Raw genomic sequence first — 57,671 nt, forward strand, 5'->3', positions numbered from 1 at the left:
TATTTAAGTAAGAACATCCGCGTCATTGCGGGTGCAAAAGTAGCACCTTTATTCAGTTATTCAAGCTTTTTAATCACTTTTTTTTAACGTTTTCTTGTCTTTTTCTTTAACTCGCTGGTATCTTGGTTCTTGAATAGCAAAGTTTTTTGCTTGAATTCGCAATGATGACTGGAGATTCTCCAAATCCATACTCTTCCCTGCACCATACTATAAGAGAACTTTATTATTCTCTTCTTTATTTATAGGATCCCACTAAATACTCAGGATTATCGCCATTTTGACCGGATTGCGACTTATCAAAACTACTTCCCTAGCCCCGATAGCAGTAAAAATCCTTTTCTCTCGTTTCTTTTACGAGAGAAAAGATTGAAACGAATAGCGGGAAATAGCTCCCAATAGAAACATTCGTTCTTTACCTGCTAGTATATAATGAGTGCCGATTTTGTTTTTACACCTATATAGTAACAAACCTTACATATATATTGTATGTATTTTTGTAATGCCTATATTTGCATTCTTAAAATAATAAACAATGATTAAGATTACTTTGCCCGACGGGTCAGTTAAAGAGTTTGCTTCAGGGGTGACTCCTATGGATGTTGCTAAAAGCATTAGTGAAGGATTTGCCAGAAATGTGATTTCGGCTTCTTTTGATGGTACAACAGTTGAAACAACAACTCCTTTGACGACGGACGGCAGTCTTATATTATATACATGGAATGACGAAGGAGGAAAAAAAGCTTTTTGGCATTCTACTTCACACGTGATGGCACAGGTTCTTGAGGAATTATACCCAGGAATAAAATTAACTCTTGGACCAGCAATATCAAATGGATTTTATTATGATGTAGATTTTGAAGATCAGAAAATCACAGATGCTGATTTCAAAAAAATAGAGGATAGAGTTTTAGAAATTTCTAGAGGAAAGCATGAATTCAAACTACGTCCTGTTTCTAAAGCGGAAGCTTTGGAATTATATAAGGACAACGTTTACAAAACAGAGTTGATTACAAATCTTGAGGACGGAACTATTACGTTTTGCGATCATGATACGTTTACTGATTTGTGTCGTGGTGGTCATATTCCGAATACCGGAATCATCAAAGCAATGAAAATCATGAGTGTCGCAGGTGCCTACTGGCGTGGTGATGAAAAAAACAAACAGTTAACCCGTGTTTACGGAACTTCCTTTCCTAAACAAAAAGATTTAACCGAATACCTGGAATTACTGGAAGAAGCTAAACGTAGAGATCACAGAAAACTAGGAAAAGAACTTGAATTGTTTGCTTTTTCACAAAAAGTAGGTGCAGGTTTGCCATTGTGGTTACCGAAAGGTGCAGCTTTGAGAGATCGTTTAGAGCAATTTTTAAAAAAGGCACAGAAGAAAGGTGGATACGAGCAAGTGGTTACGCCACATATAGGTCAGAAAGAATTGTATGTGACTTCCGGACATTATGCAAAATATGGTGCTGATAGTTTCCAACCTATAAGTACTCCTGCAGAAGGAGAAGAGTTTTTATTGAAACCAATGAACTGCCCTCATCACTGTGAAATCTACAATGTACGTCCTTGGTCTTATAAAGATTTACCAAAACGTTATGCTGAATTTGGTACAGTTTACAGATACGAACAAAGTGGTGAATTACACGGTTTAACTCGTGTAAGAGGGTTTACTCAGGATGACGCCCATATTTTTTGTACTCCAGAACAACTAGACGAAGAGTTTAAGAAAGTAATTGACTTGGTACTATATGTATTTGGTTCATTAGGATTCGAAAACTTTACGGCTCAGATTTCTTTGAGAGATAAAGAGAATAGAGATAAGTATATAGGTACCGATGAAAACTGGGAAAAAGCGGAGAATGCGATTATCAATGCCGCAAAAGACAAAAACCTAGACACGGTTGTAGAATATGGCGAGGCAGCTTTCTATGGTCCGAAATTGGATTTCATGGTAAAAGATGCTTTGGGAAGACAATGGCAATTAGGAACTATTCAGGTGGATTACAACCTGCCGGAACGTTTTGATTTAACGTACAAAGGATCTGATAATGAATTACATAGACCTGTGATGATTCACAGAGCACCTTTTGGATCAATGGAACGATTTATTGCTATTTTATTAGAGCATACAGCAGGAAATTTCCCGCTTTGGTTAATGCCAGAACAAGCTATAATATTGTCTTTGAGCGAGAAATATGAAATATATGCGAAAAAAGTTTTAGATTTGCTAGAAAATCACGAAATTCGCGCCCTCATTGATAATAGAAACGAGACAATCGGGAAGAAAATTAGAGATGCCGAAATGCAAAAAACCCCATTTATGTTGATCGTAGGTGAGGAAGAAGAGAAAAACGGCACCATATCTATCCGTCGTCATGGACAGGAAGGAAAAGGAAATATCAGCGTTACAATAGAAGAATTTGTTGCTATTGTAAACGAAGAGATCAATAAAACATTAAAAGTATTTACAGTTTAACTTAAATTATAAAGTCATAGCAATAAGAAGCAACAGAGGTTACCAACCTCGCGTAGAAAAAAAAGATGCACACAGAATAAACAGTCTTATTCGTGGTGTACAAGAAGTAAGACTTGTAGGAGAGAACATTGAGCCAGGAGTTTTTAAACTTTCGGAAGCTTTAAGATTAGCTGACCAATTTGAATTGGATTTGGTTGAGATTTCTCCTAATGCTGAACCACCGGTTTGCAAAATCATGGATTACAAGAAATTTGTTTACGAACAAAAGAAACGTGATAAAGTCTTAAAAGCGAAATCTACACAAGTTGTTGTGAAAGAAATCCGTTTTGGTCCACAAACCGATGAGCATGATTATGAGTTTAAGAGAAAGAACGCTGAAAAATTCTTGAAAGAAGGAGCGAAATTGAAAGCTTTCGTTTTCTTTAAAGGACGCTCGATTATCTATAAAGATCAAGGTCAAATCTTATTGTTGAGATTGGCTACAGATCTTGAAGAGTTTGGTAAAGTGGAAGCGATGCCAGTTCTTGAAGGAAAGAGAATGATTATGTTCATTGCTCCTAAGAAAAAGAAGTAAAATCCTCCCCCAACCCCTCCGAAGGAGGGGAGCAAAACCAAATAAGGTAAATTGTAAAAGGGACAAAAACATATAACTTCTCGGCTCTCTCCCCTTAGGGGAGGGTTGGGGAGGGTAAAGATAAGTAAGTAAGAATAAATTAAAACACTAGGAAAAAATGCCTAAAATGAAAACCAAATCTAGCGCCAAGAAACGTTTTAAAGTTACTGGTTCTGGGAAGATTAAAAGAAAGCATGCTTTTAAAAGTCACATCTTGACTAAAAAATCTAAAAAACGTAAATTAGCATTGACACACTCTGCGCTAGTTCACAAAACAGATATGAAAAGCATCAAACAACAATTAAGAATTATATAATAATTCTTTAGGTTAAAACAATTTAAAATAACCTTGGAGTATGGCCATTAAGTGCTTTTGATTAAATTCAAGCCGCCTGCTACAAAAAAACAATAAAATTATGCCAAGATCGGTAAATTCAGTTGCTAAAAGAGCAAGAAGAAAAAAAATAATGAAGCAAGCCAAAGGTTTCTTTGGTAGACGTAAAAACGTTTGGACAGTTGCTAAGAACGCGGTAGAGAAAGCAATGTGCTACGCTTACCGTGACAGAAAAGTGAACAAAAGAAATTTCCGTGCATTATGGATTCAACGTATCAACGCTGGAGCCAGATTGGAAGGAATGTCTTATTCACAATTCATGGGTAAAGTAAAAGCTAACGGAATCGAATTGAACCGTAAAGTTCTTGCAGATTTAGCTATGAACCACCCAGAAGCTTTCAAAGCAGTACTTAATAAAGTAAAATAAACGTTTTATCAACTCAATTTAGATTACTTACTTATATAGAAACCTCAATCGAAAGATTGGGGTTTTTTGTGTTTAAATCATGTTAAAACACTTTTAAAATTAAAAATTATACTAATCAGATCGCTTTTGTATTGTAATTAATTTCTGTACTTTCGGCAAATGATACTCAAAAAGCGATATTTCCCGATTTATATTTTAGCACTAATACTCTTTTTAGTACTTCAATCTTGTGAGAAAAAAGCACAAAAAAACTACCTGAAACAACACAACACAGCCGAAATTGAACGGCTCCTAAAACAGGCTCATAAACATTATGAAAATGGTAAATTTGATAGTTCATACTATTTTTATAACAAAGCCAAATCTACCGCTGAATTAAAAAAAGATACCTCAAGAATTATTCATTCATTAGCATGGATGGCACAAATACAATGTAATCAAGGAGATCATTCTGGAAGTGAAACTACAAGTATTGAAGCGTTCCCGTTTATAGAAAATTCTAATAAATATCTATATGGAGAAACTAACATATATATTGGGCTAGGGAACAATTACTTAATCACATTTGATAATGATAATGCAATATATTATTTCAAAAAAGCGATAAATTCAAAAACTGATGAAGAAATAAAATCTGGCATTATAAATAATATCAGTATGGCTTACACTGAAAAAGGTGATTATCAAAAAGCAATACAAATTCTCTTGCCGTTGATCCTAAAAAAAGAACTTTTAAATAATCCCGAAACATTTGCTCGAATAAATGATAATTTGGGACACACTTATGATAAATCTGGAAGTTCTAAAGCATTTTACTATTTAAATCAAGGATTAAAAATAAGAGAGCAAATAAAAGATAACTGGGGGATGATTTCAAGCTATTACAATTTATCTGAATATTATAAAACGAGAAATCCCAATTTATCTAATAAATATGCTCTGATTGCATACAAAAAAGCAACAAAGGTAAAAAGTGTTGATACTCGCTTGGAAAGTCTAAAACTATTAATCCAGAACAGTCCGGAAAAAAAATCGAAAGAATTCTCATTGCTTTATCTCCAAATTAATGATAGTATCATTAAAATAAGACAAAAAGCAAAGAATCAATTTGCTAAAATAAAATACGATTCCAAGAAAGAAAAAGAGGAAAATATAAAACTAAAAGCCCAAAAAGCACTTCAACTAGAACAACAACAAAATAGAAACCACCTTTTATATTTTATATTTGGAATTATTATTTTGATAAGTATTTTAATATCTAATTTTCTTGTAGCCAAAAATAAAAGAGAAAAAATAAAAGCCTCCTACACTACAGAGATTCGAATTGCAAAAAAACTTCATGATGAGTTGGCTAATGATGTGTATCATACCATGGCTTTTGCTGAAACACAGGATTTATCCACCAGCCAAAATAAAGAAATATTACTTAATAATCTAGATACCATTTATTCCAGAACACGAAACATTTCTAAAGAAAACAGCACTATAGAAACTGGTCCTTTCTTTGTATTCACCTTAAAAGAAATGATGTCTGGATTCAATACAAGTACTGTGAATATATTGACAAATGGAATAGATACAATCAATTGGACGACTTTAGAAGATAATAAAAAAATCACCGTTTATCGCGTACTTCAAGAATTGCTTGTCAACATGAAAAAGCACAGTCAATGCAGTTTAGTAGTAATAACTTTCAAAAAAAACGAAAATAAATTACAAATTGATTATACTGATAATGGAGTTGGAGCTACACACGATAAATTAAATTCAAAAAATGGATTACAGAATGTGGAAAACCGTATCCATGCTATAAAAGGAACAGTTACTTTTGATGGTAAATCCAGCAAAGGATTCAAAGTAAGTTTTATTTTCTCAATATAATAATAGCCTTATGTTTCACAAAGTTTTAGTTGCCGAAGTATATTGCTTCAGCTATTATTTAAGTATATATTTTTTAATAATATATTGAGATATTGGCTTTAAGGTTTTCTCTGTTTCTGGATGTAGTCCGGGCTGATTGAAATATTCATAATTTCCATCGAATGATTTTCCATACCAAACTATAGGTTTACCTTTTTTGAAGAAAACAGTATTTGTGTTAACCTCGATTTTTTTAAAAGACAATAAATCTTCGTTTAAAACTATTACGGATGTGATATTTCCTATTTCTGGTTTTTCATTTTTACAATCCACTGCTTCATAATGATCGCCTTCCCACTTCATACAATCTTTTTCGGGAAAAATTATATTCTTTACAGTATACCCCATAAAAAACAAGGATAAGAATACAGTAAAAATGATTGCTGTCTTTTTTCTTACCTTATCATTATTGTCAATTACTACTACTTTTTCAACCCATTTTTCTTCACTAGAATTATCCGCATCAAATTCCTTTTCTTCTGCCGATGAAGGAACCTCCACATTACTTCTTTCATTAATTTTTCCATTAAGTAAATACTTATTGTAAGGTCTTGGATTAAAATCAACAAGAATGGCTGCCAATTCAATCCTTGCCATATTCTCAGAATCTTTCTCTCCTTTTAAAAATGAGATTATAGGCTTGAATTTTCCAATATCAAAATTCTCAATTTCCTTCCTCAGATGTTCTTCTTCCTTTACATTAAAAAACATTCTAAATACATTCGAATCAGTTTTTGTTAAACTATTATTAAGTCTCATCAAACACAGATTTCGTAATTGAGCAGGTGTAGGATTTAATAAAATACCTGAAACTTCTTCAATTTTCGATACTTCATATTTTACTCTAACGGCACTCTTGTATTCTTCAAAAGTAATTTTGCACATAAGCATTTATCGGAATTATTCGGAATCCTATGGAAACCTTCTGAATTAGCGGAATCATCGGAATTCCAGTAAAATCATTCAACAAAGACAGCATTCCTTCGCTACAGAATCAGTTCCTGTTTTGAATTGCAATCAAGACAAATGTACAAAACTAGTTCTAAAAAAGTGTCGCTAAACAGCATGGCAAGTTTATTCGGGAAGTATAAATAATCTATTCTGTTTCAGCGCACTTCACTTCCCAAAAAGCAAAAGAACAACATGTTTTTAATGGCTTGCCTATTCTGGCAAAGATTCGATTTCAATATCGGACAGCCCAACCTATGTCTAATTTTTAATTCCAAAAAAATGAAAAGAATAATTCTAGTATCGTGTTATATCATTGCATGTGTTGCAATGGTTTCTTGCTCCAATGACGAAGTGGAAACAACTCCAAATAATAACAAACAACAAATATCCGCTGATGCAGATAGTGATTCAATTGATGGACAAAGTGGTCAAACTCCAATTCCTCCTCCAAAATAATAGCAATAATAATACAAAATCATAATTAGAACTGTATTTAAATTTAATTAATTTCTGTATTTTCGGGGAATGAAACTTAAAAAGTTAAATTCCCCATTTTTTATTTTATACTTTCTTTTGTTTATAGGACTTTTATCCTGCAAAAAAGAAACGAATATTACACCAAAACCCAAAAATGATACTGAATATAATCACTATTTTTCACTTGCTGAAAAATATTTTGAGAACCAAAAAAACGATAGTGCTTTCTATTATTATAATAAAATAAAATCTACTTCTGATGTTTCAACAGATAATGAAAAGATAATTTATTCATTATTAAAAATGGCCATCATTCAACAAAATGAAGGTGATTATTCAAGTAGTGAAACTACAGCGACTGAAATCTTACCGCTATTTCGAAAAGATACAAATCCAGCTTATAAATGCGCCATTTATAATCTATTAGGAATTAATTATAAGAACCTATATGATTATGATAATGCCATTTATTATTACAATCAAGCCTATAATCAAGCAGATAATGCATTACAAAAAGTAGTTCTTAAAAACAATATTGCCGTGGTATATATGGATAAGGAAGATTACCAACGTGCCATACAAATTCTTTTACCTTTGACTCTAAATAAACAGATTCCAAACGGTTCCGAGAACAATGCAAGAGCACTCGATAATTTAGGCTATTGTTATTTTAAAATTGGCGATTCAAAAAGTCTTGACTATTTAAATCAATCCTTGAAGATAAGAAAACAGATAAAAGATGACTTTGGAATAATGGCGAGTTATATTCATTTTTCTGAATTCTATAAAGATAGAAAACCAAATGAATCAAATAGCTATGCACGATTAGCCTATGAAAAAGCAACAGGAATTAACAATATTAATAATCGATTAAAATCATTAGCCTTATTAATAGAAAATAGCATTGGGAATGAATCAAAAAAATTCTCTGTGTTACACCTACGCATTAATGATAGCATTAACAAAGTGAGACAAAAGGCAAAAAATCAATTTGCTAAAATGAAATATGATTCCAAAAAAGAAAAAGAAGAAAATTTAAAACTAAAAGCCCAAAAAGCAGAAAATGCACTTCAATTAGAACAACAAAAAAATAGAAATCAACTTTTATATTTTGCAGTTGGAATTATTATTTTGATAAGTATATTTATCTCCAATTTTCTTGTAGCCAAAAATAAACGAGAAAAAATAAAAACCTCTTACAATACTGAGATTCGAATTGCAAAAAAACTACATGATGAGTTGGCTAACGATGTGTATCATACCATGGCTTTTGCCGAAACACAAGATTTATCCAACAGCCAAAACAAAGAAAAATTGCTTACCAATCTGGACACTATTTATTCCAGAACACGAAACATTTCTAAAGAAAATAGCACTATAGAAACAGGCTCCTTATTTATATCTAACTTGAAAGACATGATGTCCGGATTCAATAATAGTGAAGTCAATATATTGACCAATGGAATTGATACTATCAATTGGGCAACTTTGGAAAATAATAAAAAAATAACCGTTTATCGTGTGCTGCAAGAATTACTTGTCAACATGAAAAAGCACAGCCAATGTAGTTTAGTAATACTAACTTTCAAAAAAAATGAAAATAAATTACAAATAGATTACACTGATAACGGCGTTGGAGCAGCATTTGACGAAAAAAAATCAAAAAATGGACTGCAGAATGTGGAAAACCGTATTCAGGCTATAAAAGGAACAACTACTTTTGATACTAAATCCAATAAAGGATTCAAAGTAAGTTTTATTTTTCCAATATAATCATAGCCTTATGTTCCATAAAGTTTTAGTTGCCGAAGATTTAGACAGTATCAGTATGACCGTTGTTCAAGCACTCGAGGAACTTTCTGTTGTAGAAATTCACCATGCAAAATACTGTGATGATGCTTTTTTGAAAATAAAAAAAGCACTTCATGACGAGGAGCCTTTTGATTTACTGATAAGTGATTTATCATTTAAACCAGACCATCGAGAAAATAGACTCTCTACAGGTGAGGAGTTAATTGACGCTGTGAAAAAACTACAGCCAAATATCAAAACAATAGTATTTTCTATTGAAGATAAATCTTTTAGAATAAAATCCCTTTTTAATAATTCCGGAATCAATGCCTACGTATCTAAAGGACGCAATAGCATTCCTCAACTTAAAAATGCGGTTCAAAACATATTTAACAGTGATGAGAAAATCATTTCTGCTGAATTGTCCCATCTATTAAGAGACAAATCAATCTTGGAAATCGAAGCCTATGACATTTCTCTTTTGAAATTTTTATCTAAAGGATTAATTCTAGACGAAATAGCATTAGAATTTAAAAAATCTGGAATCATTCCTAATGGCAGCAGTAGCATAGAGAAGCGAATCAATAAACTTAAAATATATTTCAAGGCCAGTAACAATGTGCATCTTATTTCCATAACCAAAGATTTAGGATTGGTATAATCTTCTCCATCGTACTCTATAAAAGAATGGAACAAAAATTCCATAGCCCACTCAACTAATAGTCACTAATTAATTTAAAAAATTAGTAATCCCGAATCGTACGAACTGAATATTTTTTCAACTTTTTTGAAAATAATTACCCCCTTTTACGGTTTCCCGTAAAGAATTAATTTTTATTAGGATTACGTTTGGCCTGTTTAACTTTAAAATTTAAAAAATGGCCAATTTTACAACTGAAGACTTAGCATTTACAGGATATTCACAAACAGTCGATGCAACAAATAATCCCAAGTATATTGAAATTTTCAATCCCATTTATGTAGATAAAACTGAAGAATGTGAAGTAGTCCATTTTTGTAATCAGTTTTTAGAAAAATATAAAGTCCCTCAAACAAAATCAAGTTTCCAAAAAGTAGAAAGCTTTTTACAACACTCTATTTTAGAACATCAAATTTATCGAGAAGAATTATTAGACTGGATTGCGAGCAACTGGATTAAATTATAATTAGTCTTTTGGTTCTGTGAATCCATGTAGAAGAATTAATCCAGATTAAGTTTCAACCTTGATTTATATTTTTTCCTGCCTTACGGTTTCCCGTAAGGATGCCATTTTCATTACGTCTAATTTTGTTTTAATAAAAGTAAAATCCAATTTCATCAAAAACAATCAAGTCATGATAAAAACCGATACTGAATTTGTATTAAATGAAACGCCAAAAAAGGAGAATCCAATCATAAATTACAAACGAGTTGACGATTATTCAAATTATGCAAAAGAATATATAACACATTATAAAAAATCGCTCAAGGGAAATTCAATTTCATTATCAAAATACCCATATATGAAAGTAAAATGGGAAGCTTTAGGCATGAAATTGGAGAAAGCCAAAAAAAAGGAGCTATTGACAAATCAGCAAATGAAAAAAGTATTGAAAATTCAGATGAAAATAGTAAATACTTGTTGCAACTAAATATCCAATATTAAAACACCGAATGAAAAAAATTTTACTGATAGGACTTATCATACTCTTCACACTCTCCCCTTGTTCTCCAAAAAAAGAAAAACAACAACAACGAGTTTACTACAATACCTATAATTATAAATATGATGATGAAATCATCAATAGAGACTCTATAAGATAAAGCAAATTATCTTAATCGAAAACTATAGTCCTGTAATGAATTGTCACAAATTAAAAATACGAATTTGAAATTTTATTGGAATAATTTTTTTTGTTTTAGTATCTCTAACTTTTTCAAGAATGAAGCTTTAAAATACTATTTTTTATCTAAAATGAGGTTTCCCGTAAAGAAACTATTTTTAATGAAGGTACGTTTGGAGGCAATTAAAACCCAAACCAATGAAACCTTTATTTTTTTTAAATTTTAATTTATTCTTTTCAGCACAATTGGCAATACTATTTATTGGGGCTCTTTGTATCATTTATCTGGTATATAAAATTTGGCAAAAAAAGATAAGAATGTGGAAACCCGTAAAGAATTGATTTTTAATGGGTGTAGGTTTGTTTCTAACTAATTAATATCGAAATATTATGGAACTAATTATTCAACTCAAATCATTAGCCGACAAAATCAATCAGCTAAAAGATAAAATTGAAACCGAAGAATCTACTAAACATGCATTTGTACTACCATTCATCAACATGCTTGGTTACGATGCTTTCAATCCTCTGGAAGTCGTGCCTGAATTCACTGCCGATTTAGGTTTAAAAAAAGGAGAAAAAGTAGATTATGCCATTTTTCAAAACGGAGAACCTATACTGATTGTTGAATGCAAAAGCTGGAAAGAAAATCTTACGATTCACAGTTCACAATTATTTCGCTATTTCCATGTTACTAAAACACGTTTTGCTCTTTTAACGAATGGGATTCAATATCAGTTTTTTACTGATTTGGACGAGAAAAATAAAATGGACCAAAAACCATTTCTTGAATTTGATATAATCAATCTCAAAGAAAATATCATTGTTGAAATTGCCAAATTCCACAAATCAAGTTTCAATGTAGACCATATTGTAAACAATGCAAGTGCATTGAAATATACTAAAGAGATAAAAAAGCAAATCAATGACGAACTGGATAATCCTTCCAATGAATTTGTCAAACTCTTTGCAAACAAAGTCTATACAGGAAGACTCACCGAAAAGGTTATGGAAGAATTCAAAGAATTAGTCCAAAAAGCATTCAATCAATTTATCAGTGAAAAAATTAATGATCGTTTAAATGCTGCTCTCAATAAAGAAACAATTAAACAAAAAGAAGAGCAAATAGAACCTGTTGAAGAAGAAAGCCGAGTGGTTACAAGCGAAGAAGAACTGGAAGGTTATCGAATTATAGTTGCCATTCTAAGACGTAAACTTCCTGTAAATCGAATCGTTTATCGTGACACACAATCCTACTTCGGGATTCTTCTCGACGATAACAACCGTAAACCATTATGCCGACTACATCTTAATGGAGGCAAAAAATATATTGGTCTTTTTAATGATAATAAAACTGAAGTAAGACAAGTCATTCAAACTGTAGATGACATTTATCAATTTGAAAAGGAATTGTTGGAGACGGTTGGGTTGTATGAAGTATAAATAGAGTAATAATCTTTTGAATTAGCATTCAAAGGCTTTCAACTAACTAAAAACCCTTTGTAACCAATTGATTTCAAAATTTTAAGTAAATGAAACATCCAAAATTAGAAATACTGATTTACTATCCAATTATGGATAAAATAATGAAGATTTTCATATCAACAAAAAAAATACTATTTTGGCTAAAGCCAATTTAACATTCTATTTATTTTTAACCTCCAGCTAAAGCAGGAGGCAATTTAAAATTATAATATTTAAAATTCATACCTCATTTAGTTTTTCAATTTTTGATTGGTTCCAATATTTTGAATTGCCCCCATTTTCAAATGGGGAATACTAATAAATACTATCCAATTGGCTTTAGCCTAATATTTGTTCCGAAAAAGAATCAAAAAAATTAGATTTGGCTATTTCTAAATCAACTTTTTAAAATCCAAACTATGTCATTCATAAAAGTTTACATCCATTTTGTTTGGAGTACAAAAAACAGAGCGCCTTTTCTAACGACACCGGAAATTAGAAAAACTGTTTGGAATCATATCCGAAAGAATGCAAAAGAAAAAGGAATTCATATTGATTTTATAAATGGATACAAAGACCACTGTCATTGCCTGATTTCATTGGGAGTTGACCAAACAATCCAAAAGGTGATGCAGTTGATAAAAGGAGAATCTTCTTTTTGGATTAATAAACAAAATCTCATTTTAGATAAATTTGAATGGCAGGATGAATATTTTGCTGTTTCTATCGGTGAATCTGTTTTAGATAGAGTGAGGAATTACATCAAAAATCAGGAACAACACCACAGCAAAAAAACATTTCAGGAAGAATATGATGAATTTATAATAAAATATGGATTTCATAAATATGCCGATGGCTGAATTTTCTCCTGCTAAATTCCCTCCTGCTTTAGCTGGAGGAATAATAATATTTTGGCTAAAGCCAATTTGAATTTAATATATTTTCCCTTCCAGCTAAAGCTGGAGGCAATTCAAAACAATCCAATATCCATAATCTCCTTCATTTTGAATTGCCCCCATTTTTAAATGGGGGATATAAAATGCAATCAAAAGGGCTTTATCCAAAATATTTTTCCTTAATCAAAATAAATGAAAATTCTCTATTCTCTCTTACTATTCCTTATTTCCTCCATTGCTTTCTCCCAAACCAAACTCCTTTCTTGGAATTTGGAAAACTTTGGTAAATCAAAATCTGAAGAAACAATCAACTACATTGCAAATTCGCTGAGAGATTATGATATTATTGCCATTCAGGAAGTGGTAGCGGGTTATGGCGGAGCGCAGGCAGTAGCAAAACTGGCAGATGAACTTAATTGCAAAGAAGCCAAATGGGATTATGTAATTAGTGATCCAACCAGCAGTAGTGCCTATAAAACCGAACGCTACGCTTTTATCTGGAAAACAGCCAAGTTAAAGAAAATTGGGAGAGCCTGGCTCGAGAAAAAATACCATTTGGAGATTGACAGAGAACCTTATTTCTGTACGTTTGAATATGAAAACAAACAGTTTACTGTGGCTAATTTCCATGCCATAACCAAAAATAAACAACCTGAAACCGAGATTAAATATTTCAAATTTTTACCGGAAGAATATCCCACTTTGAATTTAATTTTTGCAGGGGATTTCAATTGTCCGCAATCACATACGGTTTTCAATCCTTTGAAAAAAATGGGGTATCAGTCTATTTTGGTTGACCAAAAAACGTCGCTGAAACAAGAATGCAAAAATGATAAATGTCTCGCATCAGAATTCGACAATATGTATTTCAAAACTTCGAAAATCACTACCCTAAATTCGGGGGTTATTCCATTTTACAAAAACTTCAACACACTAAAAGAGGCCAGAATAATATCCGATCATATTCCTATTTGGTTTGAGTTTTCTTTGAATTGATAAAATTGAATATAAATAAGAATGAATAGCACACCGATTTAACGGATTGAACAGATTTACACGAATTAAAAAAATCATATTTGTCATTTAGTAACTCAAAATAAAAACTTCAATGATTTCATTAATTATCATTAAAATCTGGGTAAAATTTATGTAATCCGTGTCTAAAACAATCCATATTTGCACAAAAAAACTTAATGGATATAATCAGCGTAAACCTGTTCAATCCGTGTTATCCGTGTGCCAATAAATCATTCAAAAACTTCAAAATTATCCCCATCAAAACTGGCAAAAACCATACTGGGATGAGAATCTTGATGAAACATATTCCCTTGATTATCAATAGCAATTGCGCCTGCAAAACCATCATAAGGTTTTAATTCGTTGAACGTTTTAGTAAAGGCTTCTTGCAAAGTAAATCCATCGGTAACACGAGTGACAATTTTGGCAGCTGTTGCATTACTTACAATATCCTCGCCCACTCCAGTTAAACTCACACCGCAAAATGCATTGGCATAATTTCCTGCTACAGTTGCAGAATCAGAAATGCGTCCCGGAATTTCAAAACCTTTTCCGCCTGTTGAAGTAGCCACGGCAATTTTTCCGTTTTGATCGAAAGCCACACAACCCACCGTTCCTGTTCTTAGTGATTTCAGTTTCGCTTCATATTCAGCTCGTCGTTGCGGAATCTCGGTTGAAAAAGATTCGAAACCGTGTTGCCGTGCAAAATTAGTTGCTCCACTTCCGCCTAAAACTCTATCGTCAAATTCCATCAATATTTGGGCCACCTGAACTGGATTCTTCACTTCTTCAATATTGATAACACCACTCATTTTCTGAGTTTCACCATCCATAATTGCAGCACTCATTCTTATTTTTCCGTCACTTTGTATTTGAGAACCAATTCCTGCATTAAACAATTCATTATCTTCCAAAAGGGAAACTGCATAAACAACAGTTTCTAATGCCGAATGGTTTTTTAAAAATGCATAGGAATCTTTCACTATTCGTTCTAGTGCATTTTGCTTGGCAACTTTTGTTTCGTGATTGGTAGATGATTCAGAGAAAAAACCGCCGTGTATGATTAGTTTCATGTTATGGGTGTTGGGTGTTGGGTGTTGGGTGTTGGACTAAAGACTAAAACCAATTACCCGAAACCTGAATTACAAGTAATGTGAAGATTGTATATGCATTAAATGCGTTTCTAGATTATAGGTGTCAAATTTGCTCATGACATGTGTTACCAAATGTGAAATTGATATCGGTTGTCCTAATTCTACTTTCGTCAAATTAGTATCTTTTATTTCACGACCATCAACCAAAATAACCAATCCGGAACCAATAGCTTCCATTTGGGTATTATTGGTAATCAACAATCCCGTATCTTCTCCAAGCCCTATTCCCAGTACTCTGGGATTACCAACAACGGCTTGAAAAAGTCTGCCAATTCTACCGCGTTGTACAAAATGAGTATCGATAATAACACCATCTATTAAACCCAATCCGCTTGAAATTTTCACTTCGCCTTTCAACAAGGCTTCAGAACTACTGCCCTGATAAATCATATTATTGGAAGCTGCCGCAGCTCCGGCAGAAGTACCGGCATAAATAAATTCTTCGTTATGGTATTTATCCAATAAAATATCGTGAAATGGTGTTCCACCAAGAATGGAAGTCAATCGCAATTGATCACCTCCGGTAAACATAACAATATCTGCTGCTTTTAATCGGGCCAAAACAGCTTCATCGGCAGCTTGCTCGCGTCTTTCGATAGTAAGTATATCAACATTTTTGGCATTCAAATACTCAAATGCTTTAACATATTCAGGTCCAATTTCTCGTGGAATGATTGAAGCCGTTGTAATGACTTCTATTCGTGAATTCTCTTTGTGTTTTGATTCGTTTAGTATCCTTTTTAAAATTCCAGTTTCAAAAAAGTTTAAATTGCTAGTTGCATTTTTATCCAAATCGGTTTCAGTAAAACTTCCTTTATCTACCGCACCTCCTATTATTATTAGTTTTCCTAGTATATTCATTTTGTAAAAATAACCAAAAAGATAAAAAAAGCCATTGAAGTAGTCTTTTTTTTTAAATTATAACAAACTGAATAATTATTGTTTATTTTTGAGGAAATAAATTTTGATTCCTCTTTTTAAAAAACTATATTAGTTGAATTCTATACTTTTTTTTAAAAACACCACCACCTAAAACAATCTTTTTTTTCAAAGTTAGAATATATTAGTTTTAAAATCAATTCATTACATATCCATTTTTTAGTTCAAAAAATAACATTTCCGTTTTATGAAAATAATTAAAGTACAAGCCCTTCGTGGCCCCAATATTTGGAGCATCCAAAGAAAAAAATTAATTCAAATGCGGTTGGATTTGGAGGAAATGGAACAATTTCCAACTAATAAAATAGAAGGATTTAGAGAACGAATTGAAGCTATGTTCCCTACAATGATTGAGCATCGCTGTTCTGAAGGTTGTCGTGGCGGATTTTTTTCCAGAGTGGAACGCGGTACTTGGATGGGACATGTAATTGAACATATTGCTCTTGAGATACAATCTTTGGCAGGAATGGAAACCGGCTTTGGTAGAACCAGAGAAACCAAAACTCCAGGTACTTATAATGTAGTCTTTAGTTATACCGAAGAAAATGTTGGTCTTTTTGCTGCAGAATCATCTGTTGCTATTGCCGAAGCATTAATTGCCGGAACTGATTACGATTTAAATGCCGACTTACAAAAAATGCGTGAAATACGGGAACGTGTACGACTAGGACCAAGTACCGGAAGTATTGTAGAAGAAGCCGTTTCCAGAAATATTCCTTGGATAAGACTTGGAACAAATTCCTTAGTTCAACTAGGATATGGTATCAATCAAATGCGTTTCCAAGCAACAATTACCTGTAAAACCAGCAGTATTGCAGTAGATATCGCCTGTAATAAAGAGCAAACCAAAAAAATGTTGGATATGGCCTCGATTCCTGTTGCCAATGGAAGCATTTGTGTAGACGAAGAGAGTTTGTCCGAAACCATTAAAAAAATTGGATATCCTATTGTGCTAAAACCATTGGGTGGAAATCATGGAAAAGGTGCATCTATTAATGTTACCAATTGGGAAGACGCCGTTTCAGGGTTGGCTTTTGCACAAGAATATGGCAAACGTGTCATCGTAGAAAAATTCATTACCGGTTTCGACTTTAGGATATTAGTCATCGATAATAAATTAGTTGCTGCTGCAAAACGAGTTCCTGCTCACATAATAGGAAATGGAAAAGACACTATTCAGCAATTAATTGACACAACCAATCTGGATCCTAGAAGAGGTTATGGTCATGAAAATGTGTTAACCCAAATAGATGTCGATAGAGATACCGAAGACTTATTGGAAAAACTAGGCTACACATTGGAAACCATTCCGAGAATTGGCGAAATTGTATTTCTAAAATCTACAGCAAATTTAAGTACTGGCGGAACTTCTGTAGATGTTACCGATATGATGCACCCTGAAAACATTTTTCTTGCCGAAAGAATTTCAAGGGTAATTGGATTAGACATTTGTGGTGTTGATATCATGGCTGAGAATTTAACACAACCTTTAAAAGAAAATGGCGGTGTAATTCTGGAAGTCAATGCGGCTCCGGGTTTTAGAATGCACCTTGCTCCTTCTGAAGGATTACCTAGAAACGTAGCTTCGCCGGTTATTGACATGTTATATCCTCCGGGTAAATCCTTTCGTATTCCTATAATTGCTGTGACGGGAACCAATGGCAAAACCACCACTACCCGCCTTTTGGCACATATTGTAAAAAATAATGGTTTCAAAGTAGGATTCACCACATCGGATGGAATTTATATTCAAAATCACATGATGGAAAAAGGAGATACAACGGGACCAATCAGTGCCGAATATGTTTTGAGAGATCCAACGGTGGAATTCGCCGTTTTAGAAACGGCTCGAGGTGGAATCCTTCGTTCTGGTTTGGGATTCAGCCGTTGCGATATTGGAATTATTACCAATATTCAGGAAGACCATTTGGGTTTAAGTGATATTCACTCCTTAGATGATTTGGCAAGAGTTAAAGCCACAGTGGTAAAAAGCATCAAGAAAGACGGTTGGGCTGTTTTGAATGGAGACGATGAACATTGTGTAAAAATAGGTCAAGATCTAAATTGCAATGTCGCTTATTTTAGTTTGAGTGAAGACAGTGATTTCATTAAAAAACTTTGCGCTGAAGGAAAAACGGTTGCAGTATATGAAAACGGGTTTATTACCATCAAAAAAGGGGAATGGAAAATCCGAATCGAACGCGCCACTCACGTTCCTTTAACGTTGGGAGGAAAAGCAAAATTCATGATTGCCAATGTACTTGCGGCAACTTTAGCGAGTTATTTATGGGGTTTTAAAACAGAAGATATTAGTTTGTCATTACAGACTTTTATTCCAAGTGCGGCACAAACTCCGGGTCGTATGAATATTTTTGAGTTTAAAAAATTTAAAGTATTGATTGATTTTGCTCATAATCCATCCGGTTACAAAGGTGTGGAAGAATATTTGCAAAGTGTCGATGCTACTAAGAAAATTGGAATTATTGCAGGTGTTGGTGATCGCCGTGACGAAGATATTAAAGAATGTGCTTTTATAGCAGCCCGAATGTTCGACCACATTATCATTCGACAAGAAAAATACCTGAGAGGAAGAACCGAAGACGAAATTATTGATTTAATACTCGAAGGAATTAAAAATTCAGGTAAAATAGTTACTTATGAAATTATTCCTAAAGAAACTGAAGCGATTAAACACGCTATTAATTGTGCCGAAGAAGGAAGCTTCATCACTGCATTAAGCGATGTGGTTACTAATGCTATCGATATTGTACAAGAATATTTAGATAAAGAAAACGAACACGGAACTGTCTAGCTTTAAATACAATAAACTTAAAAACAACTCAATTAAGTACTTGATTGAGTTATTTTTTTGTAATTTTGTTTTAAAATAAATTAAAATGAAAGTAATAAACTATACCGATTTACGTCTAAATCTAAAAAAATGGATGGATAGTGTTATTGATGATATGGAAGAAATCATCGTAAAAAGAAAAGACAATAAAGATTTGGTTTTAATTTCGCTTGATGAGTATAATTCTTTAAAAGAGACCAATTATCTTTTATCAGGAAAAAACAGAGAAATATTACTGAAAGCGGTCGAAGACGTAAAAAATAAAAAAACATTCCAAAAAGAATTGATTGAAGAATGAAAATAATTTGGCATTCACAAGCTTGGGATGATTATCTCTATTGGCAAAAAACAGATAAATCAAAACTCAAAAGAATTAATGAGTTAATAAAATCTACAACGAGAACTCCTTTTGAAGGAATCGGAAATCCGGAACCTTTAAAACACGAACTTCAAGGGTATTGGTCAAGAAGAATAGACTCCGAACATCGTTTGGTTTACACCATAAAAGAAGAAGATCTGATAATAATTACTTGTAAATACCATTATTAATTGTCTAGTCCTGAAAAAGTTGACACGGATTAGGATTTGAAATTACATTAAATATTATATGACAGTCCGCAATATGTTCCAAAGGATAAAATATGGCACACAGATAACACGGATTGAACGGATTTTGCACAGATTTAAATAACAGTTTGATTCACCAAGTAAAAAAATCCGTGTAAATCGGTATAATCTGTACAATCTGTGGGCTAATATTTATGCTTTATAAATGTACAAACGACGAAAATTGTATTCGAAATGATTTTAGTCCGCATTACGGATAGTCATAAAATATTAACCTCGGAAGCAAAAACTTTCGAGGTTTTTTCTGTTTTTTCTAAAAAATCGACATTCCAGTCTTAGTCGTCAATAATTCCAAGGCATTCATCCCCAAATCTGAATTTCCTTTTTCATTAAGTCGTGGGCTCCATGTAGAAACAACAAAGTTTTTAGGATATAAAGCTGCAATTCCCCCACCTATTCCACTTTTTCCCGGCAATCCTACTTTATAAGTATATTCACCTGACTCATCATAAAAACCGCATGTTTGCATTAAGGCATTCAATCGTTTTACTTGACTTTTAGTTAAAACTTGTATTCCTGATATAGTTTTTCCTTCATTGGCAAGAAAGAAAAAGGAATGAGCTAATTCCTTACACGTCATTTCTATGGAACACTGATGGAAATAAAAATCCAAAACCGTTTCTACATCATTTGTAATATTCCCAAATGACTTTAAAAAATTAGCTAATGCGGCATTTCTAAACCGAGTGTCTTTCTCAGATTGTGCTACTTTTAAATTAAAATCAATAGTTGGACTTCCTGAAATCATTCGTATAAAATCCAAAAAATCTTGTTTAGGATTTTCCAAATGGGTCACAAGCATATCTGCAATAACAATTGCTCCTGCATTGATAAATGGATTTCGTGGAATGCCCTTTTCATATTCCAATTGTACTAATGAATTAAATGCACTACCTGAAGGTTCTACTCCTACTCGTTCCCAAATCCTTTCATCCAAGAATGAAAATGCCAAAGCTACAGTCAAAACTTTAGAAACACTTTGAATAGAAAATTTTTCGTTGCTATCTCCAATTCCAAAGTCCTCGCCTTCAATACTTATCAAATGAATCCCAAATTTATCCGGGTCAACTTTTGTTAATTCGGGTATTGATATAGAAACATTACCAATAATAGGAAGTGTTTTTGATTCTTGATAAATCTCGTGCAAAATGGTTTCGTAGTTCATCTAAAGAGTTTAATGAAATTTTTAATATTTTTAATATTAGGTCTTTTGTTTTTTCTTCTTAGCTGCAGGAAATAACACATTATTCAAAATCAGCCTATAACCTGGTGAATTGGGATGTAAATCCAGAACTGTTGGCGTATCTCCCACTTGATGCTGGAAATCTTCAGGATCGTGACCACCATAAAAAGTGAACATTCCTTTCCCTTTTTCGCCATGAATGTAACGTACTTCGCCATTAAGTTCACAGTTTCCCATAACCAAAACATTCGATTTTACTAAAGATACATCAAAAGAAGTGGTCTGTCCCATGAATCCTTTTACCAATTGTGTGTGGTTTTGACATAGCATACTCGGGATTGGATCCCATTTTGCCGAAAATTCCATTAAGGTAAAATAATCCTTGTCCATCGGAATTCTTCTTTTCGTAGTCATATCAATATCCGAAAATTCATATTGCTCCGCTCTTCTTTCTAAAATAAAATCTTTGAAAGCAAACGAATTATTGTAATTCATTTTTGATTGGTAATTAGGATCACTCGCATCTCCATCAAACATGGCTTCGCAAATATCTACTCCATCTGCTGCTAAAGCAATATCAAAACTATCCGTTGCGGAACACATCGCAAACATAAAGCCACCTCCAATAACGAAGTCCCTGATTTTTTTGGCAACAGCTCCCTTTTCTTGAGATACTTTCGAATATCCTAATTTGGTTGCCAATGCTTCGGCATCTTTCTTTTGTTCAATGTACCAAGGAACATTTTTGTATGCTCCATAAAATTTACCGTATTGACCCGTAAAATCTTCATGATGCAAATGCAGCCAATCGTAAAGTAATAATTGGTCACTTAAAACTTCATCATCATAAATTGGTGTAAAAGGAATTTCGGCGTAAGTCAAAACCAACGTCACCGCATCATCCCAAGGCTGTTTTCCTTTAGGGGTGTAAACGGCAACTTTTGGCGCTTTTTCAAGCACTATCGTTTCCATATTTTGAGAAGGACTCGAAATTTCATCCAAAATCCTAGCTTCTTCACTATCAGAAAGGATTTCAAAACTCACACCCCTAATCTGGCATTCTTTACGTATTTCTTCAGCATCAGGCAGTAAAAAAGAACCGCCTCGATAATTAAGCAACCAACTTGCTTTGTACTTTTTATCCAAACACCAATACGTAATTCCATAGGCCTTCAAATGATTTTGCTGCGTAGTTTCATCCATTGGCAACAAAATAAAAGAGGCTTTCGCCGAAAAGGAAATAAAAATTAGTAGAATATAGAGTGACTTTCTAAAAGACATTGCCGTTTTTATTCCAAAGATAACAGTTTTTAAGTGATGAAAATCATAAAAAAAACTACTAAAAAAGTACCGTCTGGATACAAGTTTAAAAAGGACACAGATAACATCGATTGAAAAGATTCATACAGATTTTATGATATTATAAAAAAGTTAGCCACGAATTTCACTAATTTTTATGAATTAATTCGTGAAAATTAGTGAAATTCGTGGCTAAAATTTCCTCTAAATATTTGTGTCCAGACGGTAACTAACTATAAGCAGCGGATTTTAAATTTATATTTTAGAACGGAACATCACTGTCATCGTCCAGGTCATTCAAATTACTACCAAAAGCTTCATTGGCTGATGGCAAATTTTTAGTAATAAAAGGATTGTCATCTTGGTTCATACTTGATGGTAAATCATCATAACTTCCGCTATGATCTTCTAAATTATCAAACTTTCCTAGATGTCCAATAAACTTCAACCGAACGTTTTCTATACTACCATTACGGTGTTTAGCTATCATTATTTCTGCCTGGCCTGCAGTTGGTGAGGCTTCATCATCATCCCATTCGTCAATTTTGTAATATTCGGGACGATATAGAAACGATACAATATCAGCATCTTGTTCAATCGCACCCGATTCACGAAGGTCAGAAAGCAAAGGTCTTTTACTGGAACCACGGGTTTCAACCGCACGGGACAATTGAGAAAGTGCAATAACAGGAACATTTAATTCCTTGGCTAATGCTTTTAAATTTCGAGAAATCGTAGAAATCTCCTGCTCTCTATTTCCTCCTCCTTTTCCGTTTCCACCAGCAGTCATCAATTGCAAGTAATCGACAATAATAATTCTTATGCCATGTTGCGAAACCAAACGTCTCGCTTTTGCTCTTAAATCAAAAATAGATAGTGAAGGCGTATCATCAATAAACAGTGGGGCTTTTTCTAAATTTTTAACTTTGGTACTCAATTGTTCCCATTCGTGTTTTTCCAGTTTTCCAGTACGCAATTTCTCCGATGACAAACCTGTTTCGGAAGAAATCAAACGGGTTATCAACTGAACTGATGCCATCTCCAGAGAAAATAAGGCAACTGGCATTCCGAAATCAATTGCCATATTTCGTGCCATCGATAATACAAATGCCGTTTTACCCATTGCTGGCCTTGCCGCTATAATAATTAAATCACTTGGTTGCCAACCCGAAGTAATCTTATCTAATTTATCAAATCCAGTCGCTACACCACTCAATCCTTCCTGACCGGCAATTTCCTCGATTCTTTTTTTGGCCTGCAACACTAAACTCTGCGCCGTTTCGGAACTTCGTTTTATGTTCCCTTGTGTCACTTCGTACAATTTAGATTCGGCTCTATCCAACAAATCAAAAACATCCGTTGTTTCATCGTAAGAATCTTCAATAATTTCAGTAGATATACGAATCAAACTGCGTTGAATAAATTTCTGAAGGATAATCCTGGAATGAAATTCAATGTGCGCAGAAGACGATATCTTTTGCGTAAGCTGAATTAAGTAAAAATCGCCTCCTGCCAAATCTAATTTTGCATTTTTCTTAAGTTGTGCAGAAACGGTTAATAAGTCAATAGGCTGTGTTTCTGTAAACAACTGAACGATAGCCTCAAAAATATGTTTGTGAGCATCTTTATAAAAAGCATCGGGCTGTAAAATATCAATTACATCATCTACCCCTTTTTTATCAATCATCATGGCACCAAGCACAGCCTCTTCTAAATCGAGAACCTGCGGTTGCAATTTTCCTTTTTCAAGGCTTATTATAGTAGTTTTATCAACCTTCACAGGATTAATATTTCTGAAGTTTTCCATAGAGCGAAAGTAACAAAAATTAAAAAAATATTGTCATTGAGTTGTTACAAATAATTGTTCATAAGTAACTATTTTTTGTTTATAACCATAAAAAAATCCGAAACTGTAAGGCTTCGGATTAAATATCAAATTGTAAGATTTTACTCTTTATATTCACCCATTTTACTGTATTTGTCCATTCTTTGAGCAACTAATTGTTCTGTTGATAAGTCTTTCAATTCATTAAATCCTTTCATAATATATTGCTCCACCGTTTTGAAAGCAGTCTCTCTATCGTAGTGCGCTCCACCTAATGGTTCAGGGATAATATCATCCACTAATTTTTGTTTTTTCATGTCAGCAGAAGTCAATTTCAATGCTTCGGCAGCTTGTTCTTTATATTCCCAGCTTTTCCATAAAATAGAAGAGCATGATTCAGGAGAAATAACAGAATACCAAGTGTTTTCCATCATATATACCTTGTCACCAACACCTATTCCTAATGCTCCACCAGAAGCTCCCTCACCAACAATTACAGTAATAATTGGCACTTTTAGACGAATCATTTCGATGATGTTTCTGGCAATAGCCTCGCCTTGTCCTCGTTCTTCGGCTTCAAGTCCCGGATAAGCACCCGGAGTATCAACTAAAGTCAATACTGGAATACCAAATTTCTCGGCCATTTTCATCAATCGCAATGCTTTTCTGTATCCTTCAGGATTTGGCATTCCAAAATTACGAAACTGACGTGTCTTCGTGTTGAATCCTTTTTGTTGACCAACAATCATAAAAGATTGTCCGTCAATTTTTCCTAAACCACCAATCATGGCTTTATCATCTTTAAAACCTCTATCCCCAAAAAGTTCTAGAAAAGTATCCCCACATAAAGCACGTACATGATCCATTGTATAAGGACGACTAGGATGTCTTGATAGTTGTACGCGTTGCCAAGCGGTCAAATTTTTATAAATATGTCTTTTGGTCTCTTCTAGTTTTTTGTTGATTTGTTTGCAAGTATTCGTCACATCAACATCTGATTCCTGACCAATAACCAGACATTTATCTAACTGTTCTTCTAGTTCTTTTATTGGAAGCTCAAAATCTAAATATTCCATAGGATTTCTGCGTTTTATTTTTATTTGGAACGGCAAAGATAAAATTTTAAATCGTTCAAAAAGGTAAATTTCATATTTATGTGCAAAAGTTTGCTTCATCAAACTTTGAGAACTTATTCTATTTTGTCCTTTTGATAGTGTTTAATCACACCGTTTAGGATTACTGTGATCACAATTATAACGGCTCCGATATAGAATTCAAAGCTCATTTTTTCTTTTCCACCAAGGATAAAATAGGCCAAAACAATCCCATAAACCGGCTCTAGATTAGTCGTCAGCATTACGGTATAGGGCGTCAGTTTTTGCATGACTTTCACCGAAGCAGTAAAGGCATAAGCGGTGCAAATAGAAGCTAAAATCAAAATTAAAACCCAATTATTGAAAGTCAAAACAAAGAAATCTAACGTGAATTTTTGCTGAAATAAAAAGTAAACTGTAATAAAGAATACACCTGCCATGAATTCATAAAATGATATCACGGAAGGATCGTGATTTTCTATCAGTTTTCCGTTCATCAGCGTAAACAAAACCCCTAATATTATGGACACCAAAGCGTATAACATACCTTCCAAATAATTGACCTCCACTTTCATGATCAATGCCAATCCAGCGATAATAATGAGCCCAAAAAACACTTCATACCAAAGTACTTTTCTGCCGTAAAAAATAGGTTCCAGCAGCGATGCAAAAAAAGCGCCCAAAGAGAAAACCGAAAGTGTAATGGAAACATTGGAAACATGAATCGCTTTGAAAAAAGTGATCCAATGCAGCGCGATTAATAACCCTACAAAAATTAATTTTAAGAATGATTTTAAAGGGATTCTAAATGATTTTCTTTTGAATACAATAAACAGCGATAAAAAAACGCTTGCAAAAAACATGCGGTACCAAACCAAAGCATCGGCTGTTATGGTGATTAAAGCGCCTAAAATAGCGGTAAAACCCCAAATAAAAACAATCAGATGCAGGTTTAAATAAGGCTGCAATTTATCGTTTTGCATTTCGTAATAAATAAATGGCTAATACCCCAAAAGCAACATTGGGCAACCAAACTGCCAACATGGGAGGAATACTTGATTTTTCGGCCAATACGCCAAAAATTTTATCAAAGAAGACAAAGGCAAAAGCTAATGCAATTCCTATCGCCAAGTTGATTCCCATTCCGCCTCTTCGTTTCATGGATGAAACCGAAACCGCAATTATGGTAAGAATAAATGCCGAAACCGGAACACTGAATTTTTTATACAGCACCACTAAATACACATTGATATTAGACGAACCCCGTTTTTTTTCCTTGTCAATAAACTTAATCAGCTTATTCAAACTCAATGTTTCAGCAATATATACCACAGGGGTTAAATCCTCCAGATCAAACCTAAAACGGGCATCTTTTTGAGGTGCTTTTTCAATTTTGTCGCCAAATTCCCCTACCGTTCTTTTGGTATAATCATACATGGTATAGGTTTTATCCTTTGGATTCCATTTGATTCTGCTTGCCGTAATTTTATACTCCAGTTTCTCTTTATTGAACTTTTCCAATGAAAAATTAAAAGCAGTCTTTGATAAAGTATTAAAGCTGTTTACATAGATAAATTCATTATCGCTAATTTGTCGGTATACATCCGTGTTATCTCCCCGCATAGCCTCTTTTCCTCCCGTCTTCAGGTATGTATATCTAAAGTTATTAAAACCTTCGCTGGCAGCGGGAACGACAAAGAATCCCATCAATAAAACAAAAACAGAAATAATGGAAGCCCCAATAATGTAAGGTCTCAAAAATCGGGTGAAAGAAATACCCGAACTCAAAATGGCGATAATCTCCGTGTTATTGGCTAATTTTGAGGTAAACCAAATAATGGATAAAAATAAAAAAATCGGGAATAAGGAATTGGCAAAATAAATCGTGAAATTATAATAATAGGCAGCAATTTCCACGAATGGAACTTTGTTCTCTATCATTTTATTAATCTTCTCCGAAACATCAATAATAATCCCAATAGGTATAAACATCAACAACATAACCACAAAAGTGGCTAAATATCTTTTTAGGATGTACTTGTCAATTATTGTCATTTAAAAAAGTTTAAGGTTTAAAGTTTAAAAGTTTAAAGTTAGTTATGCAACATTAAACCTTAAACTTTAAACATTTTTTTTACAAACGTTGGCTCATATTCTTCACCATCATTTCTTTCCAAGGTCTAAAATCGCCTGCTAAGATATGTTTTCTGGCCTCACGAACCAACCACATGTAAAAACCAAGATTATGGATTGTGGCAATTTGTTTTCCCAGGTATTCATTGGCGGCAAAAAGGTGACGCAAATACGCTTTAGTATATTCCGTATCAACGTAAGTGATACCCATTTCGTCAATAGGCGAAAAATCATCTTCCCACTTTTTGTTTTTGATATTGATTGAACCATTCGCTGTAAACAACATTCCGTTTCTGGCATTACGCGTAGGCATCACACAGTCGAACATGTCAATTCCAAGAGCAATATTTTCGAGAATATTTATCGGAGTTCCCACGCCCATTAGGTATCGCGGCTTGTCTTCGGGTAAAATTTCACAAACTACTTCAGTCATCGCATACATTTCCTCGGCAGGTTCCCCTACTGAAAGTCCGCCAATGGCATTTCCCTGCTGACCTGAATTCGCAATATATTCTGCAGATTGTCTTCGTAAATCTTTGTACGTACTTCCTTGAACAATTGGAAAAAAGGTTTGTTCGTAACCGTATTTAAAAGGCTGCGAATCTAAATGATTGATGCAGCGATCCAGCCAACGGTGCGTCATGTGCATCGAGCGTTGTGCATAGCGATAATCACAAGGATAAGGCGTGCACTCGTCAAAAGCCATGATAATATCGGCACCAATGGTACGCTGAATTTCCATCACATTCTCCGGCGTAAAAAAGTGGTACGAACCGTCAATATGCGATTTGAACTTCACGCCTTCCTCCTTAATTTTTCGGTTGGCCGAAAGGGAATACACTTGGTAGCCACCGGAATCCGTCAAAATATTGCGATCCCAGTTCATGAATTTATGCAAACCACCCGCTTTCTCGAGGATTTCGGTTTGTGGTCGCAAGTATAAATGGTAGGTATTTCCCAAGATAATATCTGGGTTTATATCGTCTTTCAATTCTCGTTGATGCACGCCTTTTACGGAACCAACGGTACCAACAGGCATAAAAATTGGGGTTTCAATCACACCGTGATCAGTGGTAACAGTTCCCGCTCTGGCTTTGGACTGCGGATCTTTTTTTAATAAATCAAAATTCATCTGTTTCTTTTATTGTTTTTTTTCGGTCAGATGCAATTCGCCAATAAAATCTTTTTCTCCATTAACATTTATCATAGCTTATTTCATAAACACGTTTTTCTCCCGACCGTTCGGGACGGCAAAGATAGGTTAATTTGAAAATTAGATAATTACATAATTTAAAAATTTAATTAAGATTTGGGAATTCACATTTAGCAAGGGTTTCCAAAGCGCTTTTTGAATCAAATCAACCTTCTAAAATTCAGAATTTGGGCGTGACCCGCTGAAAAAGCGGGTCGGGCTATTCGTTGCAAACGAAGTTCACTGAACACCTATTAAAAATAACGACTAGGTGAAGTAATCTCCCGAAGAAAAATCGGGAGGATTTTCACTGCTATCCCTCACGCAAATAAAATACCTGACAGCCACTGGCAGTTCCCCCCTTAATCTTACTCAACTCCCGATAGCAATCAAACGAAACAAATCTCACTAAAAACCTCAAAATCTAATTATGTAATTGCAATCTAAATTTTTAGTTAAATCATACTATTCGTATTTATAATTAGTTAATTAACATTTACTTAGTTCATAATTTAACTAAATTTACAATATATAAACCGGAGTGTATAAATTGTAAATTACACCCGAAATAAAATTATTAATTTATTAAGATATTAGATAAAATTTTATACCACTCAAAAAATTAAAATAATTGTTATGGGAACTACATATAGAAAACAAGAAGCTAAAGAAGTTGCGGAAGTAAAATCAGAAGAAGCATATAATTTAAGAGACTTATTTGAAGTTGGGTTGAAAGACATTTACTCAGCAGAAAAAGCATTGATTAAAACCTTGCCGAATATGGTGAAAAATGCTTCATCACCGGAATTAGCCAACACCTTACAAAATCATTTGACTGAAACGAAAGAACATGTTTCCCGCTTGGAAGAAATATTTGAATCTAAGGGTATCAAAGCCGTTGCAAAAAAAAGTGAAGCTATAGAAGGATTAATAGAAGAGAGTAAGGGCATAATAGCAAAGACCGAAATAGGTGCCATGCGTGATGCTGGAATTATTGCCGCTGGACAAAAGTTAAAACAATATGAAATTGCTACCTATGATGCTTTACATTCATTTGCAGAAAATCTTGGTGAAAACAAAGCCGCAAATTTGCTCGCCATGACTCTAAATGAACAGAAAAAGGCGGATGCTGCTTTGAACGAAATTGCTCAATCTAACATCAATTTTAATGCTCAGAAGCAGATTTAATTGTAAATATTAAAAAGTAATTTTGATTAAGGATCAGTAATCATTTACTGTTTTTCAGATCTAAAGCCTGCCTAGTGCAGGCTTTTTTTATGGTTTAGTTTCAAACGAGTCTTACTTTTAAATCATGAGTTCTTCGGGTTTAACAGCTAATATCGGTTTCGCCAGATTTGGTTTTTAGGCTTAATTTTAAAGTCGGTCTTGTATTTGAATTAAAAGTGTTTATCCGAAAAATAAATCTAAATTTAATCCCAAAACCCAGACAAAGCCTCAGGGACTTTATGCGGCAACTTAAAAAAACGAAAATGCACAACAAACTAATAAAATATTTTTCCGAAATTATGATACTTTCAGATGAAGAATCAGAGGCCATTGCTGAAACTATGAACATTCAACAGTTCAAAAAGGGAACTATTTTGCTAAAAGAAGGGCAAATATCGACAGAAGCATATTTTGTTTTAGAAGGCTGTGTTCGGCAATATTTTTTAGTTGACGGAGAAGAAAAAACCAACATTTTTTTTACTGAAGAACAATGGGTAATTTCTTTAAATAGCTTTAGTAAAAATAGTCCTTCGACCCATTATATGGCGTGTTGTATAGACACTGTTTTGGTAGTTGGCAATAGAGAAAAAGAAGAAGATTTGTATAAACGATTCCCGAAACTTGAAACGATTTCGAGAAAAGTAATGGAAAAAATATTTGCAGAACAACAGGAAATAATGGCGTCTTATACTACAGACTCACCAGAACAACGCTATATAAAATTATTAAAATCAAGACCCGATTTATTTCAAATAATACCACAATATCAAATAGCAAGTTATCTTGGGATTAAACCTGAATCATTAAGTAGAATTAAAAAAAGAGTTACTTTGAAAAAATAAACCAGACCTTGTCAACTTAGTATCGGTATTACTTGTCGGTCAATACTATTGCTACATTTCCTTTTTTGTGTCCTTTCTCAACATAAGTGTGTGCTATGGCAATCTGTTCTAAAGGATAAGTTCTATCAATGACCGATTTTAGTTTGCCAGCCTCAATAAGTTCTTTAAGAAAAATCATATCTTCAGCTTTTTCACTGATTACACCTGTCAGCACTTTCTTGGTACTGGTCATTGAAGTCCATATCCCTTGAAACATCTCAGACATTCCAGCTGCACTTAAAATCAAGATGCCACTTTTAATGAGAGACTTTAAGCTACAGTAAAAAGAAATCTTATTTACCGTATCAAAAATTACATCGTAAGTTTCACCGTTTTGAGTAAAATCTTCTTTGGTGTAATCTATTACGTTATCTGCTCCCAAAGATTTTACCATTTCAATATTCAATGTACTACAGACTCCTGTAACATTCGCTCCAAAATACTTTGCAAGTTGTACTGCAGCAGTTCCTACAGCTCCTGATGCACCGTAGATAAGAACTTTTTGTCCACGCTGAATATTCGCTTTTTTAAGAAAATGCAGTGCTGTTGTTCCTCCAAATGGAATAACTGCGGCCTCCATATGGGATATATTATTGGGTTTTAATGCCAAAACACCATTTTCTGGCAAACATTTATATTCCGCATAAGCACCAAAACTCATTCCTGTAGTACCAAAAACTGGACTACCAACCTTAAAGCGTTTTACATCTTTGCCTATTGCTTCAATTTCACCTGAAAGAACCCCTCCTAGAATATTCGTTTTGGGTTTCGTTAAACCAAAGAACAATCTTAATGCAAACGGGTCCGCTTTACGTAGTCTCCAGTCCCCTGAGTTTACTGCGGTTGCAAGAATTCGTATCAGAATTTCATTCTCTTTAGGCATTGGTTTTTCTACATCTTTAAGAGCAAGAACCTCTGGCGGGCCGTATTTTGTGTACACAATTGCTTTCATTTTGCCAATTTTAAAATTCATTTATTTTAATTACTTTTTAATAGATTGTCTTCTACTAATTCTACTAGGCAAAATTACTTGTCGTAAACTGTTGTCTCATTGACTTTAGTTAAGAAATAAATGGGAGGTGAATTTTGATATAAAATAGTATTTAATTATCCCAAATCGGATGAAATAAGGGCAAACGCATAACAACACCTATTCAAAAATGGCGGTCCAGTGCTTGGTAGAAAAGTTTTGTGCAAATTTGAAGTCCATTCTCCGAATAAAATTAAGTACTAAACCCAATAACTTCAAGTAATTGCTAAAAATGAAACGTTCTAATAATCCCCTAATACTTTAAAAATATAAAACGCTTTCGTTTTAATGGTTTTAAAATAATAACACTTCGCCTTTATCGCTCAGTTTTGTTCCAAATTTTGCAGACAACTGTTGCATGCGCCGGATACACCATTTGTAATCTTCACCTATGGCAAGATTCACCTGATACTTTGAAATCAAAACTGGAATGAGTACTATCTTTTCAATTCGCTGTTTAGAAACTTCCACCTTAAAGAAAAAGGAATGGTCATTTTTTAAATAAGGGTCAACTGCGTAATCATCGACAAAATCTCCTGTATCATACAGAATCAATTTATGGTTGTATACTTCTATGCCTTGGAAATTATGTGCACTATGGCCATGAATAATTGCTGCCCCGTGATCAATCATCGCATGCGCAAAATCAACGAAATGCCTTTCAGGCTCCTCATTCATATTAGGTCCCCAGTGAATACTGACAATAACAATGTCTGTTTCTTTACGCAATTTCGCTATAGCCGTCAATGCCTTATTGCAGTCATTTTCATTAGAAATATCAATATAATTAACGCCACAAGCAGAAATCCCAGCCTTCCACCTAGGTTCATTATCTGTAAAACCCAGCACTCCCAGCGTATTATTTTTGGTAGTGAGAATAACTGGCTTTTCGGCTTCATTTTCATTCATTCCTGCGCCGGCATGTAGTATACCAGCCGCATTTAGAGTTTGAATGGTTTCAATTAACCCTTCTTCTGAAAAATCTAATATATGATTATTGGCGATGTTGGCAACTGTTATATTGGCAACTGTCAGGGTTTTAATTCTATCAGGAGTTGCTTTAAAATTAAAGGTCTTGAAAAATTTTTTAGTACTGTTACTCAGTGCGGCTTCCAGGTTAATGATATTGATATCCGTATTTTTTAATACCGGCAACACATTTCCCCAAGGATAGGTATATCCGTTATTGCTGATAGTTGCATTGACACCTCTGCCTATCATCACGTCCCCTGTTAACCCAATGGTAATGGTGTTATCACTCATAATTACTTGGTTATTACGCCTCCATACAAGATTAAAATAAGCACCGAAAAAAAATAATTATCGGCAGTGGGCAAATTAGGATTGCCACCATTGGAAGTGAATAAGCGTCTTTATAAAAGAATTTATCTTTTAAAATCTGATAAAGGACACCTCTTTTCTATTCCTAAGAATAGTTACTCCGTTTTATTCCTTTTTTAATAACTACTCTTTTTTTCCATTTTTCTTTTTTTCATCATTCCGTTCATATACATTTTGTCTCCATTTTTCATCATCATGGTTTTACCATCTTTCATTTTTACCATTCCATTTGGAGAAACAACAGCACCATTTGTCATAGTCATATCTTTATGCATCCTCATCATTTTGCCATTTTTCATCATCATCATCATCATCATCATCATTTTGCCCTCTTTCATCATTACATGATCTTTCTCCATCATCATGCCACTCATGTCCATCATGTCTCCGTTTTTCATCATCATGGTTTTGCCGCCTTTCATTTTCACCATTCCGTTTGGAGAAACAACAGTGCCATTTGTCATCATCATGTCTTTGCCCATCATCATCATCTTACCATCTTTCATCATCATCATTTTTCCATCTTTCATCATCACATGGTCTTTCATTTTCATCATTTTATTTTCTTGAGCTACAACTCCTAAAGAGGATATAGCAATTACCATAATTACAAATAATTTTTTCATAATAATTTGATTTTTAAATATTTATACCAAAATTTTGAGTATTAAAATTACAAAAAATATATTCGTATTGGTAATTTCTATCTGACAATTTTTAAAACAAAAATCTTCTTCTTAGAAAAGAATTTTTATTACAAAATCAGACACGTGATTTCACTTAAAATAAATACAAAAAAACAATCAACCCCTATAAAAACATCAAATTATAATCTTGAGAGATATTCCTTAATTTTTAGAATACTTACCTCTTACATACACATAAACATTTAATTAACAGACTACTATATTAATTTTATCTAATTTTATATGCTCTACATAATATAAGTATAATAATTAAAAACTGTAAAAATGGAAACAAAAAATCAGACAACAATGACCACTGAATCCAACAAACAAAAACTCTTAATTATAAGAGAATTTAATGCAACCCAAGCGCTTGTTTGGAAAGCCTGGACTGATCCTGAAAAATTCATGAAGTGGTGGGGACCCAAAAATTTTACTTGTCCATTCTGTAAAATCGATTTTAAAGTTGGGGGCAAATATCTTTACTGTATGCGATCCCCTGAGGGTCAGGATTTTTGGGGTACTGGAACCTTTACCGAAATTGTTCCCATGGAGCAAATTGTATACACGGACTCCTTTGCAGATGAGAAAGGAAATCTAGTTCCGTCAACTTATTATGGAATGGAAGGTTTCCCGTTAGAATTACAGGTAACGGTGACATTTGAAGAGCATGACGCTAAAACAAAAATGACTCTTACTCATGTGGGGATTCCATCAGGTAAAATGACCGATTTAACCAATGCTAGCTGGAACGAATCTTTTGACAAGCTCGCAGAAAGTTTAAAATAATTGGGAATGGAAATATTTCTAAAAACAAATCTCACGGATTTTATAATCCGTGAGATTAATAAAAAACGAAGAATCCTCCTTTTTTAGTTATCCAAAAAAGATTCGCTACTAACCGAACAGACAATTTTCGAAGTCTCTTAATCATAACCTCAAATCTCGCACAGAAACCATTAAAAAACATAAACACATGAAAATGAATGAATTTACTTAAAATAATGATGTTTTTTGACATTATATAAAGGGATATTTAATTATCTTTGAGATGGTAATAAGAATCCTTTTTTGCAAAATATACCTTCTTATATTTGACAACTTACAAAAGTTTATAGTGTCTCACAAAAGAATTAGCCACAGACATAAAACACGTAAAATGAGAACAGCATTTTTGATATTTGTTTTAGTTCATACACTACTCCACTTATTTGGATTTGTTAAAGTTTTTGAATTATCAATTATTAAGAAAATCACACAACCCGTCTCAAAACCATTAGGTCTGGTTTGGTTACTTGTCTATAAATAGGCGAGTACTACAAAGTATCGAATAAATGCTTCGTAACCACTAAAAATAGATAGCATGAAAAAGATATTCTTTCTATTATTTTTTCATTTATCAATTATTCCTTTTGCTTTTTCTCAAGAGGCAAGAGACATTGTAAAAAAAGCAGACGAAAAAGCCAAAGGAAAAACTTCTGTCGCCAGCATTACTATTCAAACCATACGCCCCAGCTGGTCACGGGAAATGAGTGTAAAAGTCTGGACAAAAGGCAATGATTTGAGCTTGATATTGGTTTTGGCTCCAGCCAAAGAAAAAGGCGTGGTATTTTTGAAACGGAAAAAAGAAGTTTGGAACTGGATTCCTTCCATTGAAAGAAACATCAAAATGCCACCTTCGATGATGAGCCAGAGTTGGATGGGAACGGATTTTACCAACGATGATTTGGTAAAAGAAGCCTCCATTCTGGAAGATTACAATCATTCCTTTTTGAAAGAAGTTGTTATTGATGGTAGATCTTGTTATAAAATCCAACTGCTACCCAAACCCAAATCGGCAGTGGTTTGGGGAAAAGTCATTATGGATATTGACAAAAAAGATTTCATGATGCTGCATGTCGAATATTTTGATGAAGACGGCGCCCTCATTAACACCATGCATTGTACCGATATAAAACTATTGGGCGGTCGCTTATTACCCGCCAGAATGGAAATGGTTCCTGCAAACAAAAAAGGAAACAAAACCGTCTTGCTATACAACTCACTAATTTTTGACACCCCCCTGGACGATTCTTTCTTTACCACCCAAAACATAACCAAAGTAAAATGATTCTGAAATTAATCTGGAGAAATCTTTGGCGCAACAGCCGACGTACGCTAATTACCATGGCTTCGATCGCGTTTGCCGTTTTATTTGCCGTTTTGATGAAATCCTTTCAGAATGGAGTTTTCAATAATTTAATTAAAAATGTGGTGGGTTATTATTCTGGTTATGTCCAAATTCACCAAAACGGGTATTGGGACGAACAGGTTCTGGACAACAGCTTTGCTTTAGAAAATTCTTTAACAGTCCAACTCCAACAAAATCCCCAAATAACAGCAATCGTTCCTCGATTGGAAACTTTTGTTTTGGCCTCCAAAGGAAATACAACCAAAGGATGCCTGCTCGTGGGTACTGATGCCGTGAGAGAAAATAATTTGACTCAATTGAAAAGCAAATTAATAAAAGGAACTTATTTCGAAAAAAATGAAGAAGCAGTTCTCCTTGCCGAAGGTTTGTCCAAACGATTGGATGTAAGCGTCAACGATACCATTGTACTTTTTGGTCAGGGTTTTCATGGTGTTATGGCGGCCGGAAAATACAAAATAAAAGGCATTGTTCATTTGGCTTCGCCTGCTATGAATGATGCTTTTGTGTATTTGCCATTGGCTGCAGCCCAATATTTTTTGAGCGCCGAAAACAGACTCACATCTGTTTCATTGGGAATTGATAATCCGGAAAACACAGATGCAATTGTACAAAATCTAAAGAATGCTATTGGAGAAAAATATGAAGTAATGCCTTGGCAGGAAATGATGCCGGAAATCGCCAATCACATCAAGGCCGACGGTTTTTCCTTTTACATCTTTTCGGGGATTTTATACCTCATCATTGGCTTCGGACTTTTTGGAACGGTTTTAATGATGACTGCCGAACGCAAATATGAATTTGGAATGCTGATTGCCATTGGGATGAAAAAAACAAAATTAGAACTGATTTTACTGGGAGAAACATTGCTTATTACTTTTTTTGGTGTGCTTTTGGGTTTTTTGTTAAGCTTGCCATTAGTAATTTATTTGAAAGAAAGACCCATTCGTTTTGGAGGAGAAATAGCCAAAGTATATGAACAATTTGGTTTTGAAGCCCTCTTCCCTACCGATGTGGACCAAAGCATTTTTCTAACCCAATCCCTTATTGTTTTGGCAATGGCAATAGTTATTGGCTTGTATCCGCTTTGGCATGTAAGGGGTTTAGATCCTGTGAAAGCAATGAAAAAATAAAATGAAATCATCATGTTGACAAAAATAGCCAGCAGAAATATTTGGAGGAGTAAAAAACGAAGCCTAACCATTATCACAGCGGTAAGCATTGGTTTATGGGCGGGTATTTTTATGATGGCATTTTATAACGGCATGATTGAACAACGCGTGAATACAGCTATTACAAGCGAATTATCCCATATTCAATTGCATCATCCCGAGTTCAGAAAAGAGTACGAAATAAAGTATTATTTGCCGAAAGGCAGAAAAACACTCGAAATCATTGACAAAGACAGCAAAATAAAAGCCGCTTCAGGACGCATTATTATTAAAGGAATGATTGCTTCGGCCTCCGGAAGCAGCGGTATCACCATAAACGGAGTGATGCCCGCCGAGGAACAAAAACTCACTAATCTTAAAGGAAAAATAATCAAAGGAAATTATTTCAATCCCCAAAAGACAAACGAAATCATCCTGAGTGAAAAGCTCCGCAAAAAACTAAAATTGAACCTCAACAAAAAAACCATTCTGACTTTTCAGGATAAGGAAGGCAATCTGGCATCAGCGGCTTTCCGAATTACGGCCCTTTACAAAACCACAAATACGCCTTATGACGACAGTAATGTTTTTGTGAAAATTACCGATATTGATTCGCTGGCAGGAATTCCAAATGCCATCAATGAAATTGCCGTTTTACTGCAATCCAATAAATTACTGGACGAAAGTCAAACCCATCTGAAGCAAAAATTTCCCGGAACAGAAATAAAAAACTGGAGGGAAATAGCGCCGGAACTGGGATTAACAGTTTCCGTGGGTGACCAAATGGTCTTTATTTTTATGGGAATTATTCTGTTGGCGTTGGCTTTTGGAATTGTTAATACGATGATGATGGCGGTATTGGAAAGAACACGCGAAATAGGAATGTTGCTGGCTTTGGGCATGAATAAATTTAAAATATTCATGATGATTCTACTGGAAACTTTTTTTCTGATTTTGGCGGGTTGTCCGTTCGGCATAATGCTTGCCTTTGCTTCTATTGGGATTACCCAGAAAACTGGAATCGACTTTAGCCGCTTCTCTGATGTCTATTCGAGTTTTGGTTACAGTTCCATAATTTATCCCAATTTGACTTCAAGGCAGTTTGTAATTATAATGCTTTTAGTCTTGCTTACCGCTCTATTTTCGGCTTTATTTCCGGCGAGAAGAGCATTACAATTGAATCCGGCAGAATCTTTAAAAAAATAATTACCATGCAAGAAACAGTAATAGATGCGCACAATTTGTCGAAAATATACGATGAAAAAACCATTCCGGTTTATGCGTTAAACAAAGTACATCTTCATATTTCTCGTGGTGAATTTACGGCAATCAAAGGCCCTTCCGGATCAGGAAAAACCACTTTACTGAATATGATTGGTGGTTTGGATATTCCTTCTGAAGGTTTTGTCGAAATTAACGGAACCAACATCACGAAGCTGAAAGGCAATGAGCTAATTGACTTTCGGCTGAATAATATTGGTTTTGTGTTTCAATCCTATAATTTGATTCCGGTGCTTACCGCCAAAGAAAACATTGAGTTTATCATGCTATTGCAAAAGCGTCCCAAAAAAGAAATGGAGCAACGGGTTCAGGAATTACTGAAAGAAATAGGATTGGAAGATAAAATTAATAAACGTCCCCGGGAATTATCCGGCGGACAACAACAACGTGTAGCCGTAGCGAGAGCATTGGCACCAAAACCCCAATTCATTTTGGCAGATGAACCCACGGCAAATCTCGATTCAGTTTCCGCAGAAAATTTATTAAACATAATGTTGAAACTCAATCAGGAAGAGAATATGACTTTTGTTTTTTCTACACACGATCAAAGAGTCATCAATCGAGCCCGAAGAGTCATCACACTGGAAGACGGAAAAATTGTTGCCGATACTGCGCCAACAGCCGTCATACATGAACAAACTGAAATAAAATAAATTATTGTGAAATTTTGCAACTACATCTTAACCGGAATTTTATATTTCATCTGCCTGACAGTTGTTGCGCAAACGGAGGAAACAAAAACGCCGTGGATAGAACTGAACGGCTATATCAAAGACATACAAAGCACTTATTTTATTCAGAAAATTGATTCGAATGCCTCGGTTAATCTGATTCATAATCGATTGAATTTCAAATTTAATATTTCGCCTAAAATAAGTGGAAGACTGGAAATTCGCAATCGTATTTTTTATGGGGAACAAATCAAACAGATTCCTGATTTTGGTAAAACCATCAACCAATACAATGGTTTATTGAATCTTTCCCATTTATGGATAGACGAAAAATCATTTGTGGCACATTCGGTTATCGATAGGATGCTGATTCAATATGGGGATGAAAAATGGGATATCAAAATTGGTAGGCAACGCATCAACTGGGGCATTAACAACATTTGGAATCCAAATGATATTTTCAATGCCTATAACTTTCTGGATTTTGATTATGAAGAACGACCTGGCAATGATGCAATTCGAATTCAGCGTAATTTGAATACTAATTCAGTTTTGGAACTGGCTTACAAACCAGGAAAAAACAAAGAGGAACATACCGCTGCTTTCTTATATAAATTTAATAAATGGAAATATGATTTTCAGTTTTTGGGAGGAGTTTACCAAACCGATTATGTTTTTGGCGGCGGTTGGGCCGGCAATATCAAAGAGGCTGGTTTCAAAGGCGAAATGAGTTATTTTATTCCAAGAAAAAATACTTTGGACACATCCGAAACATTCAGCTTTTCCATCATGGCCGACCAAACTTTTAAAAACGATTGGTACATTTCGCTCGCGAGTTTATACAACAGTAATCCTACGAATGTTTTTGCAGGAAACGAAAGTTTTTACAATTCTAATTTGTCAGCGAAATTGCTGTTTCCGTTCCGTTATAATTTTTATGCGACGGTTATGAAAACAATTTCCCCTATTGCATCATTCAACTTTTCGTTTATTTATTCGCCCGAAAAAAATACGTTGATTGTTGTTCCCACTTATGCGTGGAATGTGGCGACCAATTTTGATTTGGATTTTACGGCGCAATCTTTTTTTGCGGAGCAGACGAATTCCTATAAGAATTTAATAACTCAAATTTATATCAGGGGCAGATGGAGTTTTTAGAAAATGGATTTAGAATAAAATTATCCTGCGTAACAAATAGTACTGAATTGCTTTTCATGTTGTATTACTTTTGTATACAACAGATACATTCTCTTTTATACCACAACTGCTTTTTAGTATAGAAGAACATATCATTTTTTGGAAGAAATAATAAAAACAACTGTTACTAAATAATAAATTAAAATGAAAGTAGAAAAAATAATTAAAGAGAAACTAGGTACCATAGTAGATGTGCGCAGCCACGATGAATTTATGGGCGGTCATGTTGCAGGTTCCATTAATATTCCCCTGAATGAAATTCCGCAAAGAATTGAAGAATTACGAACTCTTAAAGCACCGCTGGTACTTTGTTGTGCATCGGGAAACCGAAGTGGACAGGCACAGCTTTTTCTGACTGAACATGGAATCGAATGTTACAATGGCGGTTCATGGTTAGATGTAAATTATCATCAATCTCAAATTAGCTAAGTAAAATGATCAACATACTCAAAAAATTATTCGGGTTAGGACCAAAAGTGGACTATGCTGAATTAATAAAACAAGGAGCCATTGTTTTGGATGTTCGAAGTAAAGGTGAATATACCGGAGGACATATAAAAGGTGCTGTAAATATTCCTGTCGATACTTTGAGAAATAACCTATCCCAACTAAAAGACAAGAACCAAACAATTATTACTTGTTGCGCCTCAGGAATGCGAAGCGCTTCCGCAAAAAGTATTTTGAAATCAAATGGATTTACCCAAGTGTACAACGGTGGCGGATGGCGTAGTCTTCAAAATAAAATTGGATAATAAGACAAAAGCAATCAACACATACAGCAAGTTAAATTTTAAAAAAAATCATATTATTCGTATTTACAATTAGTTAATTAACAATTGATTTGATTATAGTTTGTTTAATTTTATAGTATTAAAAAAGTAAGTAATGAGTTTGTATGATAAAGCACCAAATTTAGTACCACTTACAACAATTAATCTTAAAAAAACAACTATTATGAGAACTGAAAGTAGTAAAAACGAACCTTTTAAAGGAGCTGTTCAAGCAAAATCAAATGCAGCACATGGATTGAGAGATTTATTTGAAGTTGGATTGAAAGACATTTATTGGGCAGAAAAAGTATTGACTAAAACGTTACCAAAAATGGTAAAAAATGCTTCATCGCCAGAATTAGTTAACTCATTAAAAAACCAGTTAAGTGAGACACAAGAACACGTATCACGTCTGGAAAAAATATTTGAAGTAACAGGTATTGCACCAATAGCAAAAAAATGTGATGCCATGCAAGGTATATTGAAAGAGACTAATGGTCTTATCAGAGAAACTGATATTGGTATGGTACGCGATGCCGGACTTATTGCAGCGGATCAAAAGGTAAAACATTATGAAATTGCAACCTATGGCACTTTACATGCATTTGCAAAAACGCTGGGTGAAAATAAAGCGGCAGAATTGCTCGCTATGAATCTTAATGAAGAGAAAAAAACTGATGCTACATTAACTGGAATTGCTTTATCTGCTGTCAATAGACAAGCCTATAGAGCAGACGCAATTACAAATACTTAGAATGTAATTTTAATTTGAGAATAGTAATAACTTACTGTTTCTCTATTTGATATAAAGCCTGCATTGAGCAGGCTTTTTTTGTGGATTATTGTTATCTAAATTAGTAATTCAGATAATCACAAACTGCAACTTATTGCTACATTAAATATTCAAAAAAACTTTTGCGGTAACCCTAAATAAAAATTACATTTGCAACAGTTTAACTTTTACACACAAAATGAAGCCTAACACACAACAATTAAACGATTTAACTATCCAAGTCAGAAGAGATATTCTTCGAATGGTTCACGCTGTCAATTCAGGTCACCCGGGAGGTTCTCTAGGTTGTACTGAATTTCTTGTAACCTTATACCAAAACTTGATGGAACGTAAAGAAGGATTTGATATGGACGGAATTGGAGAAGATCTTTTCTTCCTTTCAAACGGACATATTTCTCCAGTATTTTATAGCGTTTTAGCGAGAAGTGGGTATTTCCCAGTATCGGAACTAGCTACTTTCCGTCTTATTAATTCAAGATTACAAGGACATCCAACCACTCATGATGGTTTACCTGGAGTGCGAATAGCATCAGGTTCTCTTGGACAGGGATTATCTGTTGGGATTGGTGCTGCACAAGCAAAAAAATTAAATGGTGATAACCATATTATTTACACGCTTCACGGAGATGGTGAGTTACAGGAAGGTCAAAACTGGGAAGCCATTATGTATGCTTCTGCAAAAAAAGTAGACAACCTTATTGCTACAATCGATTTAAACGGAAAACAAATTGACGGTACTACAGACGAAGTTTTATGTATGGGAAGTATCCGCGCTAAGTTTGAAGCTTTTGATTGGGATGTTTTGGAAATCGCAAGAGGAAACGATATTGAAGCCATTATTGCCGGAATGACTGATGCAAAATCAAGAACTGGAAAAGGAAAACCGGTTTGCGTATTATTGCATACTGAAATGGGTAATGGTGTAGATTTTATGATGTATAGTCATGCTTGGCATGGTAAAGCACCAAATGATGCACAGCTTGAAAATGCTTTAGGCCAAAACTATTCTGAAGACGAAACTGACTACTAATTTAGTATTCAGTGTTCAGTCGCAGTATTTATTCCCGATAACCATCGAGATAATCAGGGTTTTTTAGTAATCCAAAAAAACGTAGTGTCTTTGTGCCTTTGTGGCCCAGAACCTTAAAAAGAAAATAAATGAAAAAATATACAAATACAGGAAGTAAAGATACTCGTTCGGGTTTTGGAGCGGGAATGACCGAATTAGGTCAGACCAATGAAAATGTTGTTGCACTTTGTGCTGACTTAATTGGTTCATTAAAATTTGACGATTTCAAGAAAAATCATCCGGAGCGTTTTTTCCAAATTGGAATTGCTGAAGCAAACATGATTGGAATTGCAGCGGGTTTAACTATTGGAGGAAAAATTCCTTTCACTGGAACTTTCGCTAACTTTTCTACAGGAAGAGTGTACGATCAAATTCGTCAATCCGTTGCCTATTCTGAGAAAAATGTGAAAATTTGTGCTTCGCATGCAGGATTAACTTTAGGTGAAGATGGTGCAACACACCAAATCCTTGAAGACATTGGATTAATGAAAATGTTACCGGGAATGACTGTAATCAATACTTGTGATTACAATCAAACTAAAGCGGCTACATTAGCATTAGCAGATCACCATGGTCCAGTTTATTTGCGTTTTGGACGTCCGGTTGTGCCTAACTTTATGCCATCAGATGAACCTTTCGTAATTGGAAAAGCAATTTTATTAAACGAAGGTACTGATGTAACTATTGTTGCTACAGGACATTTAGTTTGGGAAGCGCTTATTGCTGCTGAAGCTTTGGAAGCAAAAGGTATTTCGGCTGAAGTAATCAACATTCATACGATCAAACCATTGGATGAAGAAGCGATTTTGAAATCATTGGCAAAAACAAAATGCATCGTTACTGCTGAAGAGCATAACATTCTTGGTGGTCTTGGCGAAAGCGTTTCCAGAGTATTAGCTTTAAACAATCCTGCTCCACAAGAATTTGTAGCTGTAAATGACAGCTTCGGAGAATCTGGAACGCCAACACAATTGATGGATAAATACAAACTAAACAATCAAGCGATTGTTGAAGCTGTGGAAAGAGTTATTAAAAGAAAATAGTTTTCTCCTTTTATACATATAAAAAAATCCCATCAAAGTGATGGGATTTTTGTTAAAATCAGATTCAACAATTTAATACCAAGATATCGCTTGAGGATATTCAATAGATGAAGAATTATATTTCCAGAAAACACTTCCAGATATATCAAAATTAACATATTGGGGAAGTAAAGGAGCTCTAGAACCCCAAGTCGCTAATAGAAAAGTATTTTGACCATACTTAACACTAGAATCAAGATAAGATAAAGTCCAAGGACCGTAACCATCATTACTTCCAATAACTGTACTTGTCAATGTATTTGGGCCTCCATTAACTGTCCATGGAGTAGAAGTATCTGTTTTCCATGTACATCTCCAAAATGAACAAGAATTATATTGTAATGTGTATCTTAAATACATTTTGCTAGAAGCAATATTGTCATTTACTACAATTGTTTCATTAAATAAATCTAATACATATCTTTTACTATTTGGCAAACCTACAACGTAAGTTTTACTCCTATTTTCATTTGGCAGAGTACTTCTACTAGCTATACTTGAGCTTTTATTTTTCTTCGAATCAGAATAATTCAATAATTTACCATAAACCTCCAAATTATTTTTTAATATAGTAAGCTCTGGCGATTTTTTATCAAAATCATTTTCTGTTAGCACATAAAAATTACGCTCATTAAGCCAAAGTACTTTTTCTCCAATTTTAAATTTGGAATCAGCATTAACAATTGCTTTTAATGCATTTGAATAAATAATTCTAGTATTACTAATTACACTATCCTGCATTTCTTCAGATGCATCTGAAGTATTAAAAAGAGAACTATGACCTTTCTTTAAAATCCATCCTTGAATTTCTTTAGTGCTTTTTAATTCCGATAATGCAGAATATTCCTTAATAAACGATTTATCATCTTTAAATGACAACAATTTTCCATCTAACACAGACAACGAAGTCACTGCTACTGGATTGGTAGATTCAACCTGATCCTGACTACAAGATGCAAAAACAACTGCAACCAACAAAACTAATAATTTTTTCATTTTTATATATTTAATATTAATCCTACAAATATAAAAGGCTAATATTTAAAAAGCAAGAAAAGTATTATTTTTAAATTGCATTTTTTAAATAAAAAATCGTATAAGTACTACAAAAAAAGGCTTCCCAAATTACTTATTGGAAAGCCTTTTTTATTCAATTTATTCTTATTAATGACAGTTTTTATCTAAATGTTTTTTGATTCTTGTAGGATCAGTTGTATTTCCACTACAGCTTGGAATATCCGCAAAAGGATACGCCAATCCAGTGGCTGGATTTTTTATTTCTAATTTCGTAGTATAATTATCCCCATCATCATCAACATCTGCAAAGTCAGGAATACCGTCACCATCTGTATCATCAGGATTGATTGCCCCCTTAGGCAACTCACCTTTTCTCCACATATACCTATCTTTATCTAAATCTTCTTGAAAAGACATAACTCCATCAGGTGTTGGTACAAAATTTTGAGTTCCTCTTATTCCATTACCTTCATTATCCGTTTTTTGAAATTCCATTAGCCTGAAACTAAAAATAAGTGGAACATAAGCCGGAATTGCACTCGATCCATTATTATAATAAGCTAATCCTGATGGAATAAACATTACACCAACACCAAAATCATTAAATGTAACTGTTCCATCAGAATTTGAAACATGTTCCCCTTTTTTAAATTGAGGAATAATTTCTTTCCAACCTCTAATATAATTTTCGAAACCCATAGTCCATATTGGATTGATATGCTCTTCAAATTGAGTCGTTGAAAGTGTGCTAATATTTTCAATAGTTTTTCTTTCTAGATACACCCCTTTGTAAGAAATAAATAATTCATCTACATTAGTAGGTGCTTTCTCTACATCTGAGGAAACATTTTCATTAACTTGCCCTCTTAACGCTAAATAATACAATTTATAAGTAATATCATGAAGCTTTACATCCCTGCTTAAAAGTTTAGGAAAACCCGCATTGTCTTTATATGACCAAATTGAAGGTTGTGTACCATTCGTTGGGATTTTGATGATTTTAATATCAACATCAGGAGAAACATTTTCTATATAATAGGTTTTTAAATATTCTTCAATATCAGTTAAATCAGTAGCATATTGCACTGCATAATCTCTAGGTGCTTCAGTTTCAGCGGCATCATCCTTTGAACATGAAAATAAAGAGAGGGTTGTAATTAATAGAATAAAATAATACTTAAATTTGTTCATTATAGCTAAATTTTTAAGTGCGCAAGATACAATATTGATTGATTTTTGTAAACTATTTAACTCCGATTTTAGAAAATTTATGAGAATAGATAAATATTTATGGTGCATGCGGTATTATAAAACCCGAAATATGGTTACCGAAGCCTGTAAGAAGAATCACGTGACAGTAAATGGCCTTGTTGCCAAGCCATCAAAGGAAGTTTTCCCTACTGACAAAATCACATTCCGGAAAGACCAAATTACCCAAATCATCACCGTTCTGGACATTCCGGAAAATCGTGTTGGGGCGAAATTGGTAGATATCTATAGAAGAAACGATACTCCTGCCGAAGCCTATCAACATTTAGAACTTTTGAAGTTATCGAAAGAGCATTATCGAAAAAACGGAACGGGAAGACCAACCAAAAAAGATCGAAGAGACATTGATGAGTTTGGAAATGAGAAAGATGAGGATATAGAAAACGAATAGTTATACATTACGCTACGAGACAAATCCCGCAAATTTGTCATTTCGACGAAGGAGAAAACCCATATACAGCCATTCCTCATTCGTCTGAATGACAAAATGAAGGAAAAATTAAAAATTACAAAACCAAGTAAAAAGAACAAATTTATTTTTTTCTAAAAAACAACCCAATGAGCAAAAATATCATCTTAACAAATCAGGAAATTGAGCATAAAATAAAAAGAATCGCTTACCAAATCTATGAAACCTTTGTAGATGAAGAAGAAATTGTCATTGCCGGAATTGCTACTAACGGTTTTACTTTTGCTAAAAAAATAGCACAAGTCCTTGAAACCATTTCGCCTCTTAAAGTTTCGCTTTGCGAAGTTCAAATCAACAAACAAAATCCTGAATTACCCATCCAAACTTCCTTATCAAAAGAACAATACGCAAACAAAGGTTTAGTTCTTGTTGATGATGTATTAAATTCAGGCACCACACTAATCTATGCAGTGAGACATTTTATCGATGTTCCTTTGAAAAAATTCAAAACTGCTGTTCTAGTAGATAGAAATCATAAAAAATATCCAGTTAAAGCAGATTTTAAAGGCATATCGCTTTCTACTTCACTACTAGAACATGTACAGGTTGTTTTTGATGAGAACGGGAACAATTATGCCTATTTAAGCTAAAATTCCAACAATATCCATAACCGTCTGTTCGATTGTCTTATCATCAACAATCACCTTATGTTGCGCTTGATTGTAATAAAAACTTCTATCGAATAGATGTTTTGCAATGAACTCTTTCATCTCGTCGTCACTTTTATCGGCTATAAGAGGACGTTTGCTCTTATTATGAGCCAATCTATTGAACAATGTCTCTATTGAAGCTTTGAGATAAACAGACACCACATTATCGCCTTTCAGCAACTCCTGATTATTTGCATAACAAGGGGTTCCTCCGCCTAAACCTATAATTAAGTTGTCGGGCGAATTCAATAATTCGATAAAAACTTCACGTTCTAACTTTCTAAAATAAATTTCCCCATGCTTTTCAAAAATAGCATTTATGGATGAATTTGTTTTCTCTTCGATCTTTTTATCTAAATCTACAAAAGGGATTTCGATAATTTTTGACAGTTTATTAGCAATTGTGGACTTCCCACAACCCATATAACCTAATAATATAATTTTTTTCATTTGAATAAAACCTTACAAATTAAGGTGTTGAGTGATTTTGTTAAAAAAAGACAAATTTATAATAAAATTGCTTGGAAAACTCCAAAATAAGTCCTTATATTTGCACCCGCATTCAAGGAAAGAATATGACTCGATAGCTCAGTTGGTAGAGCACATCACTTTTAATGATGGGGTCCTGGGTTCGAGCCCCAGTCGGGTCACAAATCTTGTGATCAACACATAATTTTCTTGAAGCATTGACTCGATAGCTCAGTTGGTAGAGCACATCACTTTTAATGATGGGGTCCTGGGTTCGAGCCCCAGTCGGGTCACTAAAGGTCGAGTAATTTATTACTTGACCTTTTCTTTTTTAAGGCCACGTGGAGAAACGGTAGACTTGCCAGCTTGAGGGGCTGGTGCTCGCAAGGGCGTGTGGGTTCAAATCCCACCGTGGTCACTTTTAAAGACAAAAAAAGTAAAAGCCAAATAACAGAAATCATTTCTGTTATTTGGCTTTTACTTTTTATTACACTTCAATTCGTTATTTATATATCTAAAAATCGATAATTTAACTAGAACGATTCAGCCGACAATCAAAAAAAATGTTTTGTAAATAATGGCTCATCTAGATTTAATCGAAAATTACACATCATAAAAAAAGCGCCTCGGCAAACTACCGAAACGCTTTATAAAAAAAGTAAGTGAATTTATTTCATTAACTACTGCAAAGGCTTCAACTGCTCTAAATCAATATTAGATTGTTGTAAAACGCTCATCATAGTCACAATATTAGTAGGATTCATATCTTTGCCCAAAATTCGAACAACAGCAAAGCCATTTTCTTTTTTATTGGCAAAAAAAACAAACTCTTCAATATGTTCATCTGAACCTACAGAACTTACAGAAGCACCTTCTTTTCCAGAACTAAACTTCATAAGCTGTTGGTACTTTTTATCCTTTAAAATCAAATTAACTTTAGCACGCTCTACTTCAAACTGCGCCTTGTTTGTATCATTGAGTTTAAAAGCCAGAACATTCATCTTATCAAAAGATTGCAACGCTATTTTTTGTTCCAATGACAATTTTGTTTTATCCACATTCAATATACCTGGAGAAACATCCAGTGCAATGAAGTTCTTGTTTTCAGTGTTTTCCACAAAGTATCTCTGCAATGTGGGTTCCGAATTACAACTGAACAAAAACAAACTAAAGAGCAGCGCAATGTTATAAACAGATTTCATTTTACTTTTTACCTTTTGTTGCTTTCTTCAAATCGTCACCACCAGGAATTCGCATTTTGTCCGTAAGAATAGAAATCTCACTCAAGTCGAAATCACCTGTTAACGACATTAAAACCGTGTCGTCATTTTTTGCTCCTTCAATAAACATCAGCAACTCTCTTATTTGAGAATCTTTCGCCCCTGATTTTACCAGAATTTTGATGTTTTTTCCGCTGTCATTTACACGCATCAATTCTTCCAGACCCGCTGATTTTATGTACTTATCCGCAGCAACTTTCATTTCGCCTTCCACTCTGGTACTTTTCGTGGTAAACACTTTTAGGTTGTCTAATTTTTTTATCAAATTCAGATATTGTTGCGTTTCTTTATCGGAGGTATCCACTTTTACCTTACTCATTAAGTCAAACATTTTTTTGTTGACAACGATTGAAGTAACACCATCTTGTCCGTCGAATTTATCGAAGGCCGCCTGAGCGAAAAATGGACTTGATATTAATACTACTACTAACGTTAGTATAAACTTTTTACTCAAGCTTAAATTATTGCTTTTTTTGTTTTGCTTCGCCTGTTCGCAAAAGCTCGGGTCGTGAATCGTCGATTTCATTTTCTTTTTTATATTTATTATTGTTTAAAAATTAATTCTTTTGAATCTTGGTATTCTTGAATGTAATATACACTTTCTATGCCAACGTTTACATTATTCGATAATAATGCTAATGCTTTTTGTGTCTCTTTGAGAGCAACTTCGGGATCATCATAAGTTCCTAAATCCTGTTTCTCATTTGCATTATCATAATTATAAAACACATACGTCCCAATTCCCAGCAAAACAACAACCGAAGCCGCAATAGATAACCACACTACATGATGTTTTTTATCCCCATCCCGAAACTTCGGGATCGGGAGCAGTGGAATTTCTTGCTTTAACATTTGTTCTTTTACAAGAGGAAAATAACCAAACATAGGTTTGTATTGTTCTAAATGCTGCGCAACATTCAGTGAAGAAAAATAATTACGTAATTCATTTTCTTCGGCAATACTGGTTTCTCCCTGAAAGTATTTTTCTAAAAGTATTTCTATTTTATTTAATTCCATAACTGTGTGTTTTTATCATGCTTTCTCTTATCGTTTTCCTTGCTCTTGAAAGTGCTACACGAATGGCAGTTTCATTCATATTCACTATTTCCGCGATTGCTGCAAATTCATATTGTTCTATATCCCGCATCTGTATTAATAATCGTTGCTGCTCCGGCAATTGATTTATTATTTTTTCAACCCAATTCAGACTGTCGATGTCTTCCACTTTCTTATCCAGGCTTGGTTGACCATCTGTAAAATTATTGTGAACGATTTTGATATTTCCTGCTCTTTTTGATTTTAATTGATCCAAACAATAATTTTTTGTCATTGTCATTGCAAAAGCTTCTATACTATTGAAGCCATTCAAACTTTCATTTTTACTCCATAATTTTACCAAAACTTCCTGAGTCGCATCTTCCGCCTCTTCTGTACTTATGAGCAGTCGCTTTGCCAGCCGAAAGACTTTGTCCTTGAATGGTGAGATTAGCTGCACAAACTCATTTTGGTTCATAAAGAGTATTTATTAAAGCGGTTATACAATCAAGACGATTCATGATTCTTTTTGTTACAAAAAAGCATAAAATAAAAACTAAAGTTAGTATTTTTACATTGATAATAGATATCGAGAACAAAAACATGAAAAAAACATTCAAACTTACGCTTTTATTATTCTTAGCTATTTTTACTTTCCAATCTTGCCAAGACAACGATGATGTAGCGGCACCAGTAGACTTAGACATTCAGGATTTTATCTGGAAAGGCTTAAACCAATACTATTTATGGCAAGCTGATGTACCTAATTTAGCTGATGACCGATTTGCAACTCAAACAGAACTAAATGCTTTTTTGAAAGGATATCCTGTTCCCGAAGATTTGTTTGATGCCTTGAGAGTGAACTCTTCAATTGACAGATTCAGTTGGATTGTAGATGATTATTTAGAACTGGAAGGTGCGCTTCAAGGAACCACAAAAAATGATGGTGTCGATTTTGGTTTAAGCTATAAACCCGGAAGCACTACCGAAATATTTGGCTATGTTCGTTATATTATTTCAGATTCAGATGCGGCAACCAAAGACATCAAGCGTGGAGATCTTTTTACTGCCGTAAACGGAACACAACTTACTATAAGCAATTACCAAAGCTTGTTAGGTGCCGAAAATTACACATTAAATATGGCTGACTACAACGGAACTACTATTGTTTCTAATGGAAAAACGGTTGCATTAACAAAAACAGTCTTGTCCGAAAATCCAATTTTAATCAATAAAATGATTGAATCAGGTTCTCATAAAATAGGGTATTTAATGTATAATGGATTTTACGCCAATTATGACAATCAATTAAACGAAGCTTTTGGCTCCCTTAAAGCACAAGGAATTACCGACTTGGTTTTAGACTTACGTTACAATGGTGGCGGTTCTGTTCTTACGGCAACACGATTAGCCAGTATGATAACGGGACAATTCACGGGAGAGGTATTTGCAAAACAACAATGGAACGCCAAAATCAACGCCTATTTTGAATCTGAAAGTCCAGAATCTTTAAAAAACAACTTCACTGACAAAATTGGAACTACACCTATTAACAGTTTGAATTTGACTAAAATTTATATTCTAACCACAAAAAGTTCTGCATCAGCAAGCGAATTGGTAATCAACGGATTGAAACCTCATATTAATGTGGTACAAATTGGTGATGTGACCACCGGAAAAAATGTTGGATCGGTTACGCTTTATGATTCCCCTACTTTTGGTACAGAAAACAGAAACCCAAAACACAGATATGCTATGCAGCCTATTGTTTTAAAAATCGTAAATTCGGATGGTTTTGGTGATTACTATAACGGATTACAACCTGATTATGAACTGAAAGAAACCTTGAGCACTTTAGGAGTTCTTGGTAACACTTCAGAGCCTTTATTAAGCACGGCAATCGGAAAAATTACTGGAACCGGAAAAATGCTGAAACAAAGTACAGGGAAAGATTTCGACTATTTTAAAGACGCCAAATCTATAAAAGGTATCCAAAACCAAATGTATATTGAGAAAGCACCCGAAGGACTTTTGAAAGCTTTAAAATAATTTAAAAAAGTCTCATAATAAAAATATTTTTTTTAAGTTTACATTTAGTATTCAACACCTTAAAACAGATCTAAATGAAAAACTTAAAAAAAGTATTATTAGTAGCAATTATAATTGTCTCTTTTTCATTTATAAGCTCTAAACCATTAGAACCAAAAAAAATAAATATAGTTATTGATGCAAGTCACGGTGGACATGATTTTGGAGTCATCTCTAATTCCATTAGTGAAAAGCAAATTGTAGAACAAGTCACTAACAAAATTAAGTCTTTGAATAGCAATGTTGTGATTCACCTTACCAGATCGGATGATCAATTTCTATCCCTTGAAGAAAGAGCTGATTTCATCAATAGAATCAAACCGGATTTAGTTTTGTCTCTACATGTAAATGCAAGCTTAAATAATAAAACATCCGGCTTGGAATTTTACGTTGCAAAAGAGACTGAATTTTTTGAAAAGTCAAATGAAATTGCAGAAAAATTAAATGATAAATTTTCAGAGAATACAAATTTAAAAATGTTAGGTGTAAAAACTGGTCCTTTTTATATTCTTAAAAAATCAGATGTACCTGCGGTAATTATTGAACTTGGTTATTTAACCAATGAAAATGACAAAAAATACTTGATTGATGACAAAGAACAAAATAGAATGGCTAAATCCATTTCGGAATTCATTTCGGAAATGAAATAGAAATAGCAGGTATAAAAAAGGCTTTCAGTGATGAAAGCCTTTTTAATTTCAAAAAAAAATAAAACTAATTATTAAAATAAAAACCATTTGGACCAACACCAACAGTTAGTTCTTTTTGTAAAGTTCCTGTTATAGAATAAATATATGCTTTACTGTTTGCTGTAAAATCGCCACCGTCAGCAATAAAAATACGGTTGTCATTTACTGCAAATCCGTACATTTTTCCATACGCAGAAGTAGAAGAGTAATTCACAATTGAAGTTACTGAAGCCTCATTTGCAATAATATTCATAGCATAAACAGCAGTTTCTACAGTGTAAAATATTCTATTTTCATAAATATCTAAGTTACTAGCTCCATCTAATGCTTCAGGAAAAGTAACTTTGCTAATAGTTTTGTCGGATAATTTCACTTTTACAATTTCACTTCTTCCTCCATAAGGGCTTCTTAACACATATAAAACACCATCTTTAGCTTCCATTGTATCCGCGCTTGATCCAATATTCACAGAAGTTTCAAGAGTGTTTGTACTAGGATTTACTACCAATAATTTATCATTACTGTAGGGTTCTGTAATATATAATTTGCCATTTTCAAGCACAATTCGGTTGGCTGTTGCATTCAATTCAATTTTTGAATCAACCGTATTAGTTGCTAAATTAATTACTGCTATATAATCGTCAGTATCACCACTCGTCGGATTAGCATATGAATAGGTGTTTGCATTGGTAACATATGCTTTCCCTTCTTTTACCACACCATATCTTGGGTTTTTAAGCCCAGAATCTATTTTAGCAATTAATTTAAAAGTATATCTGTTTACCACATTTATAGTATTAGAGCCACCAGCTATGATATAAGCATTGTCTCCATCAAAAAAAATTGATTGAGCATATTTTCCAAATACATCTGAACCGTTTACAGTACCATACACATCTTGCGTAAAACTACTTAAATCATTCCCGATATAAGAAACTGAGCCTTGTCCTGAGCCACCTTCATTCAAAATCAGAACACCATGGGTATAGGCTCCTATAGGCTCATTTGAATCATCATCATTCGAACATGAAACAAAAAACGAGATGCTGAGCGCAACTAAAAATAATTTACTGAACTTCATTATATTAAAATTTAAGGATTAAATACATATTATAATTTCTTCCTGGCATGGGTCTATCTTCTAAACTTTGGTACTCTTTATTAAATACATTTAGAATTTGAAAGCCTAGTTTAAAGGAAGATAAAAACTTCAAATCATAATCGATACCAATGTTAGAAACCATGTAATCATCAATGATTTCTTTAGGGTCATTATCTGATCTTGTATAAACAAAACCATTATATAAAAATTGATAATTAATCGAGATTTTACTGTGGGCGTACGCTACAGCTCCTGTCACCTTATTGAAAGGAACAAAAAAGAGTTGCTTGTTGGTTTCTTCATTTTTTGAAATGGTGTACGCATAAGTAGCATTGGCGCTAAAGTAGTTTTTACCATAATTATTTTTCCAGCTCAGTATGGTTTCTGCTCCGCAGGTATTTACTTTTTCAGTGTTTTGAGGTGCCCAAATACCATTTTTTCCTGGAATCCATCGCAGTAAATCTTTAATTTTAATGTAATAAACCGTTTGAGAAAAGGTTATTTTTTTATACGAAAAAACATTACCAATTTCTGCCTGATATGAACTTTCGGGTTTTAAATCGGGATTTCCTCCTTCTTCCCAATACAAATCATTGTAAGTTGGAATTCTGAAATTTCGAGACAAATTTAATTTCAGATTGTAAAATTTGTTAAACGCATATGATGACCCTAAGGAGAACAATACAGGCGATTTATAGACATCATTAAATTCTTTTCGGATGCCAAATTCGTTTTGCCATTTTGTATTTACTTGTTGTTTAGCTAAAAAGGCGAACGACCCTAATTCACGAATATGATTGCCAAAACTAGTACCGTATCCTTTGGTTCTGTTGTAATCTAAAACGCCATTAATTTGTATCGATTTAAGTAATTGACAGCCTAAATCGAGTTTGGTAATTAAACTTTCTGTTTTTCCATAACTATAATAATCGCGGTCAATATCAGCAAAATATTGGTAATTTTCGAAAATATAAGCTGTTTTGAAATTGGTTGTAAGTTTATCAAAATCGCCATTGTATTCTATCAAATTACGACTAAAACCATTAATGTATTTTGATTTGGTTTCAGATTCAGAAACCAGAGAAGTATTACGGTCTGTGTTCGAAGTTTGGCTGTATAATTTAAGAATATTATTTTTATTTATTTTATATCCAAAATCAGCATTCAAACCCATCACGTCATATTGTCCATTTCTATTCCGACGTTGTTCTCCTCTCCAATTGTATTTATTTAAGTATAAATAATCATTGGTCGAGCTATTTTTTGAAAACCCAATTTGAGTGCTCCATTTTTCATTCGAAACATTCATTTTATAATTTACGCCAATAGTGTTGAAACTTCCATAATATAACTTTAAACTATTGTCGAATTGGTTGTTAAAAGATAAGTCATTGTTCAAATGAACCGTTCCACCAATAGCACCACTTCCGTAAATAACGCTTCCACCACCAGCTTTTACGTTTATCGAATTGTAATCTGAAGCCGAAATAGTATTAAAATCGGTGCTTCCGTTCATTTGCGAATTAATGTTGATTCCATTCCAAATGACAGCGGTTTGTGATGCGGTTGTTCCTCTAAATGAAACTGTCGAAAGCATGCCTCGTCCATATTCTTTAAAATAAATAACCGAATTAAAGTTTAACAAATCAGTTAGTAATGCTTCATTTTTGTTGATTATGGAATCATTGAGTTTTAATACCGATTGTGAAGTAGAGAATTTTTTGAAGTTATTGTCAGAAACTACGACTTCTTTTAACTTTGTTATAGAATCGTTTTGTGCCGAAATAAATTGGCATACGCACAGCGAAAAGCATAGAAAGAGTTTTTGTAATGTCATAATTTCTAAACTCTTTTTCCCGAGAGTTCGATATTTGTTAACAAAGGCAGGTCTCCTGGCTCGCGTCTGTTGTTTCCCTTCCCGAGAAACTGAAATAAATTCAGTTAACTCAGTGGTTTTGTAGCTAACAACAGCATTCCAATAACGGAACTAAGCTTACAGTTGCGGGTACAGCTCAGGATTTTATTTTAGATTTTAGATTTTCTAAAAAATCTAAAATCTGTAATTCCACCTGATTCCCTTTTAATGTGTTTTAAAAATCATAACACAACCTTAATGCGGATGCAAATATAAAGTTAAAATTACTGAAAAATCAAATTTGCTTTATTTTTTAAATAAAAATTTAAACAAAAAACAGCTTTTTGACTTAAAGTAAATTCGGACTATCTTTTTCTTATAATTCAATTTTAATTACAGCACCAAAATCAACTTTATTCTGAAATGCATCTTTTAGTGGTAAATTAGTAATTCTACACAATACACTTCGAATGACTCCTGCATGAGCAACGATAATTACCGGCTTAGAACTATTTTTCAGAAGTTCATTTTCCATAAAATCAAAAACTCGATCGTGCAAATCCGTAAACGATTCCCCATTAGGTACTCGAACATTTACAAAATCATTCATCCAAGGTGTAAAATCATTTGGTGGAATTACATCCCAATTTTTCATTTCCCAATCTCCAAAATTCATTTCCAACAAACGGGAATCTTCATTAATAGAAGTAATTACTGAATTTTCTTTGATATAATTCGCCAAAAGAACACAACGCTGCAAAGGGCTGGAATAGAGAATCGCATCTTCTGGTAATTGTTTTTGAATGACTTCAAAAATCACATCGTAAGGCTTCAGTATGCCCACATCCGATTGTCCATAACAAACTCCTTTTTCACAAACCGTATCGGTATGACGTACTAAATAAACTTCCATAATGCAATAACTGATATATAAAAAACCACTTCACAAACCTGTTGGGTCGCACCCAAACAATCCCCGGTATACCCGTCAATCCATTTCTGAAAATAACGTGCTAAAAAAAATCGAGTCAGAAAAACAGGTAGTAAAACCAACAGCATTTGCCACTGAAAATAGGACAAAATAACTAATGGAAGTAATCCAAAAAAGAAAGCTCCTACCACTTCTCTCCAAGAATAACTTTGTGCGATAGGTTTGCTTTTACTTGAAGCATCTTCTCGAGAATATTGATGAGTAAAAACAATTGAAATCGCTGCTAATCGACTGATGGAATGCGCTGAAACAAGGAGTAAGAAACAAACAAAATATACATTTAGACCCGTGTTTTCTGCATTTCTAAAAAGCATATTTGTGGACATCAACTTTACTAACAAGAGTAAAACAACACCTATTGCTCCATAAGCACCAATGGCACTGTCTTTCATAATCATCAGTATTTTTTCTTTGGTCCAACCGCCTCCAAAACCATCGCAAACATCAGCAAAACCATCTTCATGAAAAGCTCCCGTAACTAAAACCGAAGCAATCATCGAAAATATGACCGCAATTTCAGGAGCAACTAAATAATTAAAAACACAATATACCCCAAAAGTCACACTACCTACTATCCAACCAATTACTGGAAAATAGCGTGACGCTTTATTTAAATAGTCGGGATTGTGATCAATATTTTTGGGACACGGAATTCGGGTGTAGAACATCAATGCGGTAAAAAATATGTGGAGTTCTTTTTTCATTTTCATATTATTTTGGCTAAAGCTAAAGCCACTTCATCTATACATTTATATTCCAACAGCTAAAGCTGTCGGCTATTCACTCCTGCGGATTCAAAACTGGCCATTTCATCCAAAAAAGCTACTGCTGATTGAATAATAGGAAATGCCACAGCACAACCCGTTCCTTCGCCTAAACGCAAATCGAGTTGTAATACCGA

At 33.9% G+C, this 57,671-nt stretch carries 58 protein-coding genes, 3 tRNA genes and 1 riboswitch (1 of these 62 running past the window's edge); of the genes, 36 read left to right on the forward strand and 25 right to left on the reverse strand.

Going from position 1 to position 57,671, the window contains the following annotated elements:
- Positions 1–532: 532 nt before the first annotated feature.
- The 5 genes from thrS (at position 533) to ACNO7W_RS09865 (ending at position 5,734) form a co-directional block, all read left to right on the forward strand.
- Positions 533–2,479: a threonine--tRNA ligase gene (gene thrS / locus ACNO7W_RS09845; RefSeq protein WP_417938011.1), complete on the forward strand. Its 1,947-nt coding sequence runs from the start codon at positions 533–535 to the stop codon at positions 2,477–2,479.
- 16 nt (positions 2,480–2,495) lie between these two features.
- Entirely contained in the window at positions 2,496–3,053 is a 558-nt protein-coding gene (gene infC, locus ACNO7W_RS09850) for a translation initiation factor IF-3 (protein ID WP_416843209.1), read from the forward strand.
- 157 nt (positions 3,054–3,210) lie between these two features.
- Entirely contained in the window at positions 3,211–3,408 is a 198-nt protein-coding gene (rpmI, locus tag ACNO7W_RS09855; protein ID WP_022827375.1) for a 50S ribosomal protein L35, read from the forward strand.
- A 100-nt stretch (positions 3,409–3,508) separates the two neighbouring features.
- Positions 3,509–3,853, forward strand: coding sequence for a 50S ribosomal protein L20 (gene rplT, locus ACNO7W_RS09860; RefSeq protein WP_035633036.1), 345 nt, complete (start codon positions 3,509–3,511; stop codon positions 3,851–3,853).
- Between the two features lie 159 nt (positions 3,854–4,012).
- Positions 4,013–5,734, forward strand: a complete 1,722-nt coding sequence (locus tag ACNO7W_RS09865; RefSeq protein ID WP_417938012.1) for an ATP-binding protein — start codon at positions 4,013–4,015, stop codon at positions 5,732–5,734.
- A gap of 54 nt (positions 5,735–5,788) precedes the next feature.
- Here the strand turns inward: ACNO7W_RS09865 and ACNO7W_RS09870 are convergent, their stop codons facing one another.
- Positions 5,789–6,664, reverse strand: coding sequence for a hypothetical protein (locus ACNO7W_RS09870; protein WP_417938013.1), 876 nt, complete (start codon positions 6,662–6,664; stop codon positions 5,789–5,791).
- Between the two features lie 339 nt (positions 6,665–7,003).
- Here ACNO7W_RS09870 and ACNO7W_RS09875 point away from each other — a divergent pair, with 339 nt between their 5' ends.
- From ACNO7W_RS09875 to ACNO7W_RS09910, 8 genes are all read left to right on the forward strand, one after another.
- Positions 7,004–7,180 carry a hypothetical protein gene (locus ACNO7W_RS09875; protein ID WP_417938014.1) on the forward strand — a complete coding sequence of 59 codons (177 nt, stop codon included), beginning with the start codon at positions 7,004–7,006 and terminating at the stop codon, positions 7,178–7,180.
- Between the two features lie 69 nt (positions 7,181–7,249).
- Positions 7,250–8,974: an ATP-binding protein gene (locus ACNO7W_RS09880; protein WP_417938015.1), complete on the forward strand. Its 1,725-nt coding sequence runs from the start codon at positions 7,250–7,252 to the stop codon at positions 8,972–8,974.
- Between the two features lie 10 nt (positions 8,975–8,984).
- Positions 8,985–9,653 carry a response regulator gene (locus tag ACNO7W_RS09885; protein ID WP_417938016.1) on the forward strand — a complete coding sequence of 223 codons (669 nt, stop codon included), beginning with the start codon at positions 8,985–8,987 and terminating at the stop codon, positions 9,651–9,653.
- Between the two features lie 217 nt (positions 9,654–9,870).
- Positions 9,871–10,158: a hypothetical protein gene (locus tag ACNO7W_RS09890; RefSeq protein WP_417938017.1), complete on the forward strand. Its 288-nt coding sequence runs from the start codon at positions 9,871–9,873 to the stop codon at positions 10,156–10,158.
- A 169-nt stretch (positions 10,159–10,327) separates the two neighbouring features.
- Entirely contained in the window at positions 10,328–10,624 is a 297-nt protein-coding gene (locus ACNO7W_RS09895; protein ID WP_417938018.1) for a hypothetical protein, read from the forward strand.
- Positions 10,625–11,206: 582 nt separating this feature from the next.
- A complete protein-coding gene (locus ACNO7W_RS09900) occupies positions 11,207–12,259 on the forward strand; it encodes a type I restriction endonuclease (RefSeq protein WP_417938019.1) in 1,053 nt (350 codons plus the stop codon).
- 440 nt (positions 12,260–12,699) lie between these two features.
- Positions 12,700–13,140, forward strand: coding sequence for an IS200/IS605 family transposase (tnpA, locus tag ACNO7W_RS09905; protein ID WP_314897350.1), 441 nt, complete (start codon positions 12,700–12,702; stop codon positions 13,138–13,140).
- 228 nt (positions 13,141–13,368) lie between these two features.
- Positions 13,369–14,172, forward strand: a complete 804-nt coding sequence (locus tag ACNO7W_RS09910) for an endonuclease/exonuclease/phosphatase family protein (RefSeq protein WP_417938020.1) — start codon at positions 13,369–13,371, stop codon at positions 14,170–14,172.
- 251 nt (positions 14,173–14,423) lie between these two features.
- On the opposite strand, the gene ACNO7W_RS09915 is transcribed toward ACNO7W_RS09910, so the two are convergent.
- Both ACNO7W_RS09915 and ACNO7W_RS09920 read right to left on the reverse strand, forming a co-directional pair.
- Positions 14,424–15,266 carry an isoaspartyl peptidase/L-asparaginase gene (locus tag ACNO7W_RS09915; protein WP_417938021.1) on the reverse strand — a complete coding sequence of 281 codons (843 nt, stop codon included), beginning with the start codon at positions 15,264–15,266 and terminating at the stop codon, positions 14,424–14,426.
- A 69-nt stretch (positions 15,267–15,335) separates the two neighbouring features.
- Positions 15,336–16,208: a cyanophycinase gene (locus ACNO7W_RS09920; RefSeq protein ID WP_143388781.1), complete on the reverse strand. Its 873-nt coding sequence runs from the start codon at positions 16,206–16,208 to the stop codon at positions 15,336–15,338.
- A 265-nt stretch (positions 16,209–16,473) separates the two neighbouring features.
- On the opposite strand from ACNO7W_RS09920, the gene cphA reads away from it, so the two are divergent.
- From cphA to ACNO7W_RS09935, 3 genes are all read left to right on the forward strand, one after another.
- Positions 16,474–19,098, forward strand: coding sequence for a cyanophycin synthetase (cphA, locus tag ACNO7W_RS09925; RefSeq protein WP_417938022.1), 2,625 nt, complete (start codon positions 16,474–16,476; stop codon positions 19,096–19,098).
- An 85-nt stretch (positions 19,099–19,183) separates the two neighbouring features.
- Positions 19,184–19,435: a type II toxin-antitoxin system Phd/YefM family antitoxin gene (locus ACNO7W_RS09930; RefSeq protein ID WP_143388783.1), complete on the forward strand. Its 252-nt coding sequence runs from the start codon at positions 19,184–19,186 to the stop codon at positions 19,433–19,435.
- Complete coding sequence (locus tag ACNO7W_RS09935; RefSeq protein WP_143388784.1) at positions 19,432–19,686, forward strand: Txe/YoeB family addiction module toxin; 255 nt, start codon at positions 19,432–19,434, stop codon at positions 19,684–19,686. The genes ACNO7W_RS09930 and ACNO7W_RS09935 overlap by 4 nt, the downstream gene beginning before the upstream one ends.
- Before the next feature lie 331 nt (positions 19,687–20,017).
- Here the strand turns inward: ACNO7W_RS09935 and ACNO7W_RS09940 are convergent, their stop codons facing one another.
- The 7 genes from ACNO7W_RS09940 to tgt all read right to left on the reverse strand — a co-directional run bounded on the left by ACNO7W_RS09940 (position 20,018) and on the right by tgt (position 28,430).
- Positions 20,018–20,929 carry a glutaminase gene (locus ACNO7W_RS09940; protein ID WP_417938023.1) on the reverse strand — a complete coding sequence of 304 codons (912 nt, stop codon included), beginning with the start codon at positions 20,927–20,929 and terminating at the stop codon, positions 20,018–20,020.
- A gap of 36 nt (positions 20,930–20,965) precedes the next feature.
- Positions 20,966–22,228 carry an asparagine synthetase B gene (locus tag ACNO7W_RS09945; protein WP_417938024.1) on the reverse strand — a complete coding sequence of 421 codons (1,263 nt, stop codon included), beginning with the start codon at positions 22,226–22,228 and terminating at the stop codon, positions 20,966–20,968.
- Between the two features lie 280 nt (positions 22,229–22,508).
- Positions 22,509–24,053 carry a replicative DNA helicase gene (dnaB, locus tag ACNO7W_RS09950; RefSeq protein ID WP_143388639.1) on the reverse strand — a complete coding sequence of 515 codons (1,545 nt, stop codon included), beginning with the start codon at positions 24,051–24,053 and terminating at the stop codon, positions 22,509–22,511.
- Between the two features lie 140 nt (positions 24,054–24,193).
- Positions 24,194–25,147 (reverse strand): acetyl-CoA carboxylase carboxyltransferase subunit alpha, encoded by a 954-nt coding sequence (locus tag ACNO7W_RS09955; protein ID WP_143388644.1) that lies wholly within the window; start codon positions 25,145–25,147, stop codon positions 24,194–24,196.
- A gap of 113 nt (positions 25,148–25,260) precedes the next feature.
- Positions 25,261–26,148, reverse strand: coding sequence for a DMT family transporter (locus ACNO7W_RS09960; protein WP_143388638.1), 888 nt, complete (start codon positions 26,146–26,148; stop codon positions 25,261–25,263).
- Positions 26,135–27,220, reverse strand: a complete 1,086-nt coding sequence (locus ACNO7W_RS09965) for an LptF/LptG family permease (protein WP_144064981.1) — start codon at positions 27,218–27,220, stop codon at positions 26,135–26,137. The genes ACNO7W_RS09960 and ACNO7W_RS09965 overlap by 14 nt, the downstream gene beginning before the upstream one ends.
- 79 nt (positions 27,221–27,299) lie before the next feature.
- Positions 27,300–28,430, reverse strand: a complete 1,131-nt coding sequence (gene tgt, locus ACNO7W_RS09970; protein WP_143388636.1) for a tRNA guanosine(34) transglycosylase Tgt — start codon at positions 28,428–28,430, stop codon at positions 27,300–27,302.
- A 696-nt stretch (positions 28,431–29,126) separates the two neighbouring features.
- Between tgt and ACNO7W_RS09975 the strand changes: the two genes are divergently transcribed.
- Positions 29,127–29,678 (forward strand): ferritin-like domain-containing protein, encoded by a 552-nt coding sequence (locus tag ACNO7W_RS09975; RefSeq protein WP_143388635.1) that lies wholly within the window; start codon positions 29,127–29,129, stop codon positions 29,676–29,678.
- A gap of 302 nt (positions 29,679–29,980) precedes the next feature.
- Positions 29,981–30,559: a Crp/Fnr family transcriptional regulator gene (locus tag ACNO7W_RS09980; protein WP_417938025.1), complete on the forward strand. Its 579-nt coding sequence runs from the start codon at positions 29,981–29,983 to the stop codon at positions 30,557–30,559.
- A 28-nt stretch (positions 30,560–30,587) separates the two neighbouring features.
- On the opposite strand, the gene ACNO7W_RS09985 is transcribed toward ACNO7W_RS09980, so the two are convergent.
- The 3 genes from ACNO7W_RS09985 to ACNO7W_RS09995 form a co-directional block, all read right to left on the reverse strand.
- Positions 30,588–31,550, reverse strand: coding sequence for an NAD(P)-dependent alcohol dehydrogenase (locus ACNO7W_RS09985; RefSeq protein WP_143388633.1), 963 nt, complete (start codon positions 31,548–31,550; stop codon positions 30,588–30,590).
- A 372-nt stretch (positions 31,551–31,922) separates the two neighbouring features.
- On the reverse strand, positions 31,923–32,891 hold the full coding sequence (locus ACNO7W_RS09990) for a CapA family protein (protein ID WP_417938026.1): 969 nt from the start codon (positions 32,889–32,891) through the stop codon (positions 31,923–31,925).
- 194 nt (positions 32,892–33,085) lie between these two features.
- Positions 33,086–33,595, reverse strand: coding sequence for a DUF6799 domain-containing protein (locus tag ACNO7W_RS09995; protein ID WP_417938027.1), 510 nt, complete (start codon positions 33,593–33,595; stop codon positions 33,086–33,088).
- 345 nt (positions 33,596–33,940) lie between these two features.
- On the opposite strand from ACNO7W_RS09995, the gene ACNO7W_RS10000 reads away from it, so the two are divergent.
- The 11 genes from ACNO7W_RS10000 (at position 33,941) to ACNO7W_RS10050 (ending at position 43,818) form a co-directional block, all read left to right on the forward strand.
- Positions 33,941–34,444: an SRPBCC family protein gene (locus ACNO7W_RS10000; RefSeq protein WP_218043734.1), complete on the forward strand. Its 504-nt coding sequence runs from the start codon at positions 33,941–33,943 to the stop codon at positions 34,442–34,444.
- 574 nt (positions 34,445–35,018) lie between these two features.
- Positions 35,019–35,765, forward strand: coding sequence for an outer membrane lipoprotein-sorting protein (locus ACNO7W_RS10005; protein WP_417938028.1), 747 nt, complete (start codon positions 35,019–35,021; stop codon positions 35,763–35,765).
- Entirely contained in the window at positions 35,762–36,976 is a 1,215-nt protein-coding gene (locus tag ACNO7W_RS10010; protein ID WP_417938029.1) for an ABC transporter permease, read from the forward strand. The genes ACNO7W_RS10005 and ACNO7W_RS10010 overlap by 4 nt, the downstream gene beginning before the upstream one ends.
- A 12-nt stretch (positions 36,977–36,988) precedes the next feature.
- Positions 36,989–38,200, forward strand: coding sequence for an ABC transporter permease (locus ACNO7W_RS10015; RefSeq protein ID WP_143388629.1), 1,212 nt, complete (start codon positions 36,989–36,991; stop codon positions 38,198–38,200).
- Positions 38,201–38,205: 5 nt separating this feature from the next.
- On the forward strand, positions 38,206–38,928 hold the full coding sequence (locus ACNO7W_RS10020) for an ABC transporter ATP-binding protein (RefSeq protein ID WP_143388628.1): 723 nt from the start codon (positions 38,206–38,208) through the stop codon (positions 38,926–38,928).
- A 6-nt stretch (positions 38,929–38,934) separates the two neighbouring features.
- Positions 38,935–40,104, forward strand: coding sequence for a hypothetical protein (locus ACNO7W_RS10025; RefSeq protein WP_417938030.1), 1,170 nt, complete (start codon positions 38,935–38,937; stop codon positions 40,102–40,104).
- 183 nt (positions 40,105–40,287) lie between these two features.
- Positions 40,288–40,572 carry a rhodanese-like domain-containing protein gene (locus tag ACNO7W_RS10030; protein WP_143388626.1) on the forward strand — a complete coding sequence of 95 codons (285 nt, stop codon included), beginning with the start codon at positions 40,288–40,290 and terminating at the stop codon, positions 40,570–40,572.
- 5 nt (positions 40,573–40,577) lie between these two features.
- Positions 40,578–40,895, forward strand: a complete 318-nt coding sequence (locus tag ACNO7W_RS10035) for a rhodanese-like domain-containing protein (protein ID WP_143388625.1) — start codon at positions 40,578–40,580, stop codon at positions 40,893–40,895.
- A gap of 133 nt (positions 40,896–41,028) precedes the next feature.
- On the forward strand, positions 41,029–41,667 hold the full coding sequence (locus ACNO7W_RS10040; RefSeq protein WP_235890213.1) for a ferritin-like domain-containing protein: 639 nt from the start codon (positions 41,029–41,031) through the stop codon (positions 41,665–41,667).
- A 217-nt stretch (positions 41,668–41,884) separates the two neighbouring features.
- Positions 41,885–42,736 carry a transketolase gene (locus ACNO7W_RS10045; RefSeq protein WP_417938031.1) on the forward strand — a complete coding sequence of 284 codons (852 nt, stop codon included), beginning with the start codon at positions 41,885–41,887 and terminating at the stop codon, positions 42,734–42,736.
- A 128-nt stretch (positions 42,737–42,864) separates the two neighbouring features.
- On the forward strand, positions 42,865–43,818 hold the full coding sequence (locus ACNO7W_RS10050; protein ID WP_417938032.1) for a transketolase family protein: 954 nt from the start codon (positions 42,865–42,867) through the stop codon (positions 43,816–43,818).
- 72 nt (positions 43,819–43,890) lie between these two features.
- On the opposite strand, the gene ACNO7W_RS10055 is transcribed toward ACNO7W_RS10050, so the two are convergent.
- Together ACNO7W_RS10055 and ACNO7W_RS10060 are read right to left on the reverse strand one after the other, a co-directional pair.
- On the reverse strand, positions 43,891–44,853 hold the full coding sequence (locus ACNO7W_RS10055; protein WP_417938033.1) for a hypothetical protein: 963 nt from the start codon (positions 44,851–44,853) through the stop codon (positions 43,891–43,893).
- A 168-nt stretch (positions 44,854–45,021) separates the two neighbouring features.
- Positions 45,022–46,065 carry an FKBP-type peptidyl-prolyl cis-trans isomerase gene (locus ACNO7W_RS10060; RefSeq protein WP_417938034.1) on the reverse strand — a complete coding sequence of 348 codons (1,044 nt, stop codon included), beginning with the start codon at positions 46,063–46,065 and terminating at the stop codon, positions 45,022–45,024.
- A gap of 79 nt (positions 46,066–46,144) precedes the next feature.
- On the opposite strand from ACNO7W_RS10060, the gene ACNO7W_RS10065 reads away from it, so the two are divergent.
- A complete protein-coding gene (locus tag ACNO7W_RS10065; RefSeq protein WP_143388621.1) occupies positions 46,145–46,534 on the forward strand; it encodes an RNA-binding S4 domain-containing protein in 390 nt (129 codons plus the stop codon).
- Positions 46,535–46,701: 167 nt separating this feature from the next.
- Positions 46,702–47,202, forward strand: coding sequence for a phosphoribosyltransferase domain-containing protein (locus ACNO7W_RS10070; protein WP_417938035.1), 501 nt, complete (start codon positions 46,702–46,704; stop codon positions 47,200–47,202).
- Here ACNO7W_RS10070 and ACNO7W_RS10075 read toward each other — a convergent pair.
- Positions 47,194–47,712 carry a shikimate kinase gene (locus tag ACNO7W_RS10075; RefSeq protein ID WP_143388619.1) on the reverse strand — a complete coding sequence of 173 codons (519 nt, stop codon included), beginning with the start codon at positions 47,710–47,712 and terminating at the stop codon, positions 47,194–47,196. The genes ACNO7W_RS10070 and ACNO7W_RS10075 overlap by 9 nt on opposite strands.
- Positions 47,713–47,839: 127 nt before the next feature.
- Here ACNO7W_RS10075 and ACNO7W_RS10080 point away from each other — a divergent pair.
- From ACNO7W_RS10080 to ACNO7W_RS10090, 3 genes are all read left to right on the forward strand, one after another.
- Positions 47,840–47,912 (forward strand) — tRNA-Lys (locus ACNO7W_RS10080).
- 38 nt (positions 47,913–47,950) lie between these two features.
- Positions 47,951–48,023 (forward strand) — tRNA-Lys (locus ACNO7W_RS10085).
- Between the two features lie 42 nt (positions 48,024–48,065).
- Positions 48,066–48,148 (forward strand) — tRNA-Leu (locus tag ACNO7W_RS10090).
- A gap of 262 nt (positions 48,149–48,410) precedes the next feature.
- Here the strand turns inward: ACNO7W_RS10090 and ACNO7W_RS10095 are convergent.
- From ACNO7W_RS10095 to ACNO7W_RS10110, 4 genes are read right to left on the reverse strand one after another with little or no spacing between them, the layout of a single operon-like run.
- Entirely contained in the window at positions 48,411–48,932 is a 522-nt protein-coding gene (locus ACNO7W_RS10095; protein WP_417938036.1) for a DUF4252 domain-containing protein, read from the reverse strand.
- Between the two features lies 1 nt (position 48,933).
- Positions 48,934–49,536, reverse strand: a complete 603-nt coding sequence (locus ACNO7W_RS10100) for a DUF4252 domain-containing protein (RefSeq protein ID WP_417938037.1) — start codon at positions 49,534–49,536, stop codon at positions 48,934–48,936.
- A gap of 17 nt (positions 49,537–49,553) precedes the next feature.
- Positions 49,554–50,027: a hypothetical protein gene (locus ACNO7W_RS10105; RefSeq protein ID WP_417938038.1), complete on the reverse strand. Its 474-nt coding sequence runs from the start codon at positions 50,025–50,027 to the stop codon at positions 49,554–49,556.
- Entirely contained in the window at positions 50,014–50,523 is a 510-nt protein-coding gene (locus ACNO7W_RS10110) for an RNA polymerase sigma factor (protein WP_417938039.1), read from the reverse strand. The genes ACNO7W_RS10105 and ACNO7W_RS10110 overlap by 14 nt, the downstream gene beginning before the upstream one ends.
- Positions 50,524–50,648: 125 nt before the next feature.
- Between ACNO7W_RS10110 and ACNO7W_RS10115 the strand changes: the two genes are divergently transcribed.
- Together ACNO7W_RS10115 and ACNO7W_RS10120 are read left to right on the forward strand one after the other, a co-directional pair.
- Positions 50,649–52,094 (forward strand): S41 family peptidase, encoded by a 1,446-nt coding sequence (locus ACNO7W_RS10115; protein ID WP_417938040.1) that lies wholly within the window; start codon positions 50,649–50,651, stop codon positions 52,092–52,094.
- Positions 52,095–52,168: 74 nt separating this feature from the next.
- Positions 52,169–52,783, forward strand: coding sequence for an N-acetylmuramoyl-L-alanine amidase family protein (locus tag ACNO7W_RS10120; RefSeq protein ID WP_417938041.1), 615 nt, complete (start codon positions 52,169–52,171; stop codon positions 52,781–52,783).
- A 64-nt stretch (positions 52,784–52,847) separates the two neighbouring features.
- Here ACNO7W_RS10120 and ACNO7W_RS10125 read toward each other — a convergent pair whose 3' ends face one another.
- The 5 genes from ACNO7W_RS10125 to cobT form a co-directional block, all read right to left on the reverse strand.
- Positions 52,848–53,903: a YncE family protein gene (locus ACNO7W_RS10125; protein ID WP_417938042.1), complete on the reverse strand. Its 1,056-nt coding sequence runs from the start codon at positions 53,901–53,903 to the stop codon at positions 52,848–52,850.
- Positions 53,904–53,907: 4 nt separating this feature from the next.
- Positions 53,908–55,761, reverse strand: coding sequence for a TonB-dependent receptor plug domain-containing protein (locus ACNO7W_RS10130; RefSeq protein ID WP_417938043.1), 1,854 nt, complete (start codon positions 55,759–55,761; stop codon positions 53,908–53,910).
- 27 nt (positions 55,762–55,788) lie between these two features.
- Positions 55,789–56,052, reverse strand: a riboswitch (cobalamin riboswitch).
- Positions 56,053–56,155: 103 nt separating this feature from the next.
- Positions 56,156–56,692 (reverse strand): alpha-ribazole phosphatase, encoded by a 537-nt coding sequence (gene cobC, locus ACNO7W_RS10135; RefSeq protein ID WP_143388611.1) that lies wholly within the window; start codon positions 56,690–56,692, stop codon positions 56,156–56,158.
- A complete protein-coding gene (locus ACNO7W_RS10140) occupies positions 56,677–57,474 on the reverse strand; it encodes an adenosylcobinamide-GDP ribazoletransferase (protein ID WP_417938044.1) in 798 nt (265 codons plus the stop codon). The genes cobC and ACNO7W_RS10140 overlap by 16 nt, the downstream gene beginning before the upstream one ends.
- A 59-nt stretch (positions 57,475–57,533) precedes the next feature.
- Positions 57,534–57,671: the final stretch of a nicotinate-nucleotide--dimethylbenzimidazole phosphoribosyltransferase gene (cobT, locus tag ACNO7W_RS10145; protein WP_417938045.1), read on the reverse strand. Its footprint extends 1,548 nt past the window's final position; only the last 138 of its 1,686 coding nucleotides appear in the window; its start codon lies beyond the right edge, outside the window; the stop codon is at positions 57,534–57,536.

It is taken from the genome of Flavobacterium sp. ZB4R12, assembly GCF_048276375.1.
In the GTDB taxonomy this organism is placed as follows: domain Bacteria; phylum Bacteroidota; class Bacteroidia; order Flavobacteriales; family Flavobacteriaceae; genus Flavobacterium; species Flavobacterium gawalongense.

Bases quoted from the DNA above. Each gene is read 5' to 3' on its own strand.
- thrS (WP_417938011.1), top strand. From the start codon at position 533: ATGATTAAGATTACTTTGCCCGACGGGTCAGTTAAAGAGTTTGCTTCA.
- rpmI (WP_022827375.1), top strand. From the start codon at position 3,211: ATGCCTAAAATGAAAACCAAATCTAGCGCCAAGAAACGTTTTAAAGTT.
- rplT (WP_035633036.1), top strand. From the start codon at position 3,509: ATGCCAAGATCGGTAAATTCAGTTGCTAAAAGAGCAAGAAGAAAAAAA.
- ACNO7W_RS09865 (WP_417938012.1), top strand. From the start codon at position 4,013: ATGATACTCAAAAAGCGATATTTCCCGATTTATATTTTAGCACTAATA.
- ACNO7W_RS09870 (WP_417938013.1), bottom strand. From the start codon at position 6,664: ATGCTTATGTGCAAAATTACTTTTGAAGAATACAAGAGTGCCGTTAGA.
- ACNO7W_RS09875 (WP_417938014.1), top strand. From the start codon at position 7,004: ATGAAAAGAATAATTCTAGTATCGTGTTATATCATTGCATGTGTTGCA.
- ACNO7W_RS09880 (WP_417938015.1), top strand. From the start codon at position 7,250: ATGAAACTTAAAAAGTTAAATTCCCCATTTTTTATTTTATACTTTCTT.
- ACNO7W_RS09885 (WP_417938016.1), top strand. From the start codon at position 8,985: ATGTTCCATAAAGTTTTAGTTGCCGAAGATTTAGACAGTATCAGTATG.
- ACNO7W_RS09890 (WP_417938017.1), top strand. From the start codon at position 9,871: ATGGCCAATTTTACAACTGAAGACTTAGCATTTACAGGATATTCACAA.
- ACNO7W_RS09895 (WP_417938018.1), top strand. From the start codon at position 10,328: ATGATAAAAACCGATACTGAATTTGTATTAAATGAAACGCCAAAAAAG.
- ACNO7W_RS09900 (WP_417938019.1), top strand. From the start codon at position 11,207: ATGGAACTAATTATTCAACTCAAATCATTAGCCGACAAAATCAATCAG.
- tnpA (WP_314897350.1), top strand. From the start codon at position 12,700: ATGTCATTCATAAAAGTTTACATCCATTTTGTTTGGAGTACAAAAAAC.
- ACNO7W_RS09910 (WP_417938020.1), top strand. From the start codon at position 13,369: ATGAAAATTCTCTATTCTCTCTTACTATTCCTTATTTCCTCCATTGCT.
- ACNO7W_RS09915 (WP_417938021.1), bottom strand. From the start codon at position 15,266: ATGAAACTAATCATACACGGCGGTTTTTTCTCTGAATCATCTACCAAT.
- ACNO7W_RS09920 (WP_143388781.1), bottom strand. From the start codon at position 16,208: ATGAATATACTAGGAAAACTAATAATAATAGGAGGTGCGGTAGATAAA.
- cphA (WP_417938022.1), top strand. From the start codon at position 16,474: ATGAAAATAATTAAAGTACAAGCCCTTCGTGGCCCCAATATTTGGAGC.
- ACNO7W_RS09930 (WP_143388783.1), top strand. From the start codon at position 19,184: ATGAAAGTAATAAACTATACCGATTTACGTCTAAATCTAAAAAAATGG.
- ACNO7W_RS09935 (WP_143388784.1), top strand. From the start codon at position 19,432: ATGAAAATAATTTGGCATTCACAAGCTTGGGATGATTATCTCTATTGG.
- ACNO7W_RS09940 (WP_417938023.1), bottom strand. From the start codon at position 20,929: ATGAACTACGAAACCATTTTGCACGAGATTTATCAAGAATCAAAAACA.
- ACNO7W_RS09945 (WP_417938024.1), bottom strand. From the start codon at position 22,228: ATGTCTTTTAGAAAGTCACTCTATATTCTACTAATTTTTATTTCCTTT.
- dnaB (WP_143388639.1), bottom strand. From the start codon at position 24,053: ATGGAAAACTTCAGAAATATTAATCCTGTGAAGGTTGATAAAACTACT.
- ACNO7W_RS09955 (WP_143388644.1), bottom strand. From the start codon at position 25,147: ATGGAATATTTAGATTTTGAGCTTCCAATAAAAGAACTAGAAGAACAG.
- ACNO7W_RS09960 (WP_143388638.1), bottom strand. From the start codon at position 26,148: ATGCAAAACGATAAATTGCAGCCTTATTTAAACCTGCATCTGATTGTT.
- ACNO7W_RS09965 (WP_144064981.1), bottom strand. From the start codon at position 27,220: ATGACAATAATTGACAAGTACATCCTAAAAAGATATTTAGCCACTTTT.
- tgt (WP_143388636.1), bottom strand. From the start codon at position 28,430: ATGAATTTTGATTTATTAAAAAAAGATCCGCAGTCCAAAGCCAGAGCG.
- ACNO7W_RS09975 (WP_143388635.1), top strand. From the start codon at position 29,127: ATGGGAACTACATATAGAAAACAAGAAGCTAAAGAAGTTGCGGAAGTA.
- ACNO7W_RS09980 (WP_417938025.1), top strand. From the start codon at position 29,981: ATGCACAACAAACTAATAAAATATTTTTCCGAAATTATGATACTTTCA.
- ACNO7W_RS09985 (WP_143388633.1), bottom strand. From the start codon at position 31,550: ATGAAAGCAATTGTGTACACAAAATACGGCCCGCCAGAGGTTCTTGCT.
- ACNO7W_RS09990 (WP_417938026.1), bottom strand. From the start codon at position 32,891: ATGAGTGATAACACCATTACCATTGGGTTAACAGGGGACGTGATGATA.
- ACNO7W_RS09995 (WP_417938027.1), bottom strand. From the start codon at position 33,595: ATGAAAAAATTATTTGTAATTATGGTAATTGCTATATCCTCTTTAGGA.
- ACNO7W_RS10000 (WP_218043734.1), top strand. From the start codon at position 33,941: ATGGAAACAAAAAATCAGACAACAATGACCACTGAATCCAACAAACAA.
- ACNO7W_RS10005 (WP_417938028.1), top strand. From the start codon at position 35,019: ATGAAAAAGATATTCTTTCTATTATTTTTTCATTTATCAATTATTCCT.
- ACNO7W_RS10010 (WP_417938029.1), top strand. From the start codon at position 35,762: ATGATTCTGAAATTAATCTGGAGAAATCTTTGGCGCAACAGCCGACGT.
- ACNO7W_RS10015 (WP_143388629.1), top strand. From the start codon at position 36,989: ATGTTGACAAAAATAGCCAGCAGAAATATTTGGAGGAGTAAAAAACGA.
- ACNO7W_RS10020 (WP_143388628.1), top strand. From the start codon at position 38,206: ATGCAAGAAACAGTAATAGATGCGCACAATTTGTCGAAAATATACGAT.
- ACNO7W_RS10030 (WP_143388626.1), top strand. From the start codon at position 40,288: ATGAAAGTAGAAAAAATAATTAAAGAGAAACTAGGTACCATAGTAGAT.
- ACNO7W_RS10035 (WP_143388625.1), top strand. From the start codon at position 40,578: ATGATCAACATACTCAAAAAATTATTCGGGTTAGGACCAAAAGTGGAC.
- ACNO7W_RS10040 (WP_235890213.1), top strand. From the start codon at position 41,029: ATGAGTTTGTATGATAAAGCACCAAATTTAGTACCACTTACAACAATT.
- ACNO7W_RS10045 (WP_417938031.1), top strand. From the start codon at position 41,885: ATGAAGCCTAACACACAACAATTAAACGATTTAACTATCCAAGTCAGA.
- ACNO7W_RS10050 (WP_417938032.1), top strand. From the start codon at position 42,865: ATGAAAAAATATACAAATACAGGAAGTAAAGATACTCGTTCGGGTTTT.
- ACNO7W_RS10055 (WP_417938033.1), bottom strand. From the start codon at position 44,853: ATGAAAAAATTATTAGTTTTGTTGGTTGCAGTTGTTTTTGCATCTTGT.
- ACNO7W_RS10060 (WP_417938034.1), bottom strand. From the start codon at position 46,065: ATGAACAAATTTAAGTATTATTTTATTCTATTAATTACAACCCTCTCT.
- ACNO7W_RS10065 (WP_143388621.1), top strand. From the start codon at position 46,145: ATGAGAATAGATAAATATTTATGGTGCATGCGGTATTATAAAACCCGA.
- ACNO7W_RS10070 (WP_417938035.1), top strand. From the start codon at position 46,702: ATGAGCAAAAATATCATCTTAACAAATCAGGAAATTGAGCATAAAATA.
- ACNO7W_RS10075 (WP_143388619.1), bottom strand. From the start codon at position 47,712: ATGAAAAAAATTATATTATTAGGTTATATGGGTTGTGGGAAGTCCACA.
- ACNO7W_RS10095 (WP_417938036.1), bottom strand. From the start codon at position 48,932: ATGAAATCTGTTTATAACATTGCGCTGCTCTTTAGTTTGTTTTTGTTC.
- ACNO7W_RS10100 (WP_417938037.1), bottom strand. From the start codon at position 49,536: ATGAAATCGACGATTCACGACCCGAGCTTTTGCGAACAGGCGAAGCAA.
- ACNO7W_RS10105 (WP_417938038.1), bottom strand. From the start codon at position 50,027: ATGGAATTAAATAAAATAGAAATACTTTTAGAAAAATACTTTCAGGGA.
- ACNO7W_RS10110 (WP_417938039.1), bottom strand. From the start codon at position 50,523: ATGAACCAAAATGAGTTTGTGCAGCTAATCTCACCATTCAAGGACAAA.
- ACNO7W_RS10115 (WP_417938040.1), top strand. From the start codon at position 50,649: ATGAAAAAAACATTCAAACTTACGCTTTTATTATTCTTAGCTATTTTT.
- ACNO7W_RS10120 (WP_417938041.1), top strand. From the start codon at position 52,169: ATGAAAAACTTAAAAAAAGTATTATTAGTAGCAATTATAATTGTCTCT.
- ACNO7W_RS10125 (WP_417938042.1), bottom strand. From the start codon at position 53,903: ATGAAGTTCAGTAAATTATTTTTAGTTGCGCTCAGCATCTCGTTTTTT.
- ACNO7W_RS10130 (WP_417938043.1), bottom strand. From the start codon at position 55,761: ATGACATTACAAAAACTCTTTCTATGCTTTTCGCTGTGCGTATGCCAA.
- cobC (WP_143388611.1), bottom strand. From the start codon at position 56,692: ATGGAAGTTTATTTAGTACGTCATACCGATACGGTTTGTGAAAAAGGA.
- ACNO7W_RS10140 (WP_417938044.1), bottom strand. From the start codon at position 57,474: ATGAAAAAAGAACTCCACATATTTTTTACCGCATTGATGTTCTACACC.